This is a genomic window from Bradyrhizobium semiaridum (assembly GCF_020329505.1).
GTDB classification, from domain to species: domain Bacteria; phylum Pseudomonadota; class Alphaproteobacteria; order Rhizobiales; family Xanthobacteraceae; genus Bradyrhizobium; species Bradyrhizobium semiaridum.
The window spans coordinates 1-57,671 of sequence record NZ_JAGKJJ010000016.1 but is presented as its reverse complement, the minus strand read 5'-3'; the positions used below and the strand labels follow the sequence as shown (position 1 = coordinate 57,671).

At 65.1% G+C, this 57,671-nt stretch carries 47 protein-coding genes, 1 tRNA gene and 2 pseudogenes (1 of these 50 running past the window's edge); 29 read left to right on the top strand and 21 right to left on the bottom strand.

What is annotated here, in order from left to right:
• Together J6500_RS19210 and J6500_RS19205 are read left to right on the top strand one after the other, a co-directional pair.
• Positions 1-773, top strand: partial view of an efflux RND transporter periplasmic adaptor subunit gene (locus J6500_RS19210; RefSeq protein WP_376707828.1) — the 3' portion only. The gene continues 460 nt to the left of window position 1, outside the view; the window shows 773 of its 1,233 coding nt (coding positions 461-1,233); the start codon falls outside the window, past its left edge; the stop codon is at positions 771-773.
• Complete coding sequence (locus J6500_RS19205) at positions 770-3,919, top strand: efflux RND transporter permease subunit (protein WP_225714256.1); 3,150 nt, start codon at positions 770-772, stop codon at positions 3,917-3,919. The genes J6500_RS19210 and J6500_RS19205 overlap by 4 nt, the downstream gene beginning before the upstream one ends.
• An 18-nt stretch (positions 3,920-3,937) precedes the next feature.
• Here J6500_RS19205 and J6500_RS19200 read toward each other — a convergent pair whose 3' ends face one another.
• Complete coding sequence (locus tag J6500_RS19200; protein ID WP_376707827.1) at positions 3,938-4,444, bottom strand: MarR family winged helix-turn-helix transcriptional regulator; 507 nt, start codon at positions 4,442-4,444, stop codon at positions 3,938-3,940.
• Between the two features lie 224 nt (positions 4,445-4,668).
• Here J6500_RS19200 and greA point away from each other — a divergent pair, with 224 nt between their 5' ends.
• From greA to J6500_RS19185, 3 genes are all read left to right on the top strand, one after another.
• Positions 4,669-5,151 carry a transcription elongation factor GreA gene (greA, locus tag J6500_RS19195; RefSeq protein ID WP_225714255.1) on the top strand — a complete coding sequence of 161 codons (483 nt, stop codon included), beginning with the start codon at positions 4,669-4,671 and terminating at the stop codon, positions 5,149-5,151.
• Between the two features lie 148 nt (positions 5,152-5,299).
• On the top strand, positions 5,300-5,581 hold the full coding sequence (locus J6500_RS19190; RefSeq protein WP_211985618.1) for a hypothetical protein: 282 nt from the start codon (positions 5,300-5,302) through the stop codon (positions 5,579-5,581).
• Between the two features lie 225 nt (positions 5,582-5,806).
• A complete protein-coding gene (locus J6500_RS19185; protein ID WP_225714254.1) occupies positions 5,807-6,628 on the top strand; it encodes a pentapeptide repeat-containing protein in 822 nt (273 codons plus the stop codon).
• A 96-nt stretch (positions 6,629-6,724) separates the two neighbouring features.
• On the opposite strand, the gene J6500_RS19180 is transcribed toward J6500_RS19185, so the two are convergent.
• Positions 6,725-6,801: transfer RNA gene (locus J6500_RS19180), tRNA-Arg, on the bottom strand.
• A 129-nt stretch (positions 6,802-6,930) separates the two neighbouring features.
• On the opposite strand from J6500_RS19180, the gene J6500_RS19175 reads away from it, so the two are divergent.
• Both J6500_RS19175 and J6500_RS19170 read left to right on the top strand, forming a co-directional pair.
• Positions 6,931-8,010, top strand: coding sequence for an LLM class flavin-dependent oxidoreductase (locus tag J6500_RS19175; protein WP_225714253.1), 1,080 nt, complete (start codon positions 6,931-6,933; stop codon positions 8,008-8,010).
• 122 nt (positions 8,011-8,132) lie between these two features.
• The gene (locus J6500_RS19170; RefSeq protein WP_225714252.1) at positions 8,133-8,390 is read left to right on the top strand and encodes a GCG_CRPN prefix-to-repeats domain-containing protein; all 258 of its coding nucleotides are present in this window, start codon (positions 8,133-8,135) and stop codon (positions 8,388-8,390) included.
• Between the two features lie 23 nt (positions 8,391-8,413).
• On the opposite strand, the gene J6500_RS19165 is transcribed toward J6500_RS19170, so the two are convergent.
• The 7 genes from J6500_RS19165 to J6500_RS32000 all read right to left on the bottom strand — a co-directional run bounded on the left by J6500_RS19165 (position 8,414) and on the right by J6500_RS32000 (position 16,871).
• Positions 8,414-8,818, bottom strand: coding sequence for a YccF domain-containing protein (locus J6500_RS19165; protein ID WP_225714251.1), 405 nt, complete (start codon positions 8,816-8,818; stop codon positions 8,414-8,416).
• 500 nt (positions 8,819-9,318) lie between these two features.
• Positions 9,319-11,094, bottom strand: a complete 1,776-nt coding sequence (locus J6500_RS19160; protein WP_225714250.1) for a putative bifunctional diguanylate cyclase/phosphodiesterase — start codon at positions 11,092-11,094, stop codon at positions 9,319-9,321.
• A gap of 244 nt (positions 11,095-11,338) precedes the next feature.
• The gene (locus tag J6500_RS19155) at positions 11,339-12,301 is read right to left on the bottom strand and encodes a sensor histidine kinase (RefSeq protein WP_225714249.1); all 963 of its coding nucleotides are present in this window, start codon (positions 12,299-12,301) and stop codon (positions 11,339-11,341) included.
• A gap of 201 nt (positions 12,302-12,502) precedes the next feature.
• On the bottom strand, positions 12,503-13,273 hold the full coding sequence (locus J6500_RS19150; RefSeq protein WP_225714248.1) for an SDR family NAD(P)-dependent oxidoreductase: 771 nt from the start codon (positions 13,271-13,273) through the stop codon (positions 12,503-12,505).
• A gap of 20 nt (positions 13,274-13,293) precedes the next feature.
• On the bottom strand, positions 13,294-14,958 hold the full coding sequence (locus tag J6500_RS19145; RefSeq protein WP_225714247.1) for a thiamine pyrophosphate-binding protein: 1,665 nt from the start codon (positions 14,956-14,958) through the stop codon (positions 13,294-13,296).
• A gap of 256 nt (positions 14,959-15,214) precedes the next feature.
• On the bottom strand, positions 15,215-16,591 hold the full coding sequence (locus J6500_RS19140; RefSeq protein WP_225714246.1) for a cytochrome P450: 1,377 nt from the start codon (positions 16,589-16,591) through the stop codon (positions 15,215-15,217).
• A 145-nt stretch (positions 16,592-16,736) separates the two neighbouring features.
• Entirely contained in the window at positions 16,737-16,871 is a 135-nt protein-coding gene (locus tag J6500_RS32000) for a hypothetical protein (protein ID WP_283842927.1), read from the bottom strand.
• An 87-nt stretch (positions 16,872-16,958) separates the two neighbouring features.
• Here J6500_RS32000 and J6500_RS19135 point away from each other — a divergent pair, with 87 nt between their 5' ends.
• Positions 16,959-17,207, top strand: a complete 249-nt coding sequence (locus J6500_RS19135) for a cupin domain-containing protein (protein WP_225714245.1) — start codon at positions 16,959-16,961, stop codon at positions 17,205-17,207.
• A 222-nt stretch (positions 17,208-17,429) separates the two neighbouring features.
• Here J6500_RS19135 and J6500_RS19130 read toward each other — a convergent pair whose 3' ends face one another.
• Entirely contained in the window at positions 17,430-18,668 is a 1,239-nt protein-coding gene (locus J6500_RS19130) for an LLM class flavin-dependent oxidoreductase (RefSeq protein WP_225714244.1), read from the bottom strand.
• Positions 18,669-19,346: 678 nt separating this feature from the next.
• On the opposite strand from J6500_RS19130, the gene J6500_RS19125 reads away from it, so the two are divergent.
• From J6500_RS19125 to J6500_RS19105, 5 genes are all read left to right on the top strand, one after another.
• Positions 19,347-21,071 (top strand): pyrroloquinoline quinone-dependent dehydrogenase, encoded by a 1,725-nt coding sequence (locus tag J6500_RS19125; protein WP_376707826.1) that lies wholly within the window; start codon positions 19,347-19,349, stop codon positions 21,069-21,071.
• Between the two features lie 58 nt (positions 21,072-21,129).
• Positions 21,130-21,489, top strand: a complete 360-nt coding sequence (locus tag J6500_RS19120) for a c-type cytochrome (protein WP_225714243.1) — start codon at positions 21,130-21,132, stop codon at positions 21,487-21,489.
• Positions 21,482-22,276, top strand: a complete 795-nt coding sequence (locus J6500_RS19115; protein WP_225714242.1) for an amino acid ABC transporter substrate-binding protein — start codon at positions 21,482-21,484, stop codon at positions 22,274-22,276. Before J6500_RS19120 ends, J6500_RS19115 begins: the two co-directional genes overlap by 8 nt.
• Positions 22,277-22,406: 130 nt before the next feature.
• Positions 22,407-23,813 (top strand): MFS transporter, encoded by a 1,407-nt coding sequence (locus J6500_RS19110; RefSeq protein ID WP_225714241.1) that lies wholly within the window; start codon positions 22,407-22,409, stop codon positions 23,811-23,813.
• 172 nt (positions 23,814-23,985) lie between these two features.
• Positions 23,986-25,176, top strand: coding sequence for an extracellular catalytic domain type 1 short-chain-length polyhydroxyalkanoate depolymerase (locus J6500_RS19105; protein ID WP_225714240.1), 1,191 nt, complete (start codon positions 23,986-23,988; stop codon positions 25,174-25,176).
• 24 nt (positions 25,177-25,200) lie between these two features.
• Here the strand turns inward: J6500_RS19105 and J6500_RS19100 are convergent, their stop codons facing one another.
• Complete coding sequence (locus J6500_RS19100) at positions 25,201-25,869, bottom strand: MBL fold metallo-hydrolase (RefSeq protein WP_225714239.1); 669 nt, start codon at positions 25,867-25,869, stop codon at positions 25,201-25,203.
• Between the two features lie 131 nt (positions 25,870-26,000).
• Here J6500_RS19100 and J6500_RS19095 point away from each other — a divergent pair, with 131 nt between their 5' ends.
• Positions 26,001-26,813 (top strand): RMD1 family protein, encoded by an 813-nt coding sequence (locus J6500_RS19095; protein WP_225714238.1) that lies wholly within the window; start codon positions 26,001-26,003, stop codon positions 26,811-26,813.
• A 202-nt stretch (positions 26,814-27,015) separates the two neighbouring features.
• Positions 27,016-28,635, top strand: coding sequence for an alpha-amylase family glycosyl hydrolase (locus J6500_RS19090; RefSeq protein WP_225714237.1), 1,620 nt, complete (start codon positions 27,016-27,018; stop codon positions 28,633-28,635).
• On the opposite strand, the gene J6500_RS19085 is transcribed toward J6500_RS19090, so the two are convergent.
• Together J6500_RS19085 and J6500_RS19080 are read right to left on the bottom strand one after the other, a co-directional pair.
• Positions 28,632-30,314: an alpha-amylase family protein gene (locus tag J6500_RS19085; RefSeq protein ID WP_225714236.1), complete on the bottom strand. Its 1,683-nt coding sequence runs from the start codon at positions 30,312-30,314 to the stop codon at positions 28,632-28,634. The genes J6500_RS19090 and J6500_RS19085 overlap by 4 nt on opposite strands.
• Before the next feature lie 115 nt (positions 30,315-30,429).
• Positions 30,430-31,163, bottom strand: a pseudogene (locus J6500_RS19080) (vWA domain-containing protein); the annotation flags it as partial.
• Between the two features lie 185 nt (positions 31,164-31,348).
• Here J6500_RS19080 and J6500_RS19075 point away from each other — a divergent pair.
• Positions 31,349-31,834, top strand: coding sequence for an MmcB family DNA repair protein (locus tag J6500_RS19075; RefSeq protein ID WP_225714296.1), 486 nt, complete (start codon positions 31,349-31,351; stop codon positions 31,832-31,834).
• 157 nt (positions 31,835-31,991) lie between these two features.
• On the opposite strand, the gene J6500_RS19070 is transcribed toward J6500_RS19075, so the two are convergent.
• Both J6500_RS19070 and J6500_RS19065 read right to left on the bottom strand, forming a co-directional pair.
• The gene (locus J6500_RS19070) at positions 31,992-32,546 is read right to left on the bottom strand and encodes an ActR/PrrA/RegA family redox response regulator transcription factor (RefSeq protein WP_225714235.1); all 555 of its coding nucleotides are present in this window, start codon (positions 32,544-32,546) and stop codon (positions 31,992-31,994) included.
• 120 nt (positions 32,547-32,666) lie between these two features.
• A complete protein-coding gene (locus J6500_RS19065) occupies positions 32,667-33,986 on the bottom strand; it encodes an ActS/PrrB/RegB family redox-sensitive histidine kinase (protein WP_225714234.1) in 1,320 nt (439 codons plus the stop codon).
• A gap of 103 nt (positions 33,987-34,089) precedes the next feature.
• Here J6500_RS19065 and J6500_RS19060 point away from each other — a divergent pair, with 103 nt between their 5' ends.
• The 4 genes from J6500_RS19060 (at position 34,090) to J6500_RS19045 (ending at position 38,241) form a co-directional block, all read left to right on the top strand.
• Positions 34,090-34,926, top strand: coding sequence for an ABC transporter ATP-binding protein (locus tag J6500_RS19060; RefSeq protein ID WP_376707829.1), 837 nt, complete (start codon positions 34,090-34,092; stop codon positions 34,924-34,926).
• Positions 34,927-34,979: 53 nt separating this feature from the next.
• Positions 34,980-35,747, top strand: coding sequence for an ABC transporter permease (locus J6500_RS19055; RefSeq protein ID WP_249781565.1), 768 nt, complete (start codon positions 34,980-34,982; stop codon positions 35,745-35,747).
• Between the two features lie 127 nt (positions 35,748-35,874).
• Positions 35,875-37,203 carry a polyhydroxyalkanoate depolymerase gene (locus J6500_RS19050; RefSeq protein ID WP_225714232.1) on the top strand — a complete coding sequence of 443 codons (1,329 nt, stop codon included), beginning with the start codon at positions 35,875-35,877 and terminating at the stop codon, positions 37,201-37,203.
• Positions 37,204-37,401: 198 nt separating this feature from the next.
• Complete coding sequence (locus J6500_RS19045; protein ID WP_225714231.1) at positions 37,402-38,241, top strand: M48 family metallopeptidase; 840 nt, start codon at positions 37,402-37,404, stop codon at positions 38,239-38,241.
• A gap of 114 nt (positions 38,242-38,355) precedes the next feature.
• On the opposite strand, the gene J6500_RS19040 is transcribed toward J6500_RS19045, so the two are convergent.
• A complete protein-coding gene (locus J6500_RS19040) occupies positions 38,356-40,602 on the bottom strand; it encodes a transglycosylase domain-containing protein (RefSeq protein ID WP_225714230.1) in 2,247 nt (748 codons plus the stop codon).
• Between the two features lie 135 nt (positions 40,603-40,737).
• On the opposite strand from J6500_RS19040, the gene J6500_RS19035 reads away from it, so the two are divergent.
• Entirely contained in the window at positions 40,738-41,163 is a 426-nt protein-coding gene (locus J6500_RS19035) for a DUF1330 domain-containing protein (protein WP_225714229.1), read from the top strand.
• 522 nt (positions 41,164-41,685) lie between these two features.
• Here J6500_RS19035 and J6500_RS19030 read toward each other — a convergent pair.
• The 3 genes and pseudogenes from J6500_RS19030 to J6500_RS19020 all read right to left on the bottom strand — a co-directional run.
• Positions 41,686-42,912: an ABC transporter substrate-binding protein gene (locus J6500_RS19030; protein ID WP_225714228.1), complete on the bottom strand. Its 1,227-nt coding sequence runs from the start codon at positions 42,910-42,912 to the stop codon at positions 41,686-41,688.
• Between the two features lie 389 nt (positions 42,913-43,301).
• A complete protein-coding gene (locus J6500_RS19025; protein WP_225714227.1) occupies positions 43,302-44,522 on the bottom strand; it encodes an ABC transporter substrate-binding protein in 1,221 nt (406 codons plus the stop codon).
• Between the two features lie 146 nt (positions 44,523-44,668).
• A pseudogene (locus J6500_RS19020) lies at positions 44,669-44,791 on the bottom strand (DUF1304 family protein); the annotation flags it as partial.
• Positions 44,792-44,881: 90 nt separating this feature from the next.
• Between J6500_RS19020 and J6500_RS19015 the strand changes: the two are divergent.
• Positions 44,882-45,406 (top strand): methylated-DNA--[protein]-cysteine S-methyltransferase, encoded by a 525-nt coding sequence (locus J6500_RS19015; protein ID WP_225714226.1) that lies wholly within the window; start codon positions 44,882-44,884, stop codon positions 45,404-45,406.
• Between the two features lie 75 nt (positions 45,407-45,481).
• On the opposite strand, the gene J6500_RS19010 is transcribed toward J6500_RS19015, so the two are convergent.
• Positions 45,482-48,274: a [protein-PII] uridylyltransferase gene (locus J6500_RS19010; RefSeq protein ID WP_225714225.1), complete on the bottom strand. Its 2,793-nt coding sequence runs from the start codon at positions 48,272-48,274 to the stop codon at positions 45,482-45,484.
• Positions 48,275-48,471: 197 nt separating this feature from the next.
• Between J6500_RS19010 and J6500_RS19005 the strand changes: the two genes are divergently transcribed.
• The 5 genes from J6500_RS19005 (at position 48,472) to J6500_RS18985 (ending at position 52,727) form a co-directional block, all read left to right on the top strand.
• On the top strand, positions 48,472-49,446 hold the full coding sequence (locus J6500_RS19005; protein WP_225714224.1) for an aliphatic sulfonate ABC transporter substrate-binding protein: 975 nt from the start codon (positions 48,472-48,474) through the stop codon (positions 49,444-49,446).
• Between the two features lie 105 nt (positions 49,447-49,551).
• On the top strand, positions 49,552-50,388 hold the full coding sequence (locus J6500_RS19000) for an ABC transporter permease (RefSeq protein WP_225714223.1): 837 nt from the start codon (positions 49,552-49,554) through the stop codon (positions 50,386-50,388).
• Complete coding sequence (locus J6500_RS18995; RefSeq protein ID WP_225714222.1) at positions 50,388-51,173, top strand: ABC transporter ATP-binding protein; 786 nt, start codon at positions 50,388-50,390, stop codon at positions 51,171-51,173. The genes J6500_RS19000 and J6500_RS18995 overlap by 1 nt, the downstream gene beginning before the upstream one ends.
• A 109-nt stretch (positions 51,174-51,282) precedes the next feature.
• Entirely contained in the window at positions 51,283-51,792 is a 510-nt protein-coding gene (locus J6500_RS18990) for an OsmC family protein (RefSeq protein WP_225714221.1), read from the top strand.
• Positions 51,793-51,926: 134 nt separating this feature from the next.
• Positions 51,927-52,727 (top strand): hypothetical protein, encoded by an 801-nt coding sequence (locus J6500_RS18985; RefSeq protein ID WP_225714220.1) that lies wholly within the window; start codon positions 51,927-51,929, stop codon positions 52,725-52,727.
• Between the two features lie 178 nt (positions 52,728-52,905).
• Here the strand turns inward: J6500_RS18985 and mutS are convergent, their stop codons facing one another.
• Positions 52,906-55,635 (bottom strand): DNA mismatch repair protein MutS, encoded by a 2,730-nt coding sequence (gene mutS / locus J6500_RS18980; RefSeq protein ID WP_225714219.1) that lies wholly within the window; start codon positions 55,633-55,635, stop codon positions 52,906-52,908.
• Positions 55,636-55,847: 212 nt separating this feature from the next.
• Here mutS and pcaF point away from each other — a divergent pair, with 212 nt between their 5' ends.
• Together pcaF and J6500_RS18970 are read left to right on the top strand one after the other, a co-directional pair.
• The gene (gene pcaF / locus J6500_RS18975) at positions 55,848-57,056 is read left to right on the top strand and encodes a 3-oxoadipyl-CoA thiolase (protein WP_225714218.1); all 1,209 of its coding nucleotides are present in this window, start codon (positions 55,848-55,850) and stop codon (positions 57,054-57,056) included.
• A gap of 104 nt (positions 57,057-57,160) precedes the next feature.
• On the top strand, positions 57,161-57,671 hold a 511-nt coding region (locus J6500_RS18970), incomplete at its 3' end, for a dioxygenase family protein (protein ID WP_225714217.1).

Below are 57,671 nucleotides of genomic sequence, written 5' to 3'. Positions count from 1 at the left end.
AGGCGCAGGTGCAGGCCGCGCAGGCGCAGGTCGATCTGTCGCAGATCAATCTCGACTACACCCAGATCCATTCGCCGATCGACGGCCGGATCGGACGCACCGCGGTCACCGAGGGCAATGTGGTGACGCCCAGTTCCGGAACCCTGACCACCATCGTCAGCCAGGATCCGATGTATGTCACCTTCCCGGTGCCGGTGCGCGAATCGCTGGACCTGCGCGAGCGCTACGCGACGCGCGGCGGCTTCAAGGCGGTGGTGATCCGGGTTCGTCTGCCCGACGGACGGCTCTACGACAAGGTCGGCGCGCTTGACTTCGTCAACAATACCATCGCGCAAAACACCGACACGATCACGCTGCGCGGCACCATTCCCAACCCGCCGCTGTACAATTCGGCCGAGACCGGCGGTCCGGTGCGCGAGCTCACCGACAACGAGTTCGTCACCGTCCTTTTGGAGGGCGTCGAGCCGGTCGAAGTGCTGGCGATCCCGCGCTCGGCCGTGCTGTCGGACCAGCAGGGCGAATATGTCTATGTCGTCGGCGCCGAGAACAAGGCCGAGCAGCGGCGGATCGAGCTCGGGCAATCGACCTCCACGATCGCGGCGGTGACCAAGGGTCTTGCGCTCGGCGACAAGGTGATCGTCGAAGGCCTGCAGAAGGTGAAGCCGGGCGAGGTGGTTGCGCCGGGACCGGCCAGCGCGCTGATCCAGTCGAGCATGAAGGCGTCGGCGGATGGTGTCGGCAGCCCCGCGAAAGCGTCGGGCGGCACCCCATGATCTCAGCTGTTTTCGTCGATCGTCCGCGCCTTGCGATCGTCATTGCGTTCGTGATCACGATCGCGGGCGCGCTGGCGCTGCTGCAGATCCCGGTTGCCCAGTTCCCCGACATCGTGCCGCCGCAGGTCACGGTATCGGCGGTGTTTCCCGGCGCCTCCGCCGAGGTGGTGGAATCGAGCGTCGCCCAGCCGCTCGAGGCGCAGGTCGTCGGCGTCGACAAGATGCTCTACATGAAGTCGACCAGCGGCAATGACGGCAGCTACACGCTGACCGTCTCGTTCGCGCTCGGCACCAACCCCGACATCAACACCGTCAACGTCAACAATCGCGTCCAGAGCGCGCTGGCGCAATTGCCGACCGAGGTGCAGGCGCAGGGGTTGACGGTGCAGAAGAAGTCCTCGGCCGTGCTGCAGTTCATCGTGCTGTACAGCAAGAGCGGCGAGCAGGACCCGCTATTCATCACCAATTACGCCATCATCAACGTGCTCGACGCGATCTCGCGCACGCCCGGCGTCGGACAGGCCTCGCTGTTCGCCAAGCTGAACTATTCGATGCGGATCTGGTTCGATACCCAGCGGCTCACCAGCCTCAATCTGGCGCCGTCGGACGTGATCGCGGCGATCCGCGCGCAAAGCGTGCAGGCGCCGGTCGGCCGCATCGGCGCCCGTCCGATCAGCAACGACCAGCAGTTCCAGTTCAATGTGCAGACGCAGGGGCGCCTGACCACCTCGGAACAGTTCGGCAACATCGTGCTGCGGGCCAATCCGGACGGCTCGGTGCTGAAGATCAAGGACGTCGCCCGCGTCGAGATCGGCGCGCAGAACATGGATTCGGAGTCGCGGATCGACGGCAATCCCGGCGTACCGATGGGCATCTATCTCGCCCCCGGCGCCAACGCGGTGACCACGGCCAACGCGGTGCAGGCCACGCTCGCGCGGCTGTCGGAACGGTTTCCGCCGGGCCTGACCTATCTCGTACAATACGACTCCACGACCTTCGTCTCCGATACCATCAAGGAAGTGATCAAGACGCTCGGCGAGGCCTTCGTGCTCGTCGTGATCGTGGTGTTCCTGTTCCTCGGCAATCTGCGCGCCACCGTGATTCCGGCGGTCGCGGTGCCGGTCAGCCTGATCGGCACCTTCGCGGTGCTGCTGGCGCTGGGCTACTCCGCCAACACGGTGTCGCTGCTGGCGATGGTGCTCGCGATCGGCATCGTGGTCGACGACGCCATCGTGGTGGTGGAGAATGTCGAACGCGTGATGGAGGAGGAGCCGGAGCTGTCGCCGGCCGCGGCCACCAAGAAGGCGATGGCGCAGATCACCGCGCCGATCATCGCGATCTCGCTGGTGCTGCTCTCGGTGTTCGTGCCGATCGCCTTCATCCCCGGCATTTCCGGAACCCTGTTCCGGCAGTTCGCGGTGACGATCAGCGCGGCGATGGTGATCTCGGCATTGAACGCGCTGACCCTGTCGCCGGCGCTGTGTGCCGTGTTCCTGCGCCATGGCGGGCCGCGCCGCGGCATCATGGGACGCGTGCTCGGCGGCATCGACTGGGTGCGCGATCGCTATGCCGGAATGGTGCGGCGGCTGCTGCGCGTCGCGCTGCTGTCGGTGGTCGCGGTCCTGGTGTTTGCCGGCGCCATCTTCGGCGTATCGCGGATCACGCCGACCGGCTTCCTGCCCGAGGAGGACCAGGGCGCGTTCTTCATCGCCGTGCAGCTGCCCGACGGCGCGTCGGTGGCGCGCACCAGCGAGGTGACCAAGCAGGTCGAGGCGCTCCTGAAGAAGAATCCTGCGATCGACCACGTGCTGTCGATCATCGGCTTCTCGCTGCTCGATGGCGCCAGCGAACCCAACTCGGCCTTCATGGTGGCGCGCATGAAGCCGTTCGCCGATCGCACCGCCGCGGCGGCTTCGGTGCAGGCCGCGATCGGCCAGACCTTTGCCGCCGGGTCGCAGATCCGTCAGGCCTCGGTGCTGCCGTTCAATCTGCCGCCGATCATCGGGCTGTCGACCTCCGGCGGCTTCGAGTACCAGCTCGAGGCGCTGGAGGGCCAGGATCCGGCCGCGCTCAGCAGCGTGATGGGCGGGCTGATCGGTGCCGCCAACCGCGACCCGCGGCTGACGCGGGTGTTCTCGACCTTCACCGCGACCAATCCGTCGATCTATCTCGACATCGATCGCGCCAAGGCGCAGGCGCTCGGCCTCAACATGGCCGACGTCTTCACCGCGCTACAGGCGACGCTCGGCGGCATCTACGTCAACAATTTCAACCTGTTTGGCCGTACCTGGCAGGTCAACGTGCAGGGCGACGCGGCCGACCGCCGCGATATCCCCGACATCTGGCAGATCTATGTGCGCAACTCAGGCGGCGAGATGGTGCCGATCCGCTCGATCGCGTCTTTGCGGATCGTTACCGGACCGCAGGTCATCACGCGTTACAACAATTATCGTTCGGTCACGGTGAACGGCGGCCCGGCGGCCGGCGTGTCGTCGGGCACCGCGATCGCGGCCATGGCCGATCTCTCGCGGTCGACGCTGCCGGCGGGCTATTCCTATGAATGGACCGGCACCGCTTATCAGGAGCAGGCAGCCTCCGGCCAGACCGGCATCATCCTCGGCCTCGCCGTGCTGTTCGCCTATCTGTTCCTGGTCGGGCTGTACGAGAGCTGGACGATCCCGATTCCGGTGCTGCTGTCGGTCGCGGTCGGCGTGTTCGGCTCCTACCTCGCCATCAAGGTCGCGGGGCTGAATCTCGATCTCTACGGCCAGATCGGCCTCGTGGTGCTGATCGCGCTCGCTGCCAAGAACGGTATTTTGATCGTCGAGTTCGCCAAGGAGCAGCGCGAAGCCGGCCGCTCGATCACCGACGCTGCGATCACGGGATCGCAGATGCGCTTCCGTGCGGTGATGATGACCTCGATCGCCTTCATCCTCGGCCTGGTGCCGCTGGTGGTCGCGACCGGCGCCGCCGAGATCAGCCGCCGCGCCGTCGGCACCGCGGTGTTCGGCGGCATGCTCGCGGCCAGCTCGATCGGCATCTTCCTGGTGCCGATGCTCTACGTCACGTTCCAGCGCTGGCGCGAAAGCTTGAAACGCCGCTTCGGCGGCGGCGCGAAGGAGACGGCGCAGGACCATGCGGGCTGAGGCACTCGGAAACGGCTGCTAGCGGAACGGCGCGAGGATTTCGAGCAGCCGGTCCCTGTTGTCCTTGCCGATCTTGTCGATGACATGCCGCTCATGCTCAGCTGCGAGCAGCTTGAACTGCCGCAACGATGCTTCGCCGGCCGCGGTGAGATGCAGCGAATGGCTTCTCCGGTCGGTTTTCGACGCTGCGCGCTTGACGAGATTGCGCTGCTCGAGGGCGTCGAGCAGATGTACAAGGCGCGCGCGCTCGATGCCGAGACGCTTCGCCACCGCCATCTGGGTTAGGCCGGGATTGGCCGCGACCACCGTCAGTACGGAATACTGCGTCGGGGTGATGTCGACTGCGGCGAGCGTCTTGATGAAGTCCTGGAAGATCCAGAGCTGGAAGCGCCGCACCGCGTAGCCGACATGGCCGGCCAGGCCATCCAGGCCGACGTCGTCGTCCGGCGCTGCGATGGTCCGCTTCTTCGTCGCCGGCCGGTCGGGGCCTGTCTTGATTCCGGCCTGCGGGGCACGGGTTGGCACATCGCGTCTCCTGGTCGGTCGCATCCTATGGCCTCGGGCGGCCCGGCTCAACAATTGTTGTCGTCGACAACAGTCACCCTGGGAACGCTCGTACCGCTGCTCGATCCCTCCAGGCCGATGAACTCCGCGCCGACTGCGGCGTTATCACCACGACTTTGGTCCGTACTTTTGCGATAATACAAATTCGTTCCGGATTGGCCGTATCTGTCCAGGGAGTTTGTTGATTGAGTGTTGCCTTTACCAAGGAAGAGAGCGCCGAGACCGCGGCCGAAACGCTGTTGCCGGACCGCCCGATCTCGCCGCATGCCAATCTGGTCACCGAAGCGGGATTGCGCGCGCTCGAGGCTCAGCTCCGCGAGGCGCGCGAAGCCTATGAGGCTGCACAGCGGCTCGACGACGTCAACGAGCGGCGCCGCCAGTCGGCCGTGCCGCTGCGCGATATGCGCTATTTCACCGAGCGGCTGCGCACCGCCCAGGTCGTCCCGCCTCCCGCATCGACCGAGACGGTGGCGTTCGGCAGCACGGTGACATTCAGCCGCGCCGACGGGCGCGTGCAGACCTATCGCATCGTCGGCGAGGACGAGGCCGATCCAAAGGCTGGCTCGATCTCGTTCGTGTCGCCGGTCGCGAGGTTGCTGATGGGCAAGGCGTTGGGCGACGTGGTCGGTGCGGGCAATCAGCAGCTCGAGATCGTTGCGATTTCCTGAAGGCTTTGCCGGTGTGTTGCAGGCCGTCCACAGTGCCGCGCACGTGATCCGCGCCGCGCATTCCGGCGCGTCGCCAGCCGGTTCCTTTATCTTTCGGTAAGCACGTTGGCGCTAGACTCCAGCCAGTTAGTTGCGTTGGAGTAATCAAGTGATCGATTTTGACGAACTGCGGGATCTCGCAGCCGACGTTCGTATCTTCATCGAAGCGTCTGACGACAAGGCCAGCGCACTTAGAGCGATCGTCACGGCGTATGATGTCGTCGTCGGTATCTTCCCGTCGAACAGCGGTACGGACCTGCACGTGATCAAGGGACATGACGTCCTCGACCAGATCGCCCGCTCGCAGACTTCGGACGACTACACCCACACCGCGATCGCGTTCCAGAACCGCGAACAGGCGGTCGCGCTGCAGCACGCGCTGGCGGCCTGATCCTGCTTCCGTTGAGCGCGCCGGCGAGCGCCGGCTCGGCGCAAGCCGGCTGGAGTGAGGCCGCGCTTTCCGCGGACGCGGCGATCACGCGCATTGCGAAGACCGCGATCAGGTTTCATACTCCGCGTGGCCCGAAGGCGCATCTCAGCCGGCTGACGTGACGGTGCGACCAACCCGAAGACTGCAACAGTCCGTGCCGGGTGGCTGGAAAGCGGAGAGACAGCGATGCTGTTTCGTCTCGCATTTGCTCTGGTGTTGACGACGGCGCTGCTGGTTTGTCCGATCGACGCCGTGTCGCAGGACATGCTGCGCGACGTCGACCTCAACAGCCCCGACATGTCGACAGCCGAGATGACGCGGGCCGAGGTCGAGACGCTGCTCAAGGCGGCGCCTCGAGACGCCGCGGGCCAGAGCTCTGCGGATTTGCAGGAGAGGCGGCTGTCGCGGCTCGATCTCTCGGGGCTCGACTTCTCCGGCGGCAATCTGCGCCTCGTCAAGCTCAACCGCGCCAGCCTGAAAGGCGCGCGCTTCGATCGCGCTGTCCTCAACCAGGCCTGGCTGATCGACGCGGATTTGACCGGGGCGTCTCTCGTCAAGGCATCGCTGCTCGGCACGCAGATGCAGCGCGCCAGGCTTGGCGGCACCGATTTGAGCGGCGCGCGCATCACTGCGGACCTTTCCGGTGCCAGCCTGGTCGGGGCCAGACTCGCCGGCGCCGATTTGAGCGCCGACATGCGCAACCAATCGATGGGCTTGATGCGTGGCGTGCTCAAATCCGCCGATCTCAGGGGCGCCGATCTGGCCGGCGCCAATCTCGCGCGCGCCGATCTCGGGTTCGCGCAGTTGCAGCAGGCCAATCTGGCGAACTGCGATATGAGCCGCGCCGACCTGTCGGGAGCCGACTTGTCCAGCACCAATCTCGCCGGCGCCGATCTCACCGAGGCCGACCTCGCCTCGGCCCTCCTTCCAGGCGCAGCGATGCTGGAAAAGGCCCGCAACCTGGACAAGGCGAGGAATTTGAACCTGGCGCGGCACCTGCCTGAGTGACCGCAGTGATCCGAAATATGAAAAGACAGCGAATGGTCGGCAGCGAAAGCTGGCGGCGTGGAGCTGGGTCGACCAATGAATCCGGGCTGAAGAAAGTGGCGCACCCGACACGATTCGAACGTGTGACCTTTGCCTTCGGAGGGCAACGCTCTATCCAGCTGAGCTACGGGTGCGTGCAGGGCATCATTTAGCTGATTGGTCCCGCGTCGGCAACGGCGTTGTCCGGCCGGCCGCAGGCTGTAGACTGTCGGCGCCAATATCACGGGCTGTACAAAAAGGCCGTCTTTCGAGGGAGTTTGTTGATGCGTCCGCTGGAATTCGGCTGGTATCTGCCCACGCATGGCGACACCACGGCCTATGGGCTGATGGAGGCGCAGGTCGCGGGCTCGCCGGAACTCTGTGAGCGCGTGGTCCAGGCCGCTGAGGATGCCGGCTTCGACTATCTGCTGATCCCGGTCGGTTCGGTCTGCTGGGAGGCCTGGATCACCGGCGCGTTCATGGCGGCGCGCTCGCAGCGGATCAAGCCGCTGATCGCGGCGCGGCCGGGCTACATCAATCCGGTGCTGCTGGCCAAGATGATCTCGACCTTCGACCAGATGTCCGGCGGCCGCATCTGCATCAACCTGATCGCCGGCCAGAACGAGAGCGAGGTCGAGGCCGAGGGTGTCCGCCAGCCCAAGGAAGAGCGTTACGCGCTGATGGAGGAGGAGGTCTCGATCCTAAAGGCGCTGTGGACCACGCGCGGCCCGCTGCATTTCGCGGGCAAATTCCACACCATCTCTGGTGCGCATATCAGGCCGCGGCCGCTGCAGCAGCCGTTTCCAAAATTCTATCTCGGCGGCGGATCGCGGCAGGCCTGGGAGCTGTCGGCAAAACATTCCGACGTGCATCTGTTCTGGGGCGACCTGCCGGAGCGCATCGCGCAGAACATCGCCGAGATCAGGCAACTGGCGCGGCTCCACGACCGCGAGGACGCGATCGGCTTCGGCATGCGGCTGCAGGTGATCTGCCGCGAGAACGAGGCGGATGCCTGGGAGGCGGCGGAGCAACTGGTGCGCCACGCCACCGAGCGGCAGAAGCAGGAGATCAAGACTCTCTACACCCGCTCGGAGGCCAATCAGCGCGTGCAGCAGCTTGCCCGCGACTATGGCGATCTCCTGATGCCGCATCTGTGGACCGGCATCACCAAGGTGCGGCCCGGCGCGGGCATCGCGGTGGTCGGCAATCCCGAACAATGCGCCGCCACGCTGCAGCAATTCATCGACGCCGGCTGCCACTCCTTCTGCCTGTCCGGTTATCTGCATGACGAGGAAGCCGAGCGCTTCGGCCGGCTGATCCGCCCGATCCTCGCCGCCAACAACCGCGGGCGGCTCGTGGCCTGAACACGACCCGGGCGCGCGGCGCAAGCGCGCAAGGATGTGATCCGGATCCGGTGGCAGGTTTCATCGATCCCGTCCATGATGTGGGGGTACGGAAGCGAGACGACAGCCCGATGGAGGACATCGTGAAATTATCCCTGCTCGCGTTTCTGACTGCAGTTGGATGGCTTGGCTTGAGCCCGGCCTATGCCGCGGACGGCTGCGGTGTCGGCTGTCACGCTACCGTCGCGGGCGCCTGCGTGATCGACGGCTGGGGCACCGGCGCGCGCGTGCGCAACGAATGCCCGGCCACCTCGCGCCCCCGACCGCCCTGCGGCGGCCGTGGCTTCACCTGGCGGCGCGACTACAGGGCGTGCTCCCAGACGACGAAGGACTGGCTCTAGATTTTACGGACGGCGCCGGCGCGTTACGCCGGCACGATCGCCTTGCCGATCGGCCATAGCGCAATGCCGGCGAGCTTGAGATGCGCCCAGGCGAACGGCAGGCCGATGATGGTCACCGCGAGCAGGATCGCGGTGATGAGGTGGCCGAGCGCGAGCCACCAGCCGGCGAGGATGAACCAGACCAGATTGCCGATCAGGCCAAGCGGCCCGGTGCCGATGTCGCTTTGGCCGGTCAATTCGTCGCGGCGTACCGCGCGCGAGCCGAACGGCAACAGCGTGTAGGCGGCGATGTTGAAGGCGGCGCGCGCCCAGGGCAGGCCGATAATGGTGATCGCCATGATCACAGCGGCCACCAGCCAGCCGAACGCCATCCAGGCACCGCCGATCAAAATCCAGAGGATGTTCAGGAGGATAGAGACAGGCTGCATCGATGACACCTTCGCTGCCGCAGGGACCGGGTTCTATATAGGCGGACGGCCGGTGGGGCGGTAGGGCGTGCGCATCTCGCGATGTGTTCCGGCCTCTCCTCGCATTTGCGGGACAAGGGCCGTTGCGCAATTTCGGAATAATGGAATATTACCGCTGAGTTGCCCGACATGTCAAGTCGCCTTGTCACCGGGCCGAACGCCGGCAGCCGTTCGCCGGCTCCTTTGCGCCGGCTCCTTTGCATGGGGTTGTTTTCCATGTTTTGGCAGCGCCCCGCCTCAAAGGGCGGAGAAGAAGCGCTGCGCGGCTCTCTCTCTTCTTCCTCTCCCCCGTTCTTACGGCGAGAGGGGTGGGGTGAGGGGCTGCTTCCACGTATTCGGCGACCAGAGCGTTCGCGGAAACTCCCCTCACCCGGATCACATCTGGCGATGCGATCCGACCTCTCCCCGCAGGCGGGGCGAGGTGAGGGGGACCGCCGTTCTTGTTTCGAGACGGAGTGGCTTTAGCGGCGGAAACCGCTGGCGCGGGAATAGCTCTGGCGGCTTTCCTGGGCCGGGCGGGCCGCGAGACTGGCGCGCGTCTCGCTGATCAGCGGGGTCGCGGGCCGCAGGTCTTCGAGGAAGATCGGCTTGGCAAAGTAATAGCCCTGGGCGTAGCGGATCTTGGTCGCCGCCTGCAGATAGGCGAGCTCCTCGTAGGATTCGATTCCCTCGGCGATCACGGTCATGCCGAGTGCCTCGCTCAGCGATTCGATCGCGCGCAGGATGCCCTGGCTGCGTGGCCGCTTGTGGATGTCGGTGATGAAGGAGCGGTCGATCTTGATCTCGTCGGCGGTGATGTCGGCGAGCGCCGACAGTGACGAATAGCCGATGCCGAAATCGTCGATCGAGATGCCGACGCCGATGCCGCGCAGGATTGGCAGGATCTCGTCCTGGAAGTGCGATTTGGTGATGAACGCGTCCTCGGTCACCTCGATCATGAAGCGCTTCGGAAAGCCGGTCTCCTCCAGCGCACGCGCGAACGGGCGCATGAATTCGAGGTTGGCGGCCTGCTTGGCCGCGACATTGATGCTGATCGTCGCGTTCGGGCCGAACGTGTCGTTGATCAGGTCGATCGATTTCACGATCTCCGCCAGCACCAGGAACGTCAGCTCGTCGATCAGCCCGAGCTCGACGGCGAGGTTGATGAAGGTGCCGGGCGCCTGGATCACGCCCTCGTCGTCGCGCAGCCGTACCAAGGCCTCGATGCCCTTGACCTCCTGGGTGCGGATATCGACCTTGGCCTGGAACGCGCAGCAGAAGCGCTTCTCCAGGATCGCCAGCCGCAGCGACTGCTCGATCTTCATTCGCGCCAGTGCCTCGCGTTCCATGCTGGTGTCGAAGAACGCGGTCGAGCCCTTGCCGTTGTTCTTGACGCGGTACATCGCGATGTCCGCGTTCTGCCGCAGCGCCTCGTAATTGTTGCCGTGCCCGGGATACAGGCTGACGCCGATCGAGGTCGAGGCGAAGGTCTCGGAGTCCTCGATGAAGAACGGCGCCTTCAGCCGCTCCTGCATGACGTGGATGAACTCGGAGACCTCGCGGTCGTTGCTGATCGGGCTCAGCAGCAGCAGGAACTCGTCGCCGGAGATGCGCGACAGCATGTCGGTGTCGCGCAAGGCGAGGCCGAGCCGCTTCGACAATTCGACCAGCAGCGCGTCGCCGATCGCATGGCCGTAATAGTCGTTGATGTGCTTGAAATTGTCGACGTCGAGGAAGGCGAGCGCGAAATGACCGTGGGGGTCGTCGCGGATCAGGCTGTTGACCCGGTGCTCGATCACGCGGCGGCTCGGCAGGCCGGTCAGCTCGTCGTAATAGGCGGAGCGGAACAGCTGGTCCTCGAACGCCTTCTGCTCGCTGATGTCGGTCGAGGTCGAGATCAAGAGGTTGCGTCCGCCGATCTGCACCGGGCGGTGCGAGGTGAGGAACACGTGCCGCGATGCGCCGCTGATCAGCGCCTCCTCGAGCACCACCGGGCGGCCGTTGCGCAGCAGTTCCAGGCAGGCCGCATGGCGGTCGTCGGCAGGCGAAGACGGCGAACCGGCATTGGCGGCGAGCTGCAATTGCGCCGTGGCCGCTTCGTTCACCAGGATGAATTCGCCGCGCTCGTCCTGCACGGTGACGCCGGCAGGCAGCAGATGGAGGAGGTCGCGCAGGATACGCAATTCATTGCTGAAATTGCCGACGTGGCCGGCTGCCAAAGCGTCGGGCTGCAAATCGTTTTTGGTGGGATGATGCATGCGCCAAAGCTTGGCAAAGTCCGTTGTAGTTTTGGTTAAGCAGAGCTGCGAAAAACCGTGACACAATGCGGTGGCGGCGACTTTCCCAGGCGGTCGCGGCAATCGTCATTAATAGAATATCAATATGGGGCAGCCGCGCTTTCGAAAGCGATTGCGTTTCACGCGGTTGCGATCGGCGTGCTTACGCATGATCCGGAAACGTGCGAAGCGGTTTTCCGAAAAGATCATGCGCAAACATCGCGCTTTAGTCGCTCGGAATCTTGCACTGCATGGTGCAGTGAACGCCGGTCTTCAGGTAGCTGATCTCGGTCTTGCCGTCGAACGGGCGCAGCACCGATTTCAAGAGCTTGGTGCCGAAGCCGGCCTCGCCGACCGTCTCGACCGCCGGTCCTTCGGTCTCGTCCCAGATCACGGTGAGACGGCCGTCGGCCACCGTCCACGACACCTGCAGCAGCCCGCGCGGCGAGGAGAACGCGCCGTATTTTCCGGCATTGGTGGCGAGCTCGTGGAAGATCAACGCCAGCGAGACCGCGAGCTTGGCCGGCAGGAACAGTTGCTCGCCGTTGAGGTTGAACCGCACATGGCCGTAGGGGCCGAGCTCCGAGCGTAGCAAATCCCTGATATCGCAGCCATAGCCGTCGACCCGTGCGATCAGATCGTCGGTCGCCGACAGCGCGCGGATGCGGTGGTCGATGCGCTGCCAGACATCGGGCCGGTCCTGCAGCGCCTGGTGCAGCACGGCATGAATGGTCGAGGATTTGTTCTTGAGGCGGTGCTGCAGCTCATCGATCAGGAGCTTGCGGTACTGCTCCTCGTCGGTCAACCGCCGCGAGATCTCGCGCTGCTGGGCGACCAGGGAGCGATAATGCTCGACGCCCCAGATCGCGATGCCGCACACCACCCAGAAGATCATCAGCAGCGCAAAGCGCGCCGGATCGACGGTCGCGCTTGAGAAATTGATGACCACGCCGAGCAGGCCGCTCGCCAGAGCGGTGGCGATCCCGATCCGGAAGCCGCCGAACGCGGTGGCAAAGAACACCGCCGGAAAATACGGCGTGAAGAACACATCCGGCCGGATCTGGGCGAGCCCGAACCGCGCGGCCGTGGCCAAAACGAGACAGAACACCGCGAAGCCGGTCGCAAGCAGCAGCGATGGCTGGGCATTGCCCTGCCAACACTGCCGGAACTCGTCGATCCATTTCGTCATCGGTCGTTTCACTTCACGTGATTACACGCCCCAAAATAAGGCCGCTGCGACCGAAAAACCGCAGTTGTGTCCTCGTGGCCACAGGTGGACCCGAGCTCGTGCAAGCGGACGGGAATATCCGCGCGGGACAAGGAGGACGACTGGACGGCGAGCCCTGCGGTCAGCCGGGCCGGGCCGAACTGCTGCGGTGTCCTGAAGGCGTCAGGCGGCGCTGTAGCCGCCGTCGATTACATGCGATGCGCCCGTCATGAACGACGCCTTCTCCGAGCACATCCAGACCACGGCTTCCGCGATTTCCTCCGGCACACCCAGCCGACGCACCGGCACCTTGGCCATGATCTCGTCGTAGCGTTCGTCCATCGTCTCCTTGGTCATCGGCGTCTTGATGTAGCCGGGATTGACGCAATTCACGCGGATGCCGTCCTGGGCATATTCGATCGCGGCTGATTTGGTCAGCCCGACGACACCGTGCTTGGTCGCGACATAGTGGCCAGACGTCGCGAGGCCGATCAGCCCGGCGATCGAGGCCGTGTTGACGATCGCGCCGCCGCCACCCTGCTTGAGCATCTGCGCGATCTCGTATTTCAGGCACAGGAACACGCCCATCAGATTCACCGAGAACATCTTCGCCACGGTGGCCTGCGTCAGTTCATGAATGCGCTGGCCGGGCGGGCCGACCGAGCGCCCGGCCACGCCGGCATTGTTGAACGCGCAATCGATGCGGCCGAACGCCGAGACCGTGCGCGCCACCATGCTGGCGACAGCAGCCTCATCGGTGACATCGCCCTGGATCGCGATCGACTGCCCGCCGGCCGCGTTGATCAAGGCGACCGTCTCCTCGATGCCGTCCTGCGAGAGGTCGGACACCGCGACGCGTGCGCCTTCACGCGCCATCGCAATCGCCGTCGCCCGGCCGATGCCGGAGCCGCCGCCCGTCACCAGTGCCGCCTTGCCGTCGAGAATGCCTGCCATGAGAAATCTTTCCTGTGCGGTTAGCGCTTTCCTTCGATCGCGATCTCGACGAGATACGGCCGCTGGCTCGCGACGGCCCTCGCGACCGCGCCGGCGATATCGTCGGCGTTCTCGACCCTGACCGCCTCGACGCCCATGCCGGTGGCGAGATGCACGAAGTCGAGGGCGGGGCCGGTGATATCCATGTTCTGGTAGGGATGTTGGGTGCCGGCCTCGAAATTCTGACGCCAGACGTCCACATTGTGCTTGAGGATGCGGTACTCGCGGTTCGCCAGCACCACGAACACGATCGCAAGCTTGTGGTGCGCGGCGGTCCACAGCGCCTGGATCGCATACATCGCCGAGCCGTCGCCGGAGATGGCGACGACCGGCCGCTCCGGCATCGCGACCTTGACGCCGATCGCGCCGGCAAGGCCCTGGCCGATGCCGCCGCCGCGGCCGCCGAAATAGTCGCCGAAGCCGCGATAGTCGAAGGCGCGCGCCAGATCGAGACTGGCGGTGATGCTTTCATCGACGATGACGACGTTGTCGGGCAGGCCGCGACGAAGCTCCGCGGTGACGCGCGGCATCGAGCTCGGCTGCCGGTTCCAGCTTTTTTCGACGCGTGCGCGATAGGCCTCCTTTTCCTTTGCCTGCAATTCGGCCAGCGCGGCATTGCGGTTCTGCGCGGCCTGCCTGAAGTCCGCGCTCGCCTTTGCGCGCACCGCTTCGGTCAGTTCGCCGAGACTGACGGCGATGTCGCCGACGATGCCGGCATCGAGCCGGTTGCTGAAGGCAAGACGCTCGGCCGAGGCTTCGATTTGCAGCAGGGATGCGCCCTCGGGAATGTGGCCGCCTGGCGCAAACCAGATGTCCTCGAAGAACGGACCGCCGATCAACAGCACGATATCGCTATCGCCGAGCGCCTTGTGCACTTGCCGAGCGTCGCCGGGGAGCGCCTGGCGATAGCTCGGATGGCCGGTCGGGAACGGCGCGTGATGTCGCAGCCCTTCGAACCACACGGTGGCGCCGATCGCTTCCGTGAGCGCAACCAGCGCCTGCTCGCCGCCCGATCGCGCCACGTCGTCGCCGGCGATGATGGCCGGATTTTTCGCCTTCAGCAGCAGCGTGGCCAGCGCGTCGATGCCGGCCGGATCGGGCCGCGTCGATCGCCAGAGACGATCCGGCGTCGACGCCTCTATCGCGGTTTCCTGTTCCATGACGTCGATCGGCAACGATACGAACACCGGTCCCCGCGGCGCATCGGTCGCGACCTTGAACGCCCGGCGCATGATCGGCGCGATCTCGTCGGCGCGCTCGATCTGCACGCTCCATTTCGTCACCGGTGCTGCCATCGCAACGAGGTCGTGTCCGAGGAGCGGATTGTTGAGCCGCATCCGCGTATCCTGCTGGCCGGCCGTCACCACCACGGGCGAATTCGCCTTCAGCGCGCCGTAGAGCGAACCGATGCCGTTGCCGAGGCCGGGAGCGACGTGCAGATTGGCGACGGTGACGCGTCCCGAGGCCTGCGCATAGAAGCTGGCGGCGCTGACGGCGACGCCTTCATGTAGCGCCATGACGTATTGGAGTTGCGGAAAGGCCGGTAGGCTGTCGAGCAGCGGCGTTTCCGTCGTGCCGGGATTGCCGAAGATATGACGCACGCCGTGCGCCATGAACGATTCCATCAGCACACGCCGTCCGCGCATTCGCTCCCTCTCGATCTGTTTTGTGCATCATCCGCCGCGGCGCCGCCCATGGCAACCACGCAAGCCGGCTCGCGCCCGCGCGGCCGGTTGCGTCCTCCGCATGGCTGCAAAGCGATCATGGTTCGGCGTTGTCGGACGGGGCCTGATGCAGCGTCGTAGCCCGGATGAAGCGCAGCGAAATCCGGGGCCTCTCGCGCCATTGGCGAACGCCGTCCCGGATCGCGCTGCCCTCCATCCGGGCTACACGGCTACGAATTCACGCCGGCTTCACCATCACCCGCAGCCCGTCGCGCGGCTTCGGGATCGGCCACATCTGCCACTCGGCCTTGTAGCTCTGCGGCAGCGACACTTCGAGATTCTGCACGAAGTGGCGGGCGAAGCATTTCGCCTGCATGTACGCAAAATGCAGGCCGAGGCACATATGCGCGCCGCCGCCGAACGGCACCCAGGCGAACCGGTGCCGGCCGCGCTGCGCCTCGTCGGTGAAGCGCATCGGGTCGAACCGGTCGGGCTCCGGCCAGATTTCGGCCATGTGGTGGGTGAACAGCGGATTGGCACCGACCACGGTGCCGGCCGGGATCGCAAATCCCTTGAACGAGAAGTCGCGCACCGCGCGGCGCGGCATCGAGGGTACCGGCGGCTTCAGGCGCAGCGCTTCCTTGAACGCCATCTCCGACAGCGGCATGGCGTTGAGTTGGTCGAGGCTGGTGGGCTCGCCGGCGGCGACGCCGAGTGCGGCGACCTCGTCGCGCAGCTTGCGCTGCCAGTCGGGATGGGCGGCAAGCTCGCCGACGAACGAGGTTAGCGAGGAGGTCAGGGTGTCGTGCGCCGCCATCATCAGGAAGCTCATGTGGTCGATGATGTCCTGCTCGGAGAGCAGTGCGCCGTCTTCATGGGTGGCCTGGCACAGTTGCGAGAACAGGTCGTCGCCGCCGCCGCGCGCCCGGCGGATCGGGATCTGCTCGGCGAAATAGGCGATGATGCGCTTGCGGCCGGCGACCCCGCGCGCCATCTGCGTGAACGGCAGCGGCTTGCGGATCGGCGCGACGGCTGCCGCCACCATGTCGACGAAGGCGCGGTTGATCTCGTCGACCTCTGGCCCGATATCGGCGCCGAGGAACGAGGTCGCGGCAAGATCGAGCGTGAGCTGCTTCATCGCCGGATAGATCAGCATCTCCCCGGCTCTTGCCTTCCACTGCGCCACACGCGCCGCGATGCCCTTGTCGAGCTCTGTGAAATAGGACTTCATCGGCTCGGACTTGAAGGCGACCGACAGAGCGCGGCGGTGCACGCGGTGCTCGTCGAAATCGCGCAGCATCAGACCTTTCGGGAACAGCAGGCCGAGAATCGGTCCCCAGCCGAGCTCGGAGGAGAACAGCTTGGCCTGATCGAACAGCAGCAGCTCGTTGGCGTCAGGCCCGAGCAGCGTGACGCTGGTCTCGCCGAACAGATGGGTGCGATAGACGTTGCCGAACTTCGCTGCGCTGCGCTCCACATACCCCTTTGGATCGGCAAGAGCTTCCAGCGTCTTACCGATGAACGGCCAGCCTTCGTCGCCGGGGATATGGGTGAGCGAGTTGCGCTTCGTTGGCGCGAATGCGTGCGAGGTGGGCGCAACACTCTGCATCGACATGGCCGTTGCTCCGATCAAGGATGCTATCGCTTAGCCGCAGCAGGTAAATAACCTTTTGCAGGCCGGCTGCATAGCGTCGATGCACGTGATTGGTCGCACCTGCTGACGCAGGAGCCTACTGGGCTGGCAGAGGCAACAGCTTCTTCTATTCAACAACAGCATGCACGGCCATGTGCCGGCGATGCAGCGCGCCGCCGGTCCCGCGCACCGGCAGGATTATCGCGCCACCCTGGTGACGATCGGCGGCTCCGGCTTCGACGGGGACGATGTCGAGAGCCATTTCCCGCCCGATGCGACTTTCGTCTGGCTGCGGCAAAACGCACCTCGCGCCGGGGCTGCGTCACCTTCGAGAGCGGGCTGAAAGGAAATGTCGGACAAGGTGCCCGGCATGGGCGATCATTTCGAGCGCGGCGCGCCGGGCATGCACACGTCGGACACCATCGACTATGGCGTGGTGGTTCGCGGCGAGATGACGCTCGAGCTCGACGACGGACAGAAGATCCATCTGCGCCAGGGCGATACCATCGTGCAGAACGGCACGAGGCTTCGCTGGCGCAACCCGCTGTCGGAGCCGTGCCTGATGGCCTTCGTCTCGATCGGTGGCAAGCGCGGTTAGGGGTTGCCCCACGGCCTGGGACATGGATTCAGTGTCGTCCTGGCGAAGGCCAGGACCCGTTGCCCCGAATAGCAATTGTTGCGCGATTCTGAGGCCGCGCTCCCGTTCACAATCAAATGCAGTGGTTATGGGTCCTGGCTTTCGCCAGGACGACCGTGACTTTTGGCGCGATCCGTTACATTCGTCGCCGGGACGACGCAGTTGATACTGCGGACTCTCGCCTCACGCCTTCTGCTTCGCCGCCTTCTGCAGATCCGGCGCGTTGACTGCGGGAATCGCGACGCGGCCGGGGCCGGTCTGCTGGAGCGCGGCGGCGGCCTTGTCGTTCTCCATGATCTTGGCCATCACGGCCTGGCCGGCGCGCTCGAATACCGCGCGGTTGTCGACCAGGAACTGGCGTGACTTGCGCAGGCCGTCGATGAAGCCGTTGATCTCCGGGATCACGTAGCGGGCGACCATATCCCAGCTGCGGCGGGTGTTCTCCGGATTGGCCCAGTCGTGCGCGAAGCCGACGATGGTGCCGACGCCGCCGGACACCTGCACGAGGTTCTTGATCATCTTCACGAGATCATCCGGCGTGCCGATGGTCGAGGCCGCACCGTCGACGAAGGCGGTCTTGTCGACCGCTTCGTCCGGCGAGGAGAACGCGGTCAGGCCCGGCCGCATCAGGGTGCCTACATTATATTCGTTGTGCCAGCGCATCAGCCCGGCGCCGGCCTCGCGGCGCGCCTGCTCGCGGGTCTCGGCGATGTGCCAGGACAGCAGCACGCGCCAGTTGGCGCGGCTCACCGTGGTGCCGGCCTTCTTGGCGGCATCCTCGGCGAACTGCCATTGCTGCGGCAGCGCCATCAGGCCCTGGGTCGACATCGAGCCGAGGGAGATGATGCCGATGCCGTATTTGCCGGCCAGTGTCATGCCCGACGGCGAGATCTGCGACGCCACCACGAATGGCATTTCCTCCTGCAGCGGCAGGATCTGCAGCGCGGCGTCGTGCATCTCGAACCAGTCGCTCTTCACCGTGACACGCTCGCCGTTGAACAGGCGGCGGATTACCGCGATCGCCTCGTCCTGGCGGTCGCGCTGGGTCATCGGGTCGATGCCGAGCGTGTGTGCGTCGGAGGCCAGCGCGCCGGGGCCGGAGCCGAAGATGGCGCGGCCGCCGGTCATGTGATCGAGCTGTACCATGCGCTGCGCGACGTTGAACGGGTGGTGATAGGGCAGCGAGATCACGCCGGTGCCGAGCTTGATCCGCTTGGTACGCTCACCGGCGGCAGCCAGGAACATTTCCGGCGAGGCGATCGTCTCCCAGCCCGAGGAGTGGTGCTCGCCACACCAGAACTCGTCGTAACCGAGCGCGTCGAGCTGCTCGACGAAATCGAGATCGCGGCGGAATTGCAGCATCGGATGCTCGCCGATCGGGTGATGCGGGGCGAGGAAGGCTCCGAACTTGAGGCGCGCCATAGGTCGTTCTCTCCGGACTATCGTTATTGGGGGCTTGCCGCCAACCTACGGGGCGGACCGAGGCAAGGCAATGCTTCGAGACTGCAGCGCCCGCATGGTTGTTGCGCAAATCGGCGGCGATTGCCGCCCTCCGGAATGTTTCCCAGCGCGTCAGCGCAAGTCGAGCCCGCGCTTCGCAATGACCCTCGCTCTCCCGCGGATGGCGGACAGCCGAAGGAGCGACGCGTGTGGTCGCGTCGCCCGCTGCTTGACAGCCCGCCAGGTTGTCATAGGCTGCGCGCGCTATCAGTTCGGGTGTGGCGACATCCGATGATTGGGACTTCGGTACGAAGGCTCCACGTTCCGCCTGCATTTCACAAAGAGACAATATTCCGCGCCAATAATGGCGGCCGCATCGAGGGACATGTCATGGTGCAATGCACCGACATCGCCGGCAGCGGTTTCCGACGACCCGGACCCGGCAACGGATGCGGCCGTTGGCCGAACGGCGCCGTTGCGAGATGCATCCACCCCGGACATTTCGACCGTCTCCCGCTGTCGCACCTGGTGACAGCGGGCCCGATCGGTTCTGCGCATTCCTGTTCGACCCTGACCTGATGAGGTGACCCCACAACAACAACATCAAGGGTCGCAACAAAAACTTCGGCCCAGCAAACAAAGACCAGAGGGAGGTAGCAGATGGCTTACTACGGACGACACCTCGGTGGCGGCATCGCGCTCGCGGTGGCTGCCCTGTTGATGGCCTCGCCGGTCCACGCCCAGGACGCGGCCGCGCTGAATGCGGAGGCGGCGCAAAATGACTGGCCGACCCATCACGGCACCTACAAGTCCTATCACTACAGCGGTCTCGACCAGATCAATCCGGGCAACATCAAGAACCTCGAGATCGCCTGGATGCATTTCCCGGAGCGTGCCACGCGCGGTCTGCAGTCGACCCCGCTCGCCGTCGACGGCGTGCTGTATTATTCCGGTTCCTACAGCCGCGTTTACGCGCTCGATGGCGCGACCGGCAAAACCATCTGGGCCTATGCGCCGGAGCTCGACGAGGAGCTCGTCGCCAAGCAAACCCATTCGCCCTACAACCGCGGCATCGCGATCGGACAGGGCAATCTCTATGTCGGCACTGTCGACGGGCGCCTGATTGCGCTCAACCTGAAGACCGGCAAGCCGGTGTGGGACACCAAGCTGCTGGACTCCAAGAAGATGACGGTCGGTTTCACCGGCGCGCCGCTGGTGGTCAAGGACATGGTGATCATCGGTGCGCAGGGCGGCGAATGGCCCGGGCGCGGGCCGATCTTCGGTGTCGATGGCAAGACCGGACAGAAGAAATGGGAGTTCTTCACCGTCGCCGGCACTGAAGAGGCGATGGCGACCTGGGGCAACGACTCCTGGCGCACCGGCGGCGGTGGCGGCTGGATGCCGGGCGCGTATGATCCTGAAACCAACACGGTGTGGTGGGGCACTGCCAACCCGGCGCCGCTCTACGACTGGTCGGGCGCCGACTGGAAAAAGAGCGGCCCGCGGCCCGGCGACAATCTCTACACGACGTCGGTCATCGCGCTCGATCCGGACACCGGCAAGCTCAAATTCTATCACCAGGAGCTGCCGCACGATGCCTGGGACTTCGACTCCGCCGTCGGCGAGTTCGTGATGATCGACCGCGGCGGCAAGAAGCTCGTCGTGCACGCCAACAAGAGCGGATACATTTTCGTCTACGATCGATCCAACGCCAAGGTCGAGAACGTCTGGCCGCTGGTCAAGAACATCAACTTCGTCAAGAGCATCGATCCGAAGACCGGCGAGTTGATCGGCCGTCGCGATCTGTCCGAAGGCAAAGCCGAGACGCCGCTATGCCCGGCGATCGCGGGCGGCATCAGTTGGAACTCAGGCGCATACAGCCCGAAGACCGGCCTGTACTACAGGATCGGGCAGGAATGGTGCCAGGAGTTGACCGTGGAGAAGACCACGCCGATCCTGGAACCGATGGCCCAGCTCAATATCGGCGCCCAGTTCAAGCTGGTCGCGCCGCCGGACGGACCGGCCCGCGGTCATCTTTCGGCCCGCGACCCGGTCAGCGGCGAGAAAAAGTGGGAGGTCACCTACAAGGCCCCGCCGCTCGCCAGCGTGCTCGCGACCGCCGGCAATCTGGTGTTCGTGCCGGACGCCGAGGGCGTGGTGCACGCCTACGAGGCGGATAGCGGCAAGGAAGTCTGGTCGCGCAACAACGGCATGGGCCACAATGCGGGCATCATCAGCTACATGGCGGGCGGCAAGCAATACATCGCCGTTCCGGCCGGCTGGGGCAGCCTCGTCGCGGACGAGTTCGTTGCGCTGTTCGGCGAGCCCTACAAGAGCATGCCGAAGAACACCGGCGCATTGATCGTCTACACGTTGCGGCAGTGAAGATGGCTCAGGCGGCAGGGGTCGTCCCTGCCGCTTCGGCGGCCAGCAGGATGATGGAATGAAACTACCGATTGTGATCGTTGCGTCGCTCGCCGTCCTGTGGCCATGGCATCCAAGCCGCGTTGCTGCCGAACAACCGGCCACGGCGGGGACTTCGAACCGGCCGGCGCAAGCGGAGGCTTCGCCTGACGATATCAACGGCGAGCAAATGTTCGCCACCACCTGCGGCTTCTGCCACCAGAACGGCGGCCGTTCCGCAGGCAGGGGACCGAAGCTCTCGAAGTCGGAACGCAGCGACGAATACATCATCGAGCGCATCAAGAAGGGCAAGGCGGGCGCGATGCCCGCGTTCGGCGCTGTCTTCAGCGACGGACAGATCATCGCGATCCTCGCCTATATCAGGGGCCTCGATGACTGACGCGCGCATCCGGCGGCGAGGCTGCCTGGCCGCCTGCGCCGCGGGACTTTCGCTGTCGCTCGGCGGCATGGCGGCAGATGGCCGCTCGCTGGAAACCGTCATCGAGCGCGGGGTCCTGACGCTGTGCGCCAACCCCAATGCGCTGCCGTTCGCCAGCAAGGCCGGACCGCTGCCCGGATTCCAGATCGAGCTCGGCGAGAAAATCGCCGAGCAGCTTGGCGTCAAGCTGGCGCGCGAATGGGTGGTCAGCGCGATCCAGTATCGGCGTGCCGATTGCGACCTCGTACTCGACACCATCGTCCGCAAGGACACGCCGCCGGCGGGCGGCGTGCAGGTATCGCGTCCCTATCACCGCAGCGGCGTCGTGCTTGCGGTGCGGGCCGATTCGCCGGTGGAGTCGCTGGCTGGTCTCGGCCGGGATCAGCGGGTCGGCGTGCCGGTCGGCTCGCTGGTCTCGATGATGCTGGCCAAGCGCGGCACGGTGACCTCTCCCTTCGTGTTCGAGGACGAAATCGTTGCCGCGCTCGCCAATCGCGAGATCGAGGCGGCTGCCGTCACGCCGGCAGCCGTCGGCTGGTTCAATTTGCAGCATGCCGACCAGCCATTGCGCGCCATTTCGGCGTTCGACGGTGATTCCGACCTGAGCTGGAACATCGCGGCCGGGCTGTTTCGTCCCGACGACAGGCTGCGCCAGCGCGTCGATGCGGCGATTGCCGCGCTGCTCGCGGACGGCACGATCGCGCGGATCTATGCCCGTTATGGCATCGAGTTGCGGCCGCCGCAGTGATGTGAGGGCCGCGGCGCGGGAGCGTCTGGATGACGCAGCCGTGAATAAGCACCTACCTCGGAGGTAATCGAAGCGATGACCGGAATCTGCTGATCTCGGTCATCGCATCGTTCCCGGCAGGACTCACCGCATGCACCAGCTTGTTTCGACTCCGGTGGAGACATCCCGCCGCTGGTGGGTGCTGGCGACCGTCGTCGCCGCGCAGTTCATGTTCGGCGTCGATGCCTTCATCGTCAATGTCGCGATCCCGACGATGGCGGTGGAGCTCAAGGCGACGGCGGCCGAGATCGAGGCCGTGATCGCGATCTATCTGATCGCCTATGCCACGCTGGTGGTCACCGGCGGCCGGCTCGGCGATATCTACGGCACCAGGAACGTGTTCGTCGCGGGCGTTGCCGGCTTCGCGATCACCTCGCTGTGGTGCGGCCTCGCGCAATCCGGGCCGGAGCTGATCCTGGCGCGGCTGGCGCAGGGCGCGACCGCGGCGCTGATGGTGCCGCAAGTGCTGGCGACGCTGCATCTGTTGTTCTCCGACGCGGCGCGCGCGCGGGCGTTCGGCATCTACGGCATCGTGCTGGGGCTTGCCGGCGCCGCGGGCTTCATGCTCGGCGGCGTGCTGGTGACGCTCGACCTTGCCGGTCTCGGCTGGCGTGCGGTGTTCTTCGTCAACGTGCCGTTCGGCATCATCATCATCGCCGCCGCGCTGAGGATCATGCCGACGGTGCCGCGCCGCGCCGGCACGCGGCTCGATATTCCCGGCGCAATCGTGCTGTTCATCGGCCTGCTCTGCCTGATCGGGCCGCTGCTGTTCGGTCACGACGTGCACTGGGCGGCGTGGGTATGGCTGGTGATGGCGTCGGGCGTTGCCGTCATCGCCGCGTTCGTGCGGCTGGAGCGCGCCGTCGCAAGGCGCGGCGGCATGCCGCTAATCGAGCTGTCGCTGCTGTCGGATGCGGCCTTCATGCGCGGGCTGGTCGCGGTGTTCTTCTTTTTCTTCGCCAATCTCTCGTTCTATCTGGTCATGACCATGTTCATGCAGAAGGGCCTGAACATCCCGCCGTTGCAGGCCGGGCTGGTGTTCGTGCCGCTGGCTTTGACGTTCGTGATCGCCTCGCGCCACAGCGGCGCGCGGGCCAGGCATCGCGGCACGCTGGTGCTGATCGAGGGCTGCGCGCTGCAGATCGCGGGTCTCGCCGTGCTGGTCGCGACGGTCGAAACCGTCACGGCGCCATCGGCGCTGCTGCTTGCGCTGGTGCTGATGGTCTTCGGCTATGGTCAGGGACTGGTGATGGCGCCGCTGTCGAGCGCCGTGCTCTCGAGCGTGAAGCTGGCCAGCGCCGGCGCGGGCTCCGGCATGTACGGCACCACGACGCAGATCGGTAACGCGGCGGGCGTCGCGGCGATCGGCGCCGTGTTCTTCGCCGTCGAGACCGCGATGTCGGCACGCGTGGCGCTGCTTGCAGCATGCGTATTGTTTGTGCTGTCGATCACCATTTGCGCCGCATTTCTGTCATGGATGCGCCGCGCCGCTGCGTGATCCGCGGCCATTCGCTGGCATGATTCGTTGGCTAAACAACCAGATGTTCACGCATTAACGCCGATTCTCACGTTTTCGGGGGAATGACAGCACACGGTCTTTCCATTTTGCAGTGCAGCAACTATCTGTTCGGTGAATCCAACAAGACCAATCACCCGTTCAGGAGCTGCTGTTGTCTCTGGTCAACAACGTCGATTTTCTGCGCCGCCTGCCGAAGCTGAATGCGTTCAGCGGTCTCGGAGCGTATGCGCAGAACTCCGCGCCGGCCGCGCCGACGCCGCTGGTCGAGACCGTCGAGTTCGGCTCAAATCCGGGCGCGTTGAAGATGTTTTCGTTCGTGCCTGCGCAACTCGCGCCGGCGCCGGCGCTGGTCGTCGTACTGCATGGCTGCGGCCAGACCGCCGCGTCCTATGATCTCGGCGCCGGCTGGTCGACGCTCGCCGCGCATTACGGCTTTGCGCTGCTGATGCCGGAGCAGCAAGCCGCCAACAACGGCAACACCTGCTTCAATTGGTTCAATCCGGAGGACATCGCGCGCGGCCAGGGCGAAGCCTGCTCGATCAGGGAAATGATCGGGCACATGGCCCTGACGTACAAGATCGATCCGCGGCGCATTCATGTCACCGGATTGTCCGCCGGTGGCGCGATGGCCTCGGTCATGCTCGCGACCTATCCGGATGTGTTTGCCAGCGGCGCCATCATCGCCGGCCTGCCGTTCGGCGTCGCCACCAATCTGCGCGAGGCGCTGCATGCCATGATGCACGGCAGCGCGCTGTCCGCACCTGAGCTCGGCGATCTCGTGCGCAACGCCTCGAAGCACGACGGCGTCTGGCCGAAGGTCTCGGTGTGGCACGGCGGTGCCGATCGCACCGTCGTTCCCGCCAACGCCGACGCGATCGTGCGGCAGTGGCTCGATCTTCACGGCCTGCCGGCTGCGGCGATGTCGACGGCGGATGTCGCCGGCCACGTCCGCGAGGTGTGGTGGAATGCCGAGGGCGAGACGCTGGTCGAATCCTATGGCATCACCGACATGGCGCACGGCACACCGCTCGGGCTCGCCGACAATGACGAGCGTTACGGCGTCGAGGGCCCGTTCCTGATCGAGGCCGGCATCTCCTCGTCATATCGGATCGCCGAATTCTTCGGCCTGACCAGTCAGCTGCGCCAGCCGCAGATTGCGCCGACCGGCGTGCCGCGTGAGCGTGCCGACACGATCTCGATGACAATTCCGGTGGGGGCAGAGGTCGAACCCGCGACGGCAGCCGGCCGCCGCAGTGCGCGGCCGCGTAACTCGGGCAGCAATCAGGTCAACGTCCGCCGCGTCATCGCGCGGGCGCTGACCGCGGCGGGGCTGATGAAGTAGTCGCGTCGATCGCGCGCCCCGCGCTTACATCTCGCCGGTCAGGAACGGATTCGTCATCCGCTCCTGGCCGATGCTCGATCCCGCGCCATGGCCGCAGATGAAGCCGACATCGTCGCCGAGCGGCAGCAGCTTCTCCTTGATCGACTGGATCAGCGTCGGATGACTGCCGCCGGGCAAATCGGTGCGCCCGACCGATCCGGCGAACAGGACGTCGCCGACATGGGCGAACTTCAGTTCCTTGCAGAAGAACACCACGCTGCCCGGCGAATGGCCCGGGCAGTGCAGGATGTCGAAGGTGAGGTCGCCGATCGAGACCTGATCGCCCTCGTCGAGCCAGCGGTCGGGTCCGAAATTGCGCACGCCGGTCATGCCGAAGCGCTCGCCGCTGGAGACTACATTGTCGAGCAGGTATTTGTCCGCGATATGCGGGCCCTCGATCTTGACCTGCAGCGCGTCGCGCAAATCGGCGGCGCCGCCGACGTGGTCGATATGGCCGTGGGTCAGCCAAATCTTCTCGACCGTGACGCCGGTCTGCTTGATCGCGGCCTGGATCTTCGGCACGTCGCCGCCGGGATCGATCACGACGGCCTTCTTGGTCGGCTCGTGCCAGATGATGGTGCAGTTCTGCTCGAACAGCGTCACCGGCACGATGATCGCGCCGGCCTTGGGTTTGGTTTCGGTTTGTTCATCCATGCGGGCACCATAGGCTTCCAGCAAGCTGCGTCAACACGGAGCCGAAATGCGTTTGCCACGGCGTGTGATCGCCAAAAGGACCGTGATAGGCTGTGATGACAGAATAATTGCTTCTCGCAGTCCGGAACTCCATGACCCAGGCCTCGAAATCACCACTCGGCGGACCCCGGGCGACCGCCCGTGCCTTCTTCGTCGCGGACCGCATCAACACGTCTGGCTTGGAACGTGGCGACGTGTTGGCCACCACGCCGCTCGCGTTCCGCGTCAATGACAATGGTGTGGCGGTGCTGTTTCGTTACGGTGTCGTCGTCCTGATCGGGCTGAACGCGCTGGAGGAGGATGAATTCCTGCGCAGCCTGCAATCGCGCATGACCGGCACCTTCAGCCGGCGCGAGGAGGAAATTGCGATCATCGAGCTTGCCTCGGAGAAGGACGATCAGATTCCGCCGGGCGGTCCGATCTATCTGCAGAGCCTGTCGCCGGAGCGGCTGATCCTGGTCGGCGAGGCGCTGGCGAAAAGCGTGGTGCTGGCGCGGCACGAGCGCGAGGTTGCGGCGGTGTTCGACTCCACCGAGCCGTTCGCGCGCGAGCTCGCCAAGGGCGGCCGCTTCCGCGGCGGCCGCGCCGCGATCCTCAAGCACATCGGCAATGCGCTGTCGGTGCGGCATCGCGTGGCCGGCCCGGTCGAGGTATCGGAGAAGCCCGACATCCTCTGGGACAAGCCGCAGCTGGAGCGGCTCTATGCCCGGCTCGAGGACGAGTACGAATTGAAGGAGCGCGCGGAATCGCTGAACCGCAAGCTCGCCGTCGTCGCCGAGACCGCGCAGGTCCTGACCGACATCATCGACACCAGCCGTTCGCTGCGGCTGGAGTTGATCATCGTCTTTCTGATCCTGTTCGAGGTGCTGATCACGATCTATCAGCTCGCGATGGCGAAGCATTAAAGCGCGGATCCGTAGCCCGGATGGAGCGTAGCGCAATCCGGGTAAGCCATCCGCGGATGGTCTGTCCCGGATTGCGCTGCGCTTCATCGGGGCTACGGGTCGATGACGCGCGGCGCGGCCATTTTTCCGTCCCGAATTATGCGTCATCCCTGAACCTGTTACCGGCCACGTGCGTTGGGTCGTGGCGGCGAGAGGGACAAGGATGGATCAGCACGATAGCGACTGGTGGCGGCACGGCATCTTCTATCAGGTCTATCCGCGCTCGTTTCAGGACACCGATGGCGACGGCGTCGGCGATCTCAGGGGGATCATCAACCGGCTGCCCTATCTGGTGCGGCTCGGCGTCGATGCGGTCTGGCTGTCACCGATCTTCCCGTCGCCGATGGCCGATTTCGGCTACGACATCTCCGATTACACCGGCATCGATCCGTTGTTCGGGACGATGGAGGATTTCGACGAACTGGTTGCAGCGGCGCACGACGCCGGCCTCAAACTGATCCTCGACCTGGTGCCGAACCATACGTCGGATCAGCATCCCTGGTTCATCGAGGCGAAGAGCGGGCGCGATCATCCGCGGCGCGACTGGTACATCTGGCGCGATCCGGGGCCGGACGGTGGGCCGCCCAACAACTGGCTGTCCGAGTTTGGCGGCAGCGCGTGGGCGTATGATGAGGCCTCCGGTCAGTACTACTACCACGCCTTCCTCGCCCAGCAGCCCGATCTGAACTGGCGCAACCCGGAGGTGAGGCACGCGATCTACGAGGTGATGCGGTTCTGGCTGCGCAAGGGCGTCGACGGCTTCCGCGTCGACGTGATCTGGCACCTGATCAAGGACGCGGACTTTCGTGACAACCCGCCGAACCCGCATTATCTCGAGGGCCGCCCGCCGCACGAGAAAATCCTCACGCAATATTCGACCGACCAGCCGGAGGTGCATGAGGTCATCACCGAAATGCGCCGCGTCACCGATGAGTTCGACAATCGCGTGCTGATCGGTGAGGTCTATCTGCCGCTGCATCGCCTCGTCGCCTATTACGGCAACGATTTGCGCGGCGCGCAGATGCCGTTCAATTTCGCGCTGCTGTCGACGCTATGGAGCGCGCGCTCGGTCGAGAAGATCATTGCCGATTACGAGAAGGCGCTGCCCCCGGGCGCATGGCCGAACTGGGTGCTCGGCAATCACGACCGGCCGCGGGTGGCGAGCCGGGTCGGGCCGGCGCAGGCGGGTGTCGCGGCGATGCTGCTGCTGACGCTGCGTGGCACGCCGACGCTATATTACGGCGACGAGATCGGCATGCGCCAGGTCTCGATCGCCCCGGATCAGGTACGCGATCCCTTCGAAAAGAACGTGCCCGACATCGGCGTCGGCCGCGACGGCTGCCGCACGCCGATGCAGTGGAGCGCCGAGCCCTATGCCGGATTCTCGACCGCGCAGCCGTGGTTGCCGCTGGCGAACGACTTTGCCAGCGACAACGTCGCGAGCCTCGAGGCCGACCGGGCCTCGATCCTGAATCTCTACAAAAAACTGATTGCGCTGCGGCGACAGCTGCCGCAATTGATCCGCGGGAGCTATGAGGCGGTCGGGTCGCACGGCGACGTTCTGCTCTACCGGCGGCGCAGCGCTGAGGGCGTCGCGGTGATCGCGCTGAATTTCGGCGCGCACCCCGCGGCGATCACCTCGAGCGTGATCGGCTTCAGCAACGAGATCCTGCTGTCGACTTTCATGGACAGACAGGGCGAGCAGGTCGAGGGCACGCTCGATCTGCGCGCCAATGAAGGCGTCATCCTCGGGCCGCGTCCTGAGCCGTTGCCGGACGACTAGCGCGGCGTCTTCGCATCGATGTCGCTGCGCTTGAGCAGATAGTCGAGCCCGCCGACCCGATACCAGCGGTAGCCGTAGCCTTCGATCAGCAGCTTGTGGCGGCCGCGAGCGTCGGCGCGGCTGTGATTCTCGCTCAAAAGATTGACCAGGAGCTTGCCGGCCTCGTCGGGAAGGCCGACGTTGAACGAAATCTCGCGCGGCGCCTCGACGAGGTTATGGATGAACAGCACCGAGTTGTTGCGCCAGTCGTAGCGGATGATCAGCATCGCCGGATCGCGGGCCGTGATCACCTTGAAGTCTCCCCAGCCGACCTCGGGGACCTCCTTGCGCATGCGGATGATGCGCTCAGTCCAGTTCAGCAGCGAATTCGGGTCGCGCCGCTGCTTGGCGGCGTTGACGTGCTCGTAGCCATAGGCGCCCTTGTCGATCACAGGCACGCAGGGCCGATCGCTTTCGGTGAAGCCGGCATGCGGCTCGGTCGACCATTGCATCGGCGTGCGCGCGCAAGTGCGTTCGGGCAGGTTGAGGTCGTCGCCCATGCCGAGCTCGTCGCCGTATCTGATCACGGGGGTGCCGGGCAGCGTACACATCAGGCTGTAGGCGAGCTCGAGGCGGCGCCGGTCGCCGCCCAGCATGGGGGCGAGGCGCCGACGGATGCCACGATCGTAGAGCTGCATGCTCTTGTCCGGGCCGAACGCCTCGAACACCTTGTCGCGCTGCGCCTTCGTGAGCCGGCCGAGATCGAGCTCGTCATGATTGCGCAGGAACAAGCCCCATTGCGCCGTCGCCGGCCGCGGCTTGGTGGCGGCGAGCGATTTCGCCAGCGGACGCGAGTCGCCGGATGCCAGCGCGTAGAACAGATTCTGGTTGACCTGGAAGTTGAACATCATCTGCATGCGGTCGCCGTCGCGGCCGAAATAGTCCATGTCGGTTTCGGGCAGCACATTGGCTTCGGCTAGGATGATCGCGTCGCCCTTGCGCCATTGCAGGAACTCGCGAAACGATCGCAGCATGTCGTATTGCTCGACCGGCTTGCGGACCTTGGCGCCCTTGGTCGAGATCACGAAGGGCACCGCGTCCATGCGGAAGCCGGAGACGCCGAGCTGAATCCAGAATCCCATGATCTTGAGGATCTCGGCCTGCACGTGAGGATTGGACGTGTTGAGGTCGGGCTGGAAATCGTAGAAGCGATGGAAGTACCAGGCGCCCGCCTGCTTGTCGCGCGTCCAGGTCGACTTCTGCACGCCGGGAAACACCATTCCCTTGGTGGCGTTGGCGGGCCGCTTGTCGGACCAGACATACCAGTCGCGATGCGGCGAATCCTTCGCGCTGCGCGCCGATTGAAACCAGCTGTGCTGATCCGAAGTATGGTTGACGACGAGATCGATGATCACGCGCATGCCGCGCTGCTTGCAGCCATGGGTGAACTCGACGAAATCGCCCAGCGTGCCGTACCGCGGATCGACGCCGTAATAGTCCGAGATGTCGTAGCCGTTGTCCCTGCCGGGCGAAGGCTGGAACGGCATCAGCCAGATCGTGGTGATCCCAAGTCCGTTCAGATAGTCGAGGCGCCGTAGCAGGCCTCTGAAATCGCCGATGCCGTCGCCATTGGCATCCATATAGGTGCCAACGGAGAGGCAATAGATCACTCCGCTTTTGTACCAGAGGTCGTCGATCACCAGGCAGCTCTCTTCGATCCGCCGACGCCGGCGGCCGAGAGATAAGCGGCGAGGGCGCAGCCGGTTCCTGCCGGAGGTGCCAACCGCTTGCCGCGGTCGGCACTCCCGAAACGAGCTACCGCTTGATCTGCGCCTTCAGCGTGTCCTCGACCACGCGATCGAATGACGACGCTTTCGGCGCCTTGGTGCGATGCTCGGCCACATATTTGTCGCGCTTGGCGACGAGGGCGGCGAGCGTCTTGCGCTGCGCGATCTGCTTGCTGATCTCGGCCGAGCGCGCCTCGGGCTTCATGGTGCGGAGATTGTCGGGCAGGTCTTCTTCCTTCACCTTCGCCATGTCGTTGCGGCCGGCGGCGATGTCGGCGACCAGGTCGCCGTCGCCGGTGATCGCCTCCGAGGTTGCCTTCGACCGCTTGTTGATGAAGCTCGCCATCTCCGAGGCACTGGCCGGCGAGGTGGCGGCGACACGCGACAATTGCTGCGTCTTGGATTCGGTGTGCTTCTGCAGCGCGCGCGGACCGTAGGGGATCACGGTGCCGTTGATCTCGCGCTGCAGGATGATGATCTCGTCGTCATAGGGCGTTTCGATCGTGACGATCTGGCCGCCGTCCTGCGGGATCGGGATGAACTCGCCATTGCCGTTTTGCGCGATGTCGTGCCACACCCGCTCGGTGTCGCGTGCATCGCCGGCAAGCACGGTGTTGACGATGACGTCCTTCTGCTTGGCGACCGCAAGCGTGATCGGATATTTGGTGTCCTGCGCATAGTCCATGTGCGGCGGTGCTCGCCGACCAGGAACACGATGCGGGTGCTGTCGCCGCCGTGGGTCCACTGCATCTTGTTGACGGCCCTCTGAGCCGAGGTTCCACCGGCTCCCCGCGGTGGCTTGAGGCCGGAATCAAGGCGGCTTCCCCACGAATTTGCGGCCGAATCCGGCGCTGCCGCCGTCCTGTTGTTTGAGCATGATCTGTTCGGAAAAACCGGCTTCCACTTTTCCGGATCATGCTCCGGCGGAATCGGCTAATCTGCCTCGAATGGAATCATCCGCCCGCCAGATCGCGCTCGTGCCTACGCCTGACCGACGCCAGTCGGAGACCGCGCTCGCGATCGCGCGCGGCACGGCGAGGCTGCTGAGATCGCTGGGATTTTCCTGCATCAGCGAGTTGCCGCTGCCGTCCGGCCGGAGGGCCGATCTGGTGGCGCTGAACGAGCGCGGCGAGATCTGGATCGTCGAGATCAAATCGTCGGTGGAGGATCTGCGCGCCGACCAGAAATGGCAGGACTACCGGATGCATTGCGACCGGCTGTTCTTCGCCTTCACCCAGGACCTCCCCTGCGAGATCTTTCCCGAAGACACCGGGTTGATCATCGCCGACGCCTATGGCGCGCATCTGCATTGCGAGGCGCCGGAACATCGCCTGCCGGCGGCGACACGCAAAGCGATGACGGTACGCTTCGCCATGGCTGCGGCGCAGCGGATCAACCGCCTGATCGACCCGCAAGGGCATGCGGAGTTTTGAGGCTGCTTCTGTAGCTCGGATGCAGCGCAGCGCAATCTGGGCAAGACCTTCCGCGGATGGACCGGCCCCGGATTTCGCTCCGCTCCTCCGGGCTACAAGAGGTCCAAAACCAAAATGGCCGGGATGACCCGGCCATTTGAAATTCCAAAACGGCTGCTTATCTCGGTGCGCGCTTGGCGAGGATGCGCTGCAAGGTGCGGCGGTGCATGTTGAGGCGGCGCGCGGTCTCCGAGACGTTGCGGTTGCACATCTCGTAGATGCGCTGGATGTGCTCCCAGCGCACGCGGTCTGCCGACATCGGGTTGGTCGGCAGTTCCGACTTCTCGGTGCCGGTTGCCAGCAGCGCGGCGACGACGTCGTCGGCGTCGGCCGGCTTCGACAGATAGTCGACGGCGCCCATCTTCACCGCGGTCACCGCAGTGGCGATGTTGCCGTAGCCGGTCAGCACGATGGCGCGCGCTTCGGGGCGCTTGCGCTTCAGCGCCGAGACGACGTCAAGGCCGTTGCCGTCGCCAAGCCTGAGGTCGACGACCGCGAAAGCGGGCGCGGCGCGGCCGATCTCGGCAATGCCGTCGGACACCGTATCGCAGGACTTCACCGTGAAGCCGCGCGTCTCCATGGCGCGCGACAGGCGCTCCAGGAACGGCTTGTCGTCCTCGACGATGAGGAGCGAGCGGTCCGGGTGGTCATTCAGTTCAGCGATGGCGTTCACGTTCCAATTTTCCCTGTGGCACACCCGCAATTATATGGGACGGCAGTGGGGCGCTGCCAAGGCAGCCGAAAGTCGCGGATGCTGCATCCGTGATGCCAGACGCGCGATTGAGAACGGTTCTCAAGACACGGCTTCGGCGTTGGACGTGTCGTCCTCGAAGCGCTCGCGCGGCCAGACGATCTGAACCACAGCGCCGTGATCGGGGAAGATGCGATTGGTAAACGAGACCTTGGCGCCGGTTCGTTCCAGCAGCGTCCGCGCGATGAAAACGCCGAGCCCGAGGCCGCCGCGCGCGGTTTGGACGTCATCGGCGCCGCGGCGGCGGGACAAATACGGCTCGCCGATCCGTTTCAGCATGTCCGGCGCGATGCCGGGACCGTCGTCGGAGATCACGATCTCGACGGTTTCGGCATTCCACCATGCGTTCACCTCGACGGTCTCGTGGGCGAAATCGACGGCGTTTTCGAGGATGTTTCCGACGCCGTAGAGGATCGCCGGATTGCGGGCGACGACCGGTTCGGCAGTTGCTGCGACAGCAAGCCGCACCTTGATGTCGACGCCGAAATCGCGATGCGGCGCCACCGCCTCCTCGATCAGGGTCGACAGTTTCATGTTGTCGAACGGCGCGCCGCTCGAGGACAGCTGCGCGATCTTGCTCAAGATGTCCCGGCAGCGCTGCGCCTGCTCGCGGACGGTCTTCAGGTCGCCGGCGATGCTGGGGTCATGCACCGTCTTCTCGAGCTCGCGCGAGATCAGGAAGATCGTCGACAGCGGCGTGCCGAGTTCATGGGCAGCGGCGGCGGCAAGGCCGTCGAGCTGGGTCAGATGCTGCTCGCGCGTCAGCACCAGTTCGGTCGCGGCCAGCGCGTCGGACAGTTGCCGCGCCTCTTCCGTCACCTGGAAGGCGTAAAGGCTGGTGACGCCGATCGCGAGCAGGATCGAGAGCCAGACGCCGAGCAAATAGATCGGCGGCAGTACCAGCGGATCGTCGGCATCCCAGGGCAGCGGCAGATGATAGAAGAACAGCGCCGAGGCGCAGGCGACCGCGAGGCAGCCGAGCGCCATGGTCAGCCGGATCGGCAGCACCGTGGCGGAGATCAGCACCGGGGCCAGGAACAGGAACGAAAACGGGTTCTGCAAGCCGCCGGTGAAATAGAGCAGCCCGCCGAGCTCGACGATGTTGAACGCGAGCAGCGCCGCGGCATAGGCCGGCTCCAGCCGCTGCATCGGGTTGAAGGCGATCTGCAGTGCCAGATTGATCAGCGCCGAGAGCGCCACGATGCTGACGCAGGGAACGATCGGCAGGTCGAATTCGAGCCCCTGGGCGACGACGAAGATCGCGACAAGCTGGCCAAGCGCGGCCAGCCAGCGCAGCCGCAGGATCGTATCCAGGCGGACATAGCGGCGTGGCTGGCGGAAATCGGAGGCGACATCGGTCATATCAGGACTTTAGCGATGCTGTGGGCGACGCACAAATTTGCGCGTTAATACAAGTCAAGCCGCGCGAGCCACGCCGTCAGCCTTGCCTCCAGCCTTGCGCTTGCTGCCGCGATGGCTCAACTACGGCTCTATGCAGCAGAGCGAGACAGATCAGGGGGCACCCGCGGTCAATCATGCGCCGGCGGGCGATCAGGCTGGAACGGCCGCGATCGACGTCGCGCATTTGGTCAAGGTCTACAAGACCACCCGCGCGGTCGACGGCATCTCCTTCCGCATCGCGCGCGGCAGCATCACCGGGCTGCTCGGCGGCAACGGCGCCGGCAAGACCACGACGATCGCGATGATCATGGGGCTGGTGCTGCCAACCTCGGGGAGCGTCGAGGTATTGGGCGCGAAGATCCCGGACCAGCGCTACGACGTGCTGGGCCGGATGAATTTCGAGAGCCCCTACGTCGATATGCCGATGCGGCTCACGGTGCGGCAGAACCTGACCATCTTCGGGCGTCTGTACGCGGTGAAGCATTTGCGCGAGCGGATCGACCGGCTGGCCGAGGATCTCGACCTCAAGGATTTCCTTGATCGCTCCAACGGCAAGCTCTCTGCCGGGCAGAAGACCCGCGTCGCGCTGGCGAAGGCGCTGATCAACGAGCCTGACCTGTTGCTGCTGGACGAGCCGACGGCATCGCTCGACCCTGATACCGCGGACTGGGTGCGGCAGCATATCGAGACCTATCGCAAGACCCACAACGCGACCATCCTGCTGGCGTCCCACAACATGCTGGAGGTCGAGCGGCTCTGCGATCGCGTCATCATCATGAAGCGCGGCAAGATCGAGGACGACGACAGCCCCGAGCGGATCATGGCGCGCTACAACCGCGACACGCTGGAAGAGGTGTTTCTCGACGTCGCGCGCGGCCGGGTGCGGGAGGGCGCGCCGTGAGCGAAATCGTCAGCCATCAGCATCGCGGCATCTCACTGCATCGCATCAACGCGATGGTGCTGCGCTACTGGTATCTGCTGCTGTCGTCCTGGCCGCGGCTGCTCGAGCTGGTGTACTGGCCGGCCTTGCAGATCATCACCTGGGGCTTCCTGCAGAACTACATCTCCCAGACATCGGGCTTCTTCGCCCAGGCCGGCGGCACGCTGATCGGCGCTGTCATCCTGTGGGACATCCTGTTCCGCGGCCAGCTCGGCTTCTCGATCTCGTTCCTGGAAGAGATGTGGGCGCGCAATCTCGGCAACCTGATGATGAGCCCGCTGAAGCCGATCGAGTTTCTGCTCTCGCTGATGATCATGAGCATCATCCGCCTCGCCATCGGCGTGATCCCGATGACGCTGCTGGCACTGTTCTTTTTCGGCTTCAACTTCTACGCCATCGGGCTGCCGCTGATCGCCTTCTTCTGCAATCTGATCTTCACCAGCTGGTCGGTCGGCGTGTTCGCCTCGGGCCTCGTGCTGCGCAACGGGCTGGGTGCGGAAAGCATCGTCTGGACGCTGATGTTCGCGGTGATGCCGCTCGCCTGCATCTATTATCCGGTCGAGGTGCTGCCGGTCTGGCTGCAATATGTCGCCTGGGCCCTGCCGCCGACCTATGTGTTCGAGGGCATGCGCGCGCTCTTGATCGACCGCGTCTTCCGCGCCGACCTGATGATCTGGTCGCTGGTCATCAACGCGGTGCTGTTCGCTGCCTCGTTTGCGGTCTTCCTTGCCCTTTTACGCAGCGCCAAGCGGAATGGCTCGCTGCTGTCGGGTGGTGAATAAATGTCACTTTCGCGTGGATTCTCGGTGTTTTAGCGCGTTCTCACCCCCAAATCTGCTGTGCGGTGCATTGACGCATTATTTTGCATTCGTCAGGATGCTGCGGCGCAAACAGGGATTTGAAAAGCTTATGCCCATCGGTGAATTTGGCGGCGCTCCGCCACTGGCGACAGAAGGCAGTCCGGCACTCACGACGCCGCTGTACTGGATGTACGAGATGGCGCATGCGTCGCTCAATCCGGCACGCGCGGTGACCGACGCCACCAAGATCCTGTTTCAGAACCCGCTCAATCCGTGGACCCATACCGAGTTCGGCAAATCGATCGCCGCCGGATGCGAGCTGTTCGAGCGCACCACCCGCCGTTACGGCAAGCCGGAATGGAACCTGCCGACGACCGAGGTCAACGGCATCCGCACTCCGGTCGAAGTGCGTTCGATCTGGGAGAAGCCGTTCTGCCGCCTGCTGCATTTCGATCGCAAGCTGACCCGTCCGCTGCGCAGCCCGCAGCCGCGGGTGCTGATCGTGGCGCCGATGTCCGGCCACTATGCGACCCTGCTGCGCGGCACCGTCGAAGCCTTCCTGCCGACCCATGAGGTCTACATCACCGACTGGGCCGATGCCCGCATGGTGCCGCTCGCGGCCGGCCGGTTCGATCTCGATGATTATGTCGATTACCTGATCGAGATGCTGCACGTCCTCGGCGGCAACATGCACGTCATCGCGGTGTGCCAGCCTTCGGTGCCGGTGGTTGCGGCGGTCTCGGTGATGGAAGCCAATAACGATCCGTTCGTACCGCTGTCGATGACGCTGATGGGCGGCCCGATCGACACGCGGCGCAATCCGACCGCGGTCAACGACCTCGCCGCGGAGCGCGGTATCGACTGGTTCCGCAACAACGTCATTACCAAGGTGCCATTCCCGCATCCGGGCGTGATGCGCGACGTCTATCCGGGATTCCTGCAGCTCAACGGCTTCATCAGCATGAATCTCGACCGGCACATGGACGCGCACAAGGCGCTGTTCGCCAATCTGGTGAAGGGCGACGGCGACCTCGTCGACAAGCACCGTGAGTTCTATGACGAATATCTCGCCGTGATGGACCTCACGGCGGAGTATTACCTGCAGACCGTCGACCTCGTGTTCGTCAAGCACGCGCTGCCGAAGGGCGAGATGACCCATCGCGGCAAGCCGGTCGATCCTTCCCGGATTCGCCGCGTCGCGCTGATGACGGTGGAAGGCGAGAAGGACGACATCTCCGGCCTCGGTCAGACCGAGGCGACGCACGGACTGTGCACCGCGATTCCCAATCATCGCCGCGTGCACTACGTGCAGAAGGGCGTCGGCCATTACGGCGTGTTCAACGGGTCGCGTTTCCGGTCCGAAATCGTGCCGAGAATATCCGATTTCATGGTGTCGGCGGCCAATACGCGGCTTTCGCTGGTTGCCGCGGCTGAATAGGTATCGTTTCGGCCGGGATTTCGGTGGCCAACCAAGTCGCTGATTTAACTGAAAGAATCCCAAATCGGGCGAGGCTCAAGGGATGAATCCGATTTCATCTTTTGGACCTAATTCTCGACCCCGATTCACTCAAGAAATTTCGGTTCCAACCCCAGCCCATAGAGGTCCGTAAACCGGGAGCCCCTGTATATTGGGCAAATGATTTGTTTTTGCGCCGAGCGCTTTCCCTGGCGGCGGATATGGCAGAATCCGGGTGAACTCCTGCTCCCCGGACTCTCAGAAATGGCTACTCGCGCGCTCCTCTATCGGCGGCCTGCCGAACCCTCGACTATTTTGATCAGACACGGCTCCCAGTTCTTCGCGATCAGGCTGAGGCGGCACAGGCGCGCGCGCCGCTACACGCTGCGAATCCATCCGACCGACCGTGAAGCGATCCTGACGATGCCGCCGCGCGGCCTTATCGCGGAGGCCAAGGAGTTCGCGCAGCTGCATGGCGGCTGGATCGCCGCTCGTCTCGGCCGTTTGCCGAAGGCTGCGCCGTTTCAGCCGGGCACCGTGGTGCCGCTGCGCGGCGTGCCGCATCGGCTGGTGCATCGTGCGGGCGAGCGTGGCACGGTATGGACCGAGACGCGCGACAGCGGCGAGAAGATCATCTGCGCCGCCGGCGGCGTCGAGCATATGGACCGCCGCGTGCACGACTTCCTCAAGCGCGAGGCGCGCAAGGATCTGCAAAAGGCGGCACAGTTTTACGCCGCGGAACTCGGCGTCAAGGTGCGGCGGATCTCGATCCGAGATCAGTCCAGCCGCTGGGGCTCCTGCACCTCGGCCGGGTCGCTGTCGTTCTCCTGGCGGCTGATCCTCGCGCCGCCCTTCGTGCTTGATTATCTCGCCGCGCATGAGGTCGCCCATCTCGTCGAGATGAACCATTCGGCGCGGTTCTGGCGGGTGGTCGGCAAGGTCTGCGGCTCAGTCGAGCGCGCCAAGACCTGGCTCGATACCCACGGCAACGATCTGCACCGCTACGGGATTCAGGAGTAGCGGCGGTCACGCCACGGAGCGAAGCGCAATCCGGGATTGCTTGCGCTATTTGTGAGAGCAGCCCCGGATTGCGCTTCGCTGCATCGGGGCTACGCATCCGCGGCGCGGATGCAATTAGCGCCCGCCGAACACCCGGTCCACCAGCCAGCCGTCCAGCCCGGCCGCAGCCTCAGGCCGCGCGCTCGGATTCGGCGGCGCCGACGTGCGCACCGGCGGCGGTTGGCGGTAATAACCGGCGCCCGATGGCATCGGCGCCGCCGGCTGCGGTGCTTGCATCTGCGGCTGCAATTGCATCGGCGGTGCCGACGGCGGGGTGATCTGCGACGAGACCTGCATCAGATTGGCCGGTCCCCAACTGCCTTGGGAGTTCGGGATCGCCGCGACAGGTACGCCCTGATGCGCCGCCTTCATGAAGCGGGTCCACACTTCCACCGGCAGGCCGCCGCCGGTCGCCTTCTTGGTCGGGGAATTGTCGTCATTGCCGAGCCAGACGCCGGTGACGAGATGGGCGGTGTAGCCGATGAACCAGGCGTCCCGATAATCCTGGCTGGTGCCGGTCTTGCCGGCCGCGGTCCAGCCGGGAATCTCGGCCTTGCGCGCGGTGCCGGAGATCAGCGTCTCGCGCATCATGCTGTTCATCATCGCATCGTACCGCGGCTCGATCACCTGGTTGGGCGGATCGGCCGGCCGGTCGTAGAGCAGCTTGCCTGAGCTGGTGCGGATCTTGGTAATCACATGCGGTGCGATGCCGAGCCCGCCATTGGCGAACGGCGCATAGGCGCCGACGAGCTCGATCACCGACACTTCGGAGGTGCCGAGTGCGATCGAGACGTTGGGTTCCAGCTTCGACGAGATGCCGAGGCGGTGCGCGGTGCGCACCACGTTCTTCGGGCCAACCTCGAGGCCGAGCCGCACCGCCACCGTGTTCAGCGACATCGCCAGCGCCTGGGTCAGCGTCACCGAGCCGAAATATTCGTGGGTGTAGTTCTCCGGCTTCCAGCCCTTGATGTCGAGCGGCGCGTCGGTCCGGATGGTGTCGGGCGTCAGCCCCGACTCGACCGCAGTGAGATAGACGAACGGCTTGAATGCCGAGCCGGGCTGGCGCTTCGCAGTCACCGCGCGGTTATACTGGCTCTCGGAATAGTTCCGGCCGCCGACCATCGCGCGCACCGCGCCGCCCGGCGTCATCGCCACCAGCGCGCCCTGGCTGACATTGAACTTCACGCTCTTGGCGGCGAGTTCGTCGATGATGGCGGCTTCGGCCGCGCTTTGCAGCCTCGGATCGATCGTGGTCTGCACCACGATGTCCTGATCGATCTGGCCGACGAGGTCGTCGAGCACTTCGCCGATCCAGTCGGCGACATAGTTCACGGTGCCGGCGCCGGCCGGCTTCACGGCGACCAGGGCCGGGCCGTTCGAGACTTTCGCCTGCGCTTCGGTGATGAATTTGGCATCGGCCATTGCCGCGAGCACCACCCGCGCACGCTGCTCGGCGCCTTCGGGGTTGCGGTTCGGCGCCAGCCGCGACGGCGACTTGACGAGGCCCGCGAGCATCGCGGCCTCCGCGACCGTCACGTTCTTCGCCGACTTGCCGAAATAGCGCTGCGCCGCCGCCTCGACGCCATAGGCGCCGGAGCCGAAATAGACCCGGTTGAGATAGAGCTCGAGGATCTCGTCCTTGGAATGCTTGCGCTCCAGCCACAGTGCGAGCTCGGCCTCCTGCAGCTTGCGCATCATGGTGCGTTCCTGGGTCAGGAACAGGTTCTTGGCGAGCTGCTGCGTCAAGGTCGAGCCGCCCTGCGACACGCCGCGGTGCAGGACGTTGGTCAACGCCGCGCGCGCGATGCCGAGCGGGTCGACGCCGAAATGCGAATAGAAGCGGCGGTCCTCGATCGCAATGAAAGCCTTCGGCAGATAGGGCGGCAAATCCTTCAGCGCGATATTGGCGCCGGCCATCTCGCCGCGCTGCGCGAGCACGCTGCCATCCATGCCGACGATTTGGATGGTGGGCGGCCGCTTGGGAATTTCGAGCGACTGGATCGGCGGCAGATGCGCGCCGACCCACACCACGACACCGATCACCGCGATCCCGGCCCACAACGCGAGCACCGCGGTCCAATAGAACAGACGGCCGATGCCGAGGCCGCGCGTCTTGCCGCGGCGCTTGCCGCCGCCGCTGCTGCGCGCGGGACGCGGCTTCTCGCCGCCGGAGTCACTGCTCTTGGGCTTGGCTTTGGCCGGCTTCTCGTCGTCGCCGCCGGGAATGCGGTCGGACGGCGAGAGCCGCAGATCGGCGAGCGCGGCCGGAAGCCCGAACAGCGGCTCCTTGCGCGCACCGCCTTTTTTCCGTCCCCACGCCATCCGCAACGCTCACACGATTCTCGCGGCACGCTAGCGTTCCCGGTTTAAGGGGCGGTTACGCAAAGCTTAACGGGGGATTAGGAGGTTGGGCGCTGCGTGCTACATATCGGTGGAACAGACAAGGGAGCACCGCATATGGGCCATATCGATCCGACCAAGGAAATCTTCGCACAGTTCCGCGAGAGCGATCGGCCGGGCCCGATCCACATGCTCAATCTCGTGCGTCTGCGCGAATGGGCCGCCTATCCCGACGGCCGCAAGATCAGCGGCGCGGAGGCCTATGCGTCCTACGGCCGCGAGAGCGGCCCGGTGTTCGAGCGGCTCGGCGGCCGCATCGTCTGGCAGGGCCGCTTCGAGCTGATGCTGATCGGCCCGCAGGAGGAACGCTGGGACCATTGCTTCATCGCCGAATATCCAAGCGTCGCCGCCTTCGTCGAGATGATCCGCGATCCGGTGTACCGCGAGGCGGTGAAGCATCGCCAGGCCGCGGTCGAGGATTCGCGGTTGATCCGGCACGCGGTGCTGCCAGTGGGCAAGACGTTCGGGGAGATTCCGAAGTGATGATGTCAGCCGTTGGCTGACTGTCGTCATGCGCGGCCGCGCACTATCCCCGTCATTCTGAGAGGGTGTGAAGCTTTGTCCTCTCCTACCGCTGTCATCGCCCGGCCTGTGCGCAATTGCGCACATGGACCGGGCGATGACACCGAGCAAGTTGAGCAAACCAACCCGTCATCCCCGCGCAAAGGCTTCGCCTTTGTCGCTCGAAGCGCGAGCCTCTTCGGCCAGCCTCGAAGGATGCACGGCCACCAGCGGGGCCGTCGACCCTTCGAGGGCCGCTGAAGAAGCAGCCACCACGCCGTCCTCCTGGCGAAGGCCAGGACCCATAACCACCGAATTGGATTGAGAGCGGGTTAGTGGCCCGGCGTCGCACAACAACATGCGGTTGGGGTAATGGGTCCTGGCTTTCGCCAGGACGACGGTATATTCACATTTCCTGACGGTAAGGGAGTGGCCGCGCGAACGGCAAAAACAAATCAGCGGCCCGAAGGCCGCCGATCGCATTTCAGACGTTGAAGACAATGACTAGCCCGCCGGGCCGGCATCCTCGAGGATCGGGCCGAACAGCTCCCAGCGCTCGCCGTTGAAGCGCATCATCTGCAGCTGCTTGTTGACGCGGTAGTCGTTCGGCGCGGTGTTGCCCTTGATGCCGGGCAGCGCCATGTCGAGCTCGACGTTCTTCAGGTTGGTGGCCTGCTTCAGCACGTTCTCACGCGTCAGGTCGTCGCCGCACTGCTTCAGCACATGCGCCATCAGCTGCGCGGTCGAGTAGCCGTAGGTGTTGAAGTTCGAGTTCTTGTCGCCGTCCGGATAGTACTTGGCCATGAAGTCGAAATAGCGCTTCATGCCCGGATCGTCCTTCCACTGCGGATCGGCCGGATCCTTGCCGTAGTTGGTGCTGATCAGGCCCTTGGAGTTCTCCAGGCCCGCCGGTTGCAGCACGGCGCCGACCGAGGTGGCGTTGATGTCGACGATATGGATCGGCTTCCAGCCGAGCTCGGCGATCTTCTTGATCGCCTGCGCGGCCTGCTTCGGAGTCGAGGCCGAGAAGAACAGATCGGCGCCGGCATCCTTGATCTTGATCACCTGCGAATCGATGGTCGGATCTGACACCTCGTAGGAGGCTTCGGCCACGATCATCTTCGCCGCCTTGTCGCCGAGGCCGGCCTTGATGCCGTTCAGATAGTCCTTGCCGAGGTCGTCGTTCTGATAGAGCACGCCGATCTTGGCGTTCGGATGCTCCTTCAGGATGTACTGGCCGTAGATGCGGCCCTCGACGAAGTAGTTCGGGTTGAAGCCGAGCGTCCAGGGGAAGTTCTTCGGATCGGTGAACTTGGAGGCGCCGGTCGCAGCGAACAGCTGCGGCACCTTCTTGGAATTCAGATACTTCTGCACGGCGGCGTTCGACGGCGTGCCGACGATCTGGAAGGTCAAGAGCACTTCGTCGCTCTCGACCAGCTTGCGCACCTGCTCGACCGCCTTCGGCGGCGAATAGGCGTCGTCATACTGGATCAGATTGATCTTGCGGCCATTGATGCCGCCCTGATCGTTGATCATCTTGAAGTAGGCCGCCTGGGTCTTGCCGATCGAGGCATAGGCGGAGGCCGGTCCGGAGAATGGCACGGTCTGGCCGATCTTGATCTCGGTATCGTTCGCGCCGGGATCGTACTTCTTCTGCGCCAGCGCCGATGTCGCGGACAGCACGATCGTCAGCGCCGTTGCCGTGACCAGATGGAAAATCCGATTTTTCATAATGCTGCTTCCTCACGTGACTGGTTGGCCGATGATCTTCTCCGCGGGTCCAAACGCCCGTGGGTTGCCATCGCTGGGCCGGGATACTGGAGGAAGCATTGCTGCGACGCAAGACGAGCAATGCCAAAAAGCGAGCGATTTCAGTCAACGAAAGTAAGGGGCGATGCAAAAGAGGCGCGCGGAGCGGGGCGGGAAAGTTGCGACGAGCTCTTCCTTTACCTCGCCCCGCTTGCGGGGAGAGGTCGCCTTGCATCGAAGATGCGATGCGGGTGAGGGGGAGTCTCCGCGGATCGTCTGCTGCCGCCTTTGCGGATAGAGCCCCCTCACCCCAACCCTCTCCCCGCCGGAACTGGGAGAGGGGAAGCAGCTTCACCGCGTCGCGACCGCGGCTAACCCGCCGGTCCCGTATCCTCGATGATCGGACCGAACAGCTCCCAGCGCTCGCCATTGAAGCGCATCATCTGCATCTGCTTGTTGATGCGATAGTCGTTCGGGCCCGTCGTGATCGACATGCCGGGCAGCGCGAGGCTCGGCACGAACTTCTTCAAGCTGGTCACCTGCTTCATCAGGTTCTCGCGGGTGAGGTCGTCGCCGCATTGCTTGAGCACCTGGATCAGCAGCTCGGCCGTCGAGTAGCCGTAGGTATTGACGGTGTTGAGCTTGTCGCCCTCCGGATAATACTTGTCCATGAAGGCGAAATACGCCTTCACGCCCGGATCGTCCTTCCACTGCGGATCGGCGGGGTCTTTGCCGTAGTTGGTCGAGATGATGCCCTTGGAGATGTCGAGCCCGGCGGGCTTCAGCGTGGCCGACACCGGGCTCGCATTGATGTCGAGAATGTGCACCGGATTCCAGTTGAGATCGGCGATCTTGCGGATCGCCTGCGCGGCGAATTTCGGCGTCGAGGCGTCATAGACCAGGTCGACGCCTGCGGCCTTCAACTTCACGATCTGGGAATCGACCGTAGGGTCGGTCAGCTCGTAGGACACCTCGGCGACGATCATGCTCGCCGCCTTGTCGCCGAGTCCGCTCTTCAGGCCGGTGATGTAGTCGCGGCCGAGATCGTCGTTCTGGTAGAAGATGCCGATCTTGGCGTTGGGGTGATTGGCCAGGATGTATTTGGCGTAGATGCGTCCTTCGGACTGGTAGTTCGGGTTGAAGGCAATCGTCCACGGCGCGTTCTGCGGATCGGAGAAGCGCGAGGCGCCGGTCGAGGCCAGCAGCTGCGGCACCTTCTTGGCATTCAGATATTTCTGCACGGCGGCATTTGACGGCGTGCCGATGATCTGGAAGGTGAACAGCACTTCGTCGCCTTCCACCAGCTTGCGCACCTGCTCGACCGCCTTCGGCGGCGAATAGGCGTCGTCATACTGGATCAGGTTCAGCTTGCGGCCGTTGATGCCGCCCTGCTCGTTGATCATCCTGATATAGGCGGCTTGGGTCTTGCCGATGCCGGCATAGGCCGACGCGGGGCCCGAGAACGGCACGGTCTGGCCGATCTTGATCTCGGTGTCACTGGCGCCGGTGTCGTATTTCTTGTGCGCGGCGGCTGATGTGACTGACAACGTAATGGCAAGCGCAGTCGCAGCGAGCAGTTGCACGCTTCTCATGTCGTGACCTCCCATGTTGCCGATGATCTTGTCCGCCACCTTCGGCCTGCGGATGTCATCGTTGCAGGAATGATGAAGGAAGGCAGGTGCCATTGCAAGGCAATGCGGCGTTCGCGCAACGTCGCCACCGCCTGGTCGGTCGCCTACTCGATCGTGTTGCGGAAGCTTTCCAGGCCGAGCGGCCTGGTCCACAGAAACATCTCGAGCGCCGGGAAATAGATGTGCAGCGCGGCCACGATCGCGACCAGGACATTGGCGAGCAAGAGCATGATGCGGTCCCCCTTACCGGAATTCGGGTGGACGCTATCATGCGGGCGATGGAATGTATGCGGAGCGAATCCCCTTCCCGAGTGACGACGATGGCCGTTTCCAAGACACCATGCACCTTCAACCTCGACCGCCTGACGACGCCGATCGGCACCGCGCTATTGGTGACCGATGATGACGGCGTGCTGCGCGCGCTGGATTGGGACGACTATGAGGGCCGCATGCTCGACCTGCTGCGGCTGCACTATGGTCAAGTCACATTGCGGGACGGCCGCGCGCCGGCGGCGCTGCGGAAGGCGCTGGGCGCTTACTTCAAGGGCGATCTCGATCGCCTCGACGATATCGAATGGCGCGTTGCCGGAACGCCATTCCAGCAGAAGGTCTGGCACGCGCTGCCGAAGATCCTGGCCGGCACAACCATGAGCTACGGCGCGCTGGCGGCGAAGCTGAACGTGCCGAACGCGATGCGCGCGGTCGGCCACGCCAACGGCTCGAATCCGATCAGCGTCGTGGTGCCCTGTCATCGCCTGATCGGCGCCAACGGCTCGCTGGTGAAATATGGCGGCGGGCTGGAACGCAAGCGCTGGCTGCTGCGCCATGAGGGCGTCGAGGTTTGAATCTGCTCTCTCAATTCGCCATTCCGGGGCTCGCGCTTCGCGCGCCCCGGAATGACTGGTGGAGAAAGGCGGGTCCTACGCCGCAGGCTTCGCGGCCTGGTCCTCGCTCGACAACAGATGCAGCAGCGCGCTCTTGATCGCGGCCTGGCGGGTCGGCGCGGTGATCTGCGCGCCGAGCAGGTCGGTGACATAGAATACGTCGCGGGCGCGTTCGCCGAATGTTGCGACATGCGCCGAGGCGATATTGAGGTTGAGCTTGGAGATCGCGGTGGTGAGCTGGTAGAGCAGGCCGGGCCGGTCGAGGCCGGACACCTCGATCACGGTGTAGCGGTCGGACCAGGCGTTGTTGATGGTGACCTCCGGCTCGACGATGAACGGCCGCGCCTTGCTGCGCACGGCACGCTTGGCCACCGCCTCGGGCAGTCGCAGCTTGCCCTCCAGCACCTGCTCGATCATCTCGCCGATCCGTGTCGCGCGGCGGCCTTCGTCCTCGTCGCGGTCGTATTCGCGTGAGATCGAGATGGTGTCGAGCGCGCGGCCGTCGGTCGTGGTGTAGATCTGGGCGTCGACGATATTGGCGCCTGCCGACGCACAGGCGCCGGCAATGATCGAGAGCAGCCAGGGATGGTCGGTCGCCAGGATCGTCAGCTCGGTGACACTGCGCAACTCGTCGAATCCGACATTGATGGCAAGCTTGTGCCCGGCCTGCTCGCTGGCGCGGATGAAACGCGCCTGGCGGATTTTTCGTGGCAGCTCGACCTTGAGCCAGTAGGCCGGGTAATGCCGGCCGATATAGGCGTTGAGCTCGGCTTCCGGCCATTCGGTGAAGGCGGCGCGGAATTCGGCCTGCGCCACCGCGATGCGCTGAGCGCGATTGACCTCCGAGAAGCCGCCGGTCAGCACCGGCTCGGTTTCGTAATACAGCGTGCGTATCAGCTGCGCCTTCCAGCCGTTCCACACGCCGGGGCCGACGCCGCGGATGTCCGCGGTGGTCAGGATCGTCAGCAGTTTCATCTGCTCCACCGACTGCACCACGGCGGCGAAGTTCTCGATCGTCTTGCGGTCCGACAGGTCGCGCGACTGCGCCACCGTCGACATCGTCAGATGCTCCTCGATCAGCCATGCCACCAGCTCGGTGTCGGCGGCCGAGAAGCCGAGCCGCGGGCACAGCCGCCGCGCCACCTTGGCACCGGCGATCGAATGATCCTCGGGCCGGCCCTTGGCGACGTCGTGCAGCAGCGTCGCGATATACAGCACCGCGCGGTGCTCGGGCCGGATCTTGCGGAACAGGTCGCTGGCGACTGTGAACTCCTCGTTGCCGCCGCGCTCGATATCCTGCAGGAAGCCGATGCAGCGGATCAGATGCTCGTCCACCGTGTAGTGGTGGTACATGTTGAACTGCATCATCGACACGATCTTGCCGAAGGCACGGATGAAATGGCCGAGCACGCCGGTCTCGTTCATCCGCCGCAGCACCGTTTCCGCGTTGTCGGAGGTCAATATCTCCATGAACAGGCGGTTGGCTTCCTCGTCCTCGCGAAGCGGGGTGTTGATCAGCTTCAGCGAGCGCGTCACCGTGCGCATCGCATCGGGATGGAAGGCGAGGTTGTTCTTCTGCGCGAGCCGGAAGATCCGGATCAGATTGACCGGGTCCTGCTTGAAGACATCCGGCGCGGCGAGGTTGATGCGGTTGTTGTCGACGATGAAGTCGTCGCTTTCCGGGACCCGCCGTCGCTTGGTGGCGGGGCGGAAGCGCGCCACCATGCGGCTCAGCACCGGCGCCGGCTTCTTCTGCTCCTCCTCGAGCTTGGCGCACAGGATCGCGGTGAGGTCGCCGACGTCCTTGGCGATCAGGAAGTAGTGCTTCATGAAGCGCTCGACGTCCTGCATGCCGGGATGCGAGGTGTAGCCGAGCCGCACCGCGATCTCGCGCTGCATGTCGAACGACAGCCGCTCCTCGGCGCGGCCGGCGAAGAAGTGCAGATTGCAGCGCACCGACCACAAGAAGTCGGCGCAGCGGCGGAAGGTGCGGTACTCCTGCGCGTCGAACACGCCGCGCTCCAACAGCTCGTCGGTCTCGCGCACGCGGTAGACGTATTTCGCGATCCAGAACAGCGTGTGCAGGTCACGCAGCCCGCCCTTGCCGTCCTTCACGTTCGGCTCGACCAGGTAGCGTGACTGGCCGGCGCGGCGGTGCCGCTCCTCACGCTCGGCGAGCTTTGCGGTGACGAACTCCGATGCGGTGCCTTGAACCACTTCCTTGTCGAAGCGCTCGACCAGCTCGTCATAGAGCGGCTGGTCGCCGGTCAGAAAGCGCGTCTCCAGGATCGCGGTGCGGATCGTCATGTCGCCGCGCGCCTGGCGGATCGATTCGTCGACCGAACGGGTGGCGTGGCCGACCTTCAGCCCCATGTCCCACAGGCAATAGAGGATCGCTTCGGCAACCTGCTCGCCCCACGCGGTCTGCTTGTAGGGCAGGATGAACAGCAGATCGATATCGGATTCCGGCGCCATCAGCCCGCGGCCATAGCCGCCGGTCGCGACCACGGCCATCCGCTCGGCGCCCGAGGGGATCGGCGAATGATAAAGGTGCTTCGTGGCGGCCGCGTAGAGGATGCGGATGATCTCGTCCTGCACGAAGCAGAGCCGCTCGGCGCAGCGCCGGCCGTGGCGGTCCTTCAGCAGCAGCGCCTGCGCCCTGGTGCGTGCCGCGACCAGTTCGGCCTTCAGCAGCTGCGCCGTCGCGGCGCGGAACTGGTCCTCGCGGCCCGCGTGCTTTTCGGCGAGCACATCGATCGCGGCGGTGATCCGCGCGGTCTCAAAACGATGATCCGCTTCGGGGCGGTCCTCGGCTACGATGCTGTCCATGTATCCATCCGATATCGGACGGAGCGGTTGCTGTCACTGACCAAAGTATAAGGACAGCAGCTCCATGCTGTTTGTTGGGCGCGTCAAGCAAGTTTGTTCTTGCGCCGGTTGGCAAAAAGTAGAGGTTTTCTCGTTGACCGCAAGGATAACTCATTGAATTAAAAGAGTGTTCTCAGTTCGATCAAGGAGGCCGACGAATGCAAAAATTGTCCCGGCGGGCGGCTGCCGCGCTATTCGCGATCTCGGCCCTGTTTCCCGGCGCGGCCTTTGCCGCCGATGCGCTGAAGGAGATCCGGATCGACTGGGCGACCTACAATCCGGTGTCGATGGTACTCAAGCAGAAAGGCCTGCTGGAGAAGGAGTTCGCCAAGGACGGCATCAGCATCGTCTGGGTGCAGTCGGCCGGCTCCAACAAGGCGCTGGAATTCCTCAACGCCGGCTCGATCGATCTCGGCTCGACCGCGGGCTCGGCCGCTTTGGTGGCGAAGATCAACGGCAATCCGATCAAGTCGATCTACGTCTATTCACGCCCCGAATGGACCGCGCTGGTCACCGGCAAGGACTCCAAGATCGCCTCGGTCGCCGACCTCAAGGGCAAGCGCGTCGCGGTGACCCGCGGCACCGACCCGCACATCTTCCTGGTTCGTGCGCTGCTCGGTGCCGGCCTCACCGAAAAGGACACCACCCCGGTGCTGCTGCAGCACGCCGACGGCAAGACAGCGCTGATCCGCGGCGACGTCGACGCCTGGGCCGGACTTGATCCGATGATGGCGCAGGCCGAGGTCGAGGACGGCGCCAAGCTGTTCTACCGCAAGGCCGACGCCAACACCTGGGGCATCCTCAATGTGCGCGAGCAGTTCCTGAAGGATTATCCCGACATCGTCCGCCGTGTGCTCGCAACCTACGAAGAGGCGCGGAAATATTCGCTGGCGAACTACGACGAGCTGAAGAAGACCTTCATCGCGGTGACCAAGCTGCCCGATGCCGTCGTCGACAAGCAGCTCAAGGAGCGCACCGAGCTGACCCACAGCCGCATCGGCGCCCCGCAGCGCGAGTCGATCCTCGCCGCCGGCCTCGCTTTGCAGCAGGCCGGCGTGATCGACGCCAAGACCGACGTCAAGGCGGCGCTGGACTCGCTGATCGACGATCAGGTCGCGCTGCCGACGAACTAGCTCTGCTCGTGAACCTACTCCGTCGTCCCGGCTTTTGCCGGGACGATGGCGTATAGAGCGGCGGCACCTTGCAATCCCGCCCGAACAATAGTTCTTGCTATGGCCATGACCGTTGATCTGCCGGCGCTGGAACAGACGGCCGGGCCGGCTGCCGCGCCGGCGCGGTGGCAGCGCTACGCGCGGCCGGCGCTCGGGCTGCTGCTGCCGGTCGTGCTGGCGCTGGGCTGGGAACTCGTCGTCTTCCTGGGCTATTCCAACGGCCGCCTGGTGCCGCCGCCGTCAAAAGTGTTCGCCACCATCGCCGAGCTGGCGAAGAGCGGCGAGCTGTCGCGCCATATCCTCGCGACGCTGTGGCGGGTCGGCGCCGGCTTCGCACTCGGCGTCGTCGCCGGCACCATCCTCGGCGCGATCTCGGGCTACTGGGGCCTGGCGCGCCGGCTGCTCGATCCGACCGTGCAGGCGCTGCGCGCGATCCCGTCGCTGGCCTGGGTGCCGCTGTTCGTGCTCTGGCTGGGCATCTTCGAGACCTCGAAGATCGTGCTGATCGCGGTCGGCGTATTTTTCCCGATCTATCTCGGGGTGATGGGCGCGATCCTCTCGGTCGATCGCAAGATCGTCGAGGTCGGCCGCGTCTTTCGCCTCTCCGGCCCGGCGATGATTCGCCGCATCCTTCTGCCGGCGGTGCTGCCGGCCTATGTGGTGTCGCTGCGGGTCGGCCTCGGCCTCGGCTGGATGTTCGTGGTCGCGGCCGAATTGATCGGTGCATCCGAGGGCCTCGGCTATCTCCTGCTCGACGGCCAGCAGCTCGGCAAACCGGCGCAGATCCTCGCCGCGATCGTAATCTTCGCCATCCTTGGCAAACTCACCGACTGGCTGATCGAGCTCGCCGCCGCGCCGCTGCTGCGCTGGCAGGACGCGTTCGGTGCGCGGGGAGGGGCCTGATGCTGGCGCTGAAAGAGGTCGGCAAGACCTATCCCAACGGGGTCCACGCGCTGGAGCGTTTCTCCGCCGAAATCCAGCCGGGCGAGATCATCGCCATTATCGGCGGGTCCGGTTGCGGCAAGTCGACGCTGCTGCGCGCCATCGCCGGTCTCGATCGCGCCTCCACCGGCAGCGTGTCGTTGGACAACGTCGTGATCACCTCGCCGCATGCCAAGATCGGCATCATCTTCCAGGAGCCGCGGCTGTTGCCCTGGCTGTCCGTCGCCGACAATATCGACTTCGGCCTCGCCGACCTGCCGGCGGATGTCAGGCGCGAAAAGGTCGCGGCGGCGCTCGCTCGGGTCGGGCTTGCCGACAAGGCCGATGCCTGGCCGCGCGAGCTGTCCGGCGGCCAGGCGCAGCGCGTCGCGATTGCGCGTGCGCTGGTGCCGCAGCCGGAAGTGCTGCTGCTCGACGAGCCGTTCTCGGCGCTCGATGCCTTCACCCGGCGCGACCTGCAGGACCATCTGCTCGATCTATGGGCCGACACGCGGCCGACCCTGATCCTGGTCACCCACGACGTCGACGAGGCGGTGGTGCTGGCCGACCGCGTGCTGGTGATGCGGCCGCGGCCGGGCCGGCTGTTTCAGGAGATCACCATCAACCTGGCGCGGCCGCGTGACCGCAAATCGGAGCTGTTCGACACCTTTAAGCGCCGTGTGCTGACGGCGCTCGATCGCTCGCTGGACCGCGCGGTGCGCGACCCTGCCGACAAATCCAGCGCGGGCGAGGCGATGTGGTGGTGACATCGGCGCCATAAGGTCTTACATCGGCTTAGAGCATGATCCGGAAAAGTGGAAGCCGGTTTTCCGAAAAGATCATGCTCAAACAAAAGAATAGCCGGGAGCAAGAACCATGGATGCCGCCGAACTCCGCGCAATGCAGGCCCCGATCAAGGAGCGCTACAAGACCGATCCCTCCGCCGCCGTGATCACGCTGAAGGCCAAAGGCTCGACCGAGAGCGAGGGCATCTCCTGCAAGGTCGAGACCGGCCGTGCGCTCGCGATTGCCGGCCTCCACCCTGCCACCGGCGGCTCCGGGCTCGAACTCTGCTCCGGCGACATGCTGCTGGAAGCGCTGGTCGCCTGCGCCGGCGTTACGCTGAAATCGGTCGCGACGGCCATCGAGGTGCCGCTCAAGACCGGCAACGTGCTGGCCGAAGGCGATCTCGATTTCCGCGGCACGCTCGGCGTCGACAAGGAGACCCCGGTCGGCTTCCGCGAGATCCGCCTCCGCTTCGAGGTCGACACCGATGCGCCGCAAGACAAGCTGGATCTGCTGCTCAAGCTCACCGAGCGCTATTGCGTGGTGTATCAGACCATCAAGAACGGCCCGAAGGTCTCGGTGACGATGGCGCGGGTGTAGGGTACCGTCGTCCCGGCGAAGGCCGGGACCCATACGCCGAGGCCTTCGCGATTCTAGCCGCGCCGTTCGACGGCTTTCACTCCACACGAATAGTCGTGGTTATGGGTCCCGGCCTTCGCCGGGACGACGGATAGATGTCCCCCGAACTCCACTTCGTCCTGATTCTCGTGCTGCGCATGGCCGTCGCCGCGGCCTTCGTGGTCAGCGCGTCGATCATTACGGAACGTTCGGGGCCGGTGATCGGCGCGCTGGTCGCGACATTGCCGATCTCGGCCGGGCCGTCCTACACTTTCCTTGCGCTCGACCACGACGCCGCCTTCATCGCCGAGGGCGCGCTGGCGAGCCTGCCGGTCAACGCGGCCACGATCTTCATGGGCCTCACCTACGCCATGCTGGCGCAGCGCCGCAGCATGTGGATCAGCGCCGGCGCCGCGATCACGGTGTGGCTGGTGCTCGCCACCATCGTACGCCAGTTCGCCTGGTCGCTCGCCGCCGGACTGATCCTCAACGCCATCACCTTTGCGATCTGCATCCCGCTGCTGAAGCCTTATCGGCACGTCACCAAGATGCCGCTGATCGCGCGGCGCTGGTACGACATCCCGCTGCGCGCCGCGCTGGTGGCAAGCCTGGTCGGCACCGTGGTCACGGCATCGAGCTGGGTCGGCCCGCGCGTCACCGGCGTGATGGCGCTGTTCCCGATCGTGTTCTCCTCGATGATGCTGATCCTGCATCCGCGCATCGGCGGCCCGGCAACGGCGGCGGTGCTCGCCAACAGCGCTTGGGGCCTGCTCGGCTTCGGCCTCGGGGTCGCCGTGCTGCATGTCGCGGTGCTGCAATTCGGCTCGCCGATCGGGCTCAGCTGCGCGCTCGCCACCTGCGTGGCGTGGAATCTGGCGCTATGGTGGATTGGTCGGCGGAAGAGCGCCCGGGTCTAACCCCCGTCAGCGACGAAGCAATCCATCTCACCGCATGTGCGGAGCGATGGATTGCTTCGCTTCGCTCGCAATAATGGCGGAGAGACTGCGTAGCCCGGACGGAGCGCAGCGCAATCCGGGACGGTCGGCAACGGAGAACGGCCCCGGATTTCGCTGCGCTGCATCCGGGCTACGCAACTCACTGCTTCGGCAACTTTGCCCTTAACGCATACAGCGCCTCCAGCGCCTCGCGCGGCGACATCTCGTCGGGGTGCAGCGCCTTCACTGCCTCGACCAGCAAATCCGCTTCGCTCGGCGGCTTGTCTTCGGCGGCGGCGCGCGAGGGCACGGCGAACAGCGGCAGATCGTCGACCAGGGCGCGCGCGGTCTGGCCGCGGTCCTGGGCCTCGAGTTTCGCCAGCACGGACTTGGCGCGCGCGATCACGGCGGGCGGCAGTCCCGCAAGCTTGGCCACCTGGATGCCGTAGGAGCGGTCGGCCGAGCCGGGCAGCACCTCGTGCAGGAACACGACGTCGCCCTGCCACTCCTTGACCCGCACCGTGGCGTTGAACATCCGCGGCAGTTTGGCCGAGAGCGCCGTCAGCTCATGATAGTGCGTGGCGAACAGCGTGCGGCAGCGGTTGCTCTCGTGCAGATGCTCGATCGCGGCCCAAGCGATCGAGAGCCCGTCGAAGGTCGCGGTGCCGCGGCCGATCTCATCGAGGATGACGAGCGACCGCTCGCTGGCCTGGTTGAGGATCACCGCGGTCTCGACCATCTCGACCATGAAGGTCGAGCGTCCCCGCGCGAGGTCGTCGGCGGCGCCGACGCGCGAGAACAGCCGGTCGACGATGCCGAGCCGCGCCCGCGATGCCGGCACATAGCTGCCGATCTGCGCCAGCAGCGCGATCAGCGCGTTCTGGCGCAGGAAGGTCGATTTACCGGCCATGTTCGGGCCGGTGATCAGCCAGAGCTGGCCGGATTTCTGCGCCGGCGCCGGCGAGAGATCGCAGGCATTGGCGATGAACGGCTGGCCGTCGCGCTTCAGCGCCTGCTCGACCACCGGATGGCGGCCGCCCTCGATCGCAAAGCTGAGCGAGCCGTCGACCTCGGGCCGCACGTAATTATCGTCGATCGCGAGTTTCGCCAGCGCGGTGGCAACGTCGAGCATCGCAAACGCATGCGCGGCGCCACGCAGGTCGTCGCTGGCGGCGAGCGCCATCGCGCTGAGCCGCTCGAAGATCTCGAGCTCGAGATTGAGCGCGCGGTCGCCGGCATTGGCGATCTTGGCCTCGGTCTCGCCGAGCTCCGCCGTGGTGAAGCGGACCTGACCGGCCAAGGTCTGGCGGTGGATGAAGGTGGCGTTCAGCGGCGCTGCGAACAGCTTGTCGCCATGCTGCGCGGTGACCTCGACGAAATAGCCGAGCACGTTGTTGTGCCGGATCTTCAGCGTCTTGATGCCGGTGTCCTCGGCATAGCGCGCCTGCATCGCGGCGACGACGAGCCGCGAGGCATCGCGCAGATTGCGGCTCTCGTCGAGCGCGGCTTCATAGCCCTCGCGAATGAAGCCGCCGTCGCGCTTGATCAGCGGCAATTGTTCGGCGAGCGCACAGGAGAATTCCTGCGCCAGGTCGCGCGAGGGACGGCGCAGCGCCGCCATCACGGCTGCGACCTCGGCCGGCGGGTTGTCGAGCTGTGCCAGCAGCTCCAGCGCCTGATCGGCGGCAAGCAAGCCGTCGCGCAGGCTGGCGAGGTCGCGCGGGCCGCCGCGGCCGACCGAGAGCCGCGCCAGCGCCCGCGACATGTCGGGCGCTGTCTTCAACACAGTTCTGATATCCTCGCGCGCGGCGCTGTCGGCGACGAAGGCCGAGACCGCATCGAGGCGCGGCGCGATCACGGCGACGTCGGTCAGCGGCGCGGCAAGACGCTGCGCCAGCAGCCGCGAGCCGGCCGCGGTGACGGTACAGTCAATCGCATCGAGCAGCGAGCCACGACGCTCGCCGGCGAGCGTGCGCGTCAGCTCGAGATTGGCGCGGGTTGCCGGATCGATCGCCATCGTGGTGCCGGCGGCCTCGCGCGCCGGCGGCGACAGCGGCGGCCGTTTGCCGACTTGTGTGCGGTCGATATAGGTGACGGCGGCGGCCGCGGCGGTCGCCTCCAGTCGCGACATCGCGGAGAGACCGTCCATCGTCGCCACGGCAAAATAGTCGCACAGCCGCCGTTCGGCGGTGGCGCTGTCGAACACGTCGCGGGTCAGCGGCGTCACCGATGGCAATTCGCGCAGGGTCGGCGCGAGCTCGCTGTCGCTGTACAGCGCGTCGGTGACGATTGCCTCGTTCGGATTGATGCGCGCCAAGGTCGCGGCAAGCTCCGCGGTGGCGCATTCCGTCACCATGAATTCGGAGGTCGAGATGTCGATCCAGGCGAGCCCAAGCCGATCGGCGCCGGCCGAGCCGCGCGCCCGCGCGATCGCGATCAGGTAATTGTTGGTGCGGGCATCGAGCAGCGTGTCTTCGGTCAGCGTGCCCGGGGTCACCAGCCGCACCACGCCGCGGCGGACCACGCTCTTGTTGCCGCGCGCCTTGGCCTCGGCGGGATTCTCGGTCTGCTCGCAAACCGCGACGCGGTGGCCGGCGCCGATCAGCCGGTGCAGATAATCCTCGGAGCGTTCGACCGGCACGCCGCACATCGGGATGTCCATGCCCTGATGCTTGCCGCGCTTGGTTAGCACGATGCCGAGTGCCTTCGAGGCGATCTCGGCATCCTCGAAGAACAGCTCGTAGAAATCGCCCATCCGGTAGAACAGCAGCAGGCCGGGGTGCGCGGCCTTGATCTCCAGATACTGTTCCATCATCGGCGTGACGCGCGACGAGGTGTCCGCTGCAGGTGTCGGTTCGGGTGGAACGGGAATGGGCTGCTGAATGGTCATGAGGGGCCGGAAACTACAAAATTTCGCCGCGCGGTCCTATCCGCGAGAGCGGGGTTTTCCACCCTCTCCACGGCCCAACATTTGACAGACCTCACACGAATGCGCTGATGGCACGCGGCGGCGTCAATTGACCTGCCGCAAGCGCGCTCCTAAAACTCCCCTCAGGTTCCAGCCATCCAGCGCCTAAACCACGGCATTCAGGGAGAGATTCAATGCGTGATGTCTATATTTGCGATGCCGTCCGGACCCCGATCGGCCGTTTCGGCGGCTCGCTCGCCAAGGTGCGCGCCGACGACCTCGCCGCGGCTCCGATCAAGGCGCTGATGGCCAAGCATCCCGGCCTCGACTGGTCGCAGGTCGATGAAGTCTATTTCGGCTGCGCCAACCAGGCCGGCGAGGACAATCGCAACGTCGCGCGCATGGCGCTCTTGCTTGCCGGCATGCCCGAGTCGGTTCCTGGCCAGACGCTGAACCGGCTCTGCGCCTCGGGCCTCGATGCGGTCGGCGCCGCCGGCCGCGCCATCCGCGCCGGCGAGATCGATTTCGCGATCGCCGGCGGCGTCGAATCGATGACGCGCGCGCCGTTCGTGATGGGCAAGGCGCCGGAAGCCTTCGCGCGTTCGGCCGAGATCTTCGACACCACGATCGGCTGGCGCTTCATCAATCCCTTGATGAAGGCGCAGTACGGCGTCGATGCGATGCCGGAGACCGGCGAGAACGTCGCCGAGGAATTCCAGGTCTCGCGCGCCGATCAGGACGCGATGGCGATCCGCTCGCAGCAGCGTGCCGGCGCGGCGATCGCCTCGGGCTATTTCGCCGAGGAGATCACCCCGGTCCAGGTGCCCGGCGGCAAGGCCGGCCCCATCACCGTCGACAAGGACGAGCATCCGCGTCCCGAGACCACGCTCGAAGGTCTGGCAAAGCTGAAGCCGATCGTGCGCAATCCCGGCACGGTGACCGCCGGCAATGCCTCCGGCGTCAATGACGGCGCCGCCGCGATGATCCTCGCCTCGGAAGCCGCGGTGAAGAAGCACGGCCTGACGCCGCGTGCAAAAATCCTCGGCCTGGCGTCGGCCGCGGTGCCGCCGCGCATCATGGGCATCGGCCCGGTGCCGGCGACGCGGAAGCTGGTCGAGCGGCTCGGCATCAAGGTGTCGGACTTCGATCTGATCGAGCTCAACGAAGCCTTCGCCTCGCAGGGCATCGCCTGCCTGCGCCAGCTCGGCGTCAAGGAAGACGCCGATTTCGTCAATCCGCATGGCGGCGCGATCGCGCTCGGCCATCCGCTCGGCATGAGCGGCGCGCGGCTGGTCTTGACCGCGGTGCACGGCATGGAGAAGCGGGGCGGGAAGCTTGCCTTGGCAACTATGTGCGTTGGCGTCGGCCAGGGCGTTGCCGTCGCGATCGAAAAGTTGAACTGATCCAATGGCTTGGAAGGGCTAAAAACAGTCCTTCCCCGAATTGGTTATGTCCTATAATGGTCAGTGGTCGGCCTACCGGCGTGTGGGCCGCGGAGGAATTCGCCATGACCTTGCTGTATCCGCTGCAATCGCTCGCGGCACATCCGGCGCGTCTGTCGCCGGCCTATCGCTCCACCGTCAAGCGCGCGCCGCAAAAGCCGCTGATCCCGATCCGGCACACGCTTTCCGAGCTCACCGGCCCGGTCTATGGTCATGAGACCGTGCGCGAGCACGACAACGATCTCACCATCCAGGCCAAGGGCGAGCCGCTCGGCGAACGCATCATCGTGCACGGCCACGTGTTGGATGAAGACGGCCGCGGCGTGCCCAACACGCTGGTCGAGCTATGGCAGGCCAACGCCTGCGGCCGCTATGTCCATGTCGTCGACCAGCACCCGGCGCCGCTCGATCCCAATTTCACCGGCGCCGGCCGCACCCAGAGCGATGCGCAAGGCTATTACAGGTTCATCACCATCAAGCCCGGCGCCTATCCCTGGGGCAATCACCACAATGCCTGGCGTCCCGCGCACATCCACTTCTCGGTGTTCGGGCACTCCTTCATCTCGCGTCTCGTCA

Coding starts and splice junctions, on each gene's coding strand:
- J6500_RS19205 (WP_225714256.1), top strand. CDS start 770: ATGATCTCAGCTGTTTTCGTCGATCGTCCGCGCCTTGCGATCGTCATT.
- J6500_RS19125 (WP_376707826.1), top strand. CDS start 19,347: ATGGCTTACTACGGACGACACCTCGGTGGCGGCATCGCGCTCGCGGTG.
- J6500_RS19175 (WP_225714253.1), top strand. CDS start 6,931: ATGCGTCCGCTGGAATTCGGCTGGTATCTGCCCACGCATGGCGACACC.
- J6500_RS19045 (WP_225714231.1), top strand. CDS start 37,402: ATGATTTGTTTTTGCGCCGAGCGCTTTCCCTGGCGGCGGATATGGCAG.
- J6500_RS19140 (WP_225714246.1), bottom strand. CDS start 16,591: ATGTCGATGCAGAGTGTTGCGCCCACCTCGCACGCATTCGCGCCAACG.
- J6500_RS19010 (WP_225714225.1), bottom strand. CDS start 48,274: ATGGACAGCATCGTAGCCGAGGACCGCCCCGAAGCGGATCATCGTTTT.
- J6500_RS19150 (WP_225714248.1), bottom strand. CDS start 13,273: ATGGCAGGCATTCTCGACGGCAAGGCGGCACTGGTGACGGGCGGCGGC.
- J6500_RS19040 (WP_225714230.1), bottom strand. CDS start 40,602: ATGGCGTGGGGACGGAAAAAAGGCGGTGCGCGCAAGGAGCCGCTGTTC.
- J6500_RS19090 (WP_225714237.1), top strand. CDS start 27,016: ATGGATCAGCACGATAGCGACTGGTGGCGGCACGGCATCTTCTATCAG.
- J6500_RS19145 (WP_225714247.1), bottom strand. CDS start 14,958: ATGCGCGGACGGCGTGTGCTGATGGAATCGTTCATGGCGCACGGCGTG.
- mutS (WP_225714219.1), bottom strand. CDS start 55,635: ATGACCATTCAGCAGCCCATTCCCGTTCCACCCGAACCGACACCTGCA.
- J6500_RS19025 (WP_225714227.1), bottom strand. CDS start 44,522: ATGAGAAGCGTGCAACTGCTCGCTGCGACTGCGCTTGCCATTACGTTG.
- J6500_RS19075 (WP_225714296.1), top strand. CDS start 31,349: ATGGAATCATCCGCCCGCCAGATCGCGCTCGTGCCTACGCCTGACCGA.
- J6500_RS19000 (WP_225714223.1), top strand. CDS start 49,552: ATGACCGTTGATCTGCCGGCGCTGGAACAGACGGCCGGGCCGGCTGCC.
- J6500_RS19135 (WP_225714245.1), top strand. CDS start 16,959: ATGTCGGACAAGGTGCCCGGCATGGGCGATCATTTCGAGCGCGGCGCG.
- J6500_RS19030 (WP_225714228.1), bottom strand. CDS start 42,912: ATGAAAAATCGGATTTTCCATCTGGTCACGGCAACGGCGCTGACGATC.
- J6500_RS19050 (WP_225714232.1), top strand. CDS start 35,875: ATGCCCATCGGTGAATTTGGCGGCGCTCCGCCACTGGCGACAGAAGGC.
- J6500_RS19165 (WP_225714251.1), bottom strand. CDS start 8,818: ATGCAGCCTGTCTCTATCCTCCTGAACATCCTCTGGATTTTGATCGGC.
- J6500_RS19185 (WP_225714254.1), top strand. CDS start 5,807: ATGCTGTTTCGTCTCGCATTTGCTCTGGTGTTGACGACGGCGCTGCTG.
- J6500_RS19015 (WP_225714226.1), top strand. CDS start 44,882: ATGGCCGTTTCCAAGACACCATGCACCTTCAACCTCGACCGCCTGACG.
- J6500_RS19065 (WP_225714234.1), bottom strand. CDS start 33,986: ATGACCGATGTCGCCTCCGATTTCCGCCAGCCACGCCGCTATGTCCGC.
- J6500_RS18990 (WP_225714221.1), top strand. CDS start 51,283: ATGGATGCCGCCGAACTCCGCGCAATGCAGGCCCCGATCAAGGAGCGC.
- J6500_RS18985 (WP_225714220.1), top strand. CDS start 51,927: ATGTCCCCCGAACTCCACTTCGTCCTGATTCTCGTGCTGCGCATGGCC.
- J6500_RS19120 (WP_225714243.1), top strand. CDS start 21,130: ATGAAACTACCGATTGTGATCGTTGCGTCGCTCGCCGTCCTGTGGCCA.
- J6500_RS19055 (WP_249781565.1), top strand. CDS start 34,980: ATGGTGCTGCGCTACTGGTATCTGCTGCTGTCGTCCTGGCCGCGGCTG.
- J6500_RS19100 (WP_225714239.1), bottom strand. CDS start 25,869: ATGGATGAACAAACCGAAACCAAACCCAAGGCCGGCGCGATCATCGTG.
- J6500_RS19095 (WP_225714238.1), top strand. CDS start 26,001: ATGACCCAGGCCTCGAAATCACCACTCGGCGGACCCCGGGCGACCGCC.
- J6500_RS19115 (WP_225714242.1), top strand. CDS start 21,482: ATGACTGACGCGCGCATCCGGCGGCGAGGCTGCCTGGCCGCCTGCGCC.
- J6500_RS19035 (WP_225714229.1), top strand. CDS start 40,738: ATGGGCCATATCGATCCGACCAAGGAAATCTTCGCACAGTTCCGCGAG.
- J6500_RS19155 (WP_225714249.1), bottom strand. CDS start 12,301: ATGACGAAATGGATCGACGAGTTCCGGCAGTGTTGGCAGGGCAATGCC.
- J6500_RS19160 (WP_225714250.1), bottom strand. CDS start 11,094: ATGCATCATCCCACCAAAAACGATTTGCAGCCCGACGCTTTGGCAGCC.
- pcaF (WP_225714218.1), top strand. CDS start 55,848: ATGCGTGATGTCTATATTTGCGATGCCGTCCGGACCCCGATCGGCCGT.
- J6500_RS18995 (WP_225714222.1), top strand. CDS start 50,388: ATGCTGGCGCTGAAAGAGGTCGGCAAGACCTATCCCAACGGGGTCCAC.
- J6500_RS32000 (WP_283842927.1), bottom strand. CDS start 16,871: ATGGCTCTCGACATCGTCCCCGTCGAAGCCGGAGCCGCCGATCGTCAC.
- J6500_RS19110 (WP_225714241.1), top strand. CDS start 22,407: ATGCACCAGCTTGTTTCGACTCCGGTGGAGACATCCCGCCGCTGGTGG.
- J6500_RS19005 (WP_225714224.1), top strand. CDS start 48,472: ATGCAAAAATTGTCCCGGCGGGCGGCTGCCGCGCTATTCGCGATCTCG.
- J6500_RS19130 (WP_225714244.1), bottom strand. CDS start 18,668: ATGGCGCGCCTCAAGTTCGGAGCCTTCCTCGCCCCGCATCACCCGATC.